The following is a 55,580-nucleotide window of genomic DNA, read 5'->3' as shown; positions in this document are numbered from 1 at the left end:
GCGATTTATGCAAAATCACCCCCTAAAAATAATCAAATTAAGCATTTTCTGATGGCGCAGTTGATGCGTTTCTCAGCAAGAAACGTCCCGCCCTCGCGCAATTTAAGGGTTTAACCGCTGCACTGTCCAATTCGATGCATCTGCCCCGAGATCACGCGTCCACCGAAACCGATCATGCAGACGAAATGCACCATCGGCCCAAAATTCAATTTCAACAGGTCTGATGCGAAATCCGCCCCAAAATGGGGGACGCGGTGGGTTTGGGCCTTTCTCAACGGTGATTTTAGCAACATCCGCCATCAATGAGGCGCGACTGTCCAAGGGCTGTGATTGACGCGAGGCCCATGCCCCAAGCCTACTTTTCAGAGAGCGTGAGGCGAAATAATCATCCGCCTGCGCCCCATCCTCACGGGTCACCATACCCCGCACCCGAATCTGACGGCGCAAGGATTTCCAATGCAGCACAAAGGCCGCCTTGCCGCTCGCGCTGATCTCTTGGCCCTTTTTACTGTCGTAATTGGTGAAAAAAACGAAAGCGTCATCTTCAATTTGACGCAGCAAAACCATGCGCACATTGGGCAGGCCATGCGCGTCAACCGTGGCCAAGGCAATCGCATCAGGGTCGTTGAGTTCGCTTTCTTCAGCCTCCTTCATCCATGCGCGCGCAATGGCGAATGGATCATCCCCTGCAAAAATTCCTGTGCGATCGGTCATGCTATGCCTCTTTTATTATTGCGGCATTTCTGCCGCGCCTCAACCTAGAGCGCATACGCCCCCCCTTCAAGGCTGACGGGACATCTTGAAGCTGTGACCCCAAAGGTCTAAACCCTTCCTTACCCAACAATAGCGACAAGGATTGAGGGCGGCATGGGGATTATGACTGGCAAGCGCGGGCTGATTATGGGCCTTGCAAATGACAAATCCATCGCGTGGGGGATTGCAAAAGCCCTTGCAGAGCATGGCGCCGAATTGGCGTTTTCATATCAAGGCGAACAACTGCTCAAGCGGGTGCAACCTTTGGCGGCGGAACTGGGTTCCGATGTGGTTCTACCTTGCGATGTGACGGATAATGACAGCCTAGACGCGGTTTTTGAGTCTCTCAAAGACAAATGGGGCAGTCTCGATTTCATCGTTCACGCCATTGGATTTTCCGACAAAAACGAATTGCGTGGCCGCTATGTGGACACAAGTGCCGCGAATTTCGAAATGACGATGAATATTTCGGTCTATTCTTTCACCGCTGTGATGCAGCGCGCCGAAAAGCTAATGACCAATGGCGGCTCGGCGCTGACGCTGACCTATTATGGTGCGGAACAGGTGATGCCGCATTACAACGTCATGGGGGTCGCGAAAGCCGCGCTTGAAGCGTCCGTGATGTATCTGGCCGAAGATCTGGGCAAACAGAATATCCGCGTGAATGCTATTTCCGCGGGGCCGATCAAAACCTTGGCCGCCTCGGGCATTGGCGATTTCCGCTATATCCTCAAATGGAACGAGCTGAATTCGCCGCTGCGCCGCAATGTCTCCATCGAGGATGTGGGCAAATCCGCGCTTTATCTGTTGTCTGATCTCGCCTCTGGTGTGACGGGCGAGAATTTGCACGTTGATGCAGGATATCACGTAGTGGGCATGAAAGCGGTGGATGCACCTGATATTGATGTGGTGACGGGACGCAAGGACTAGGGGCGCAATGACAGTCGCGGCCTTTTTCGCGATTTATTTCGTGCATCTGGCCGCCGCCATGAGCCCCGGCCCCACAACACTTTTGGCGGCCCGCAGCGCGGCGCGCGATGGGTTTGATCGCGCAATTTTCCTCGCCATTGGTTTTGGCGTTGGAGCCTGCTTGTGGGCCATAGCCGCCATTTTTGGCCTTGCGATTCTGTTCGAACACGCCCCTGCCGTGCTTTTGGGGTTAAAACTGGTTGGGGCGGGATATCTCTTTTACTTGACTCTCAGGGTATGGCGCAGCGCCGCCCTGCCCTTTGAGGCCACGCCAATCCCCGCGGATGAGGCCCCAAAATCGGCGGCGAAATTGATCTGGCTTGGCATTGCGACACAGCTTGCCAATCCCAAGCCCGCCGTGTTTTTCGGCACGATCTTCCTCACCTTCCTGCCCGCCAATCCAGATCACTGGGTCTATGCGGTGGTGTTGGGCATGATCTTTGTAAATGACGCAGGCTGGAACCTGATTGTGGCGCGTATTTTTTCGCTATCGGGGCCACGGCGTGCCTATTTGGGTTTCAAACCCGTGATTGAGCGTATATTTGGCGGGCTTCTGGCACTTATGGGTGCCAAGCTTGCCCTTGGTTGATCAAAGGAGAAACAGTGCCATGGATCGTTTGCCACATGAGAAAGGCTTTCATGTCTCGTGGGATCAATTGCACCGCGATGCGCGCGCGCTTGCTTGGCGCTTGGACAAACGCGGGCCTGGGCCTGATGGGTCATGGCGGGCGGTGGTTGCCATCACACGCGGCGGCATGGCACCTGCAATGATTGTGGCGCGCGAATTGGATATTCGCACAGTGGACACGATTAGCGTCAAATCCTACCATTCAGGCGGCGGCAAGGCCGATCAGCGCCGCGAGGCAGAGGTGCTCAAAAGCCCAGATGTCGACATGATGGGGGATGGTGAGGGCGTCCTGATCGTGGATGATTTGGTCGATACAGGAAAAACCATTGACCTGGTGCGCAAACTTTACCCCAAGGCGCATTTTGCTACGACCTATGCCAAACCCAAGGGCGAGCCGATGGTCGACACATTCATCACCGGGGTGAGCCAAGATACATGGATTTTCTTTCCATGGGATATGGCCCTGCAATATGTCGAGCCTTATCGCGGCAAGGATTAATTGCGCGCGCCAAGCGACTCATTTAAAAGTGTTTTAACGGCATCAGGCGGCACATCTGAGGTCACAAAGGATGTGCCAATGCCGCGCATCAAGATAAAGCGCAGCTGCCCTTCAAGCACCTTTTTATCTTGCGCCATCAGCGCAAGCAGCGCGTCTGCATCGGGCAAATCGCCCTCAATATCCCCCAAATCGCGCTTCATGCCCATCTCGGCCAGATGCGCGCGGATGCGGGATGGCTCCTCCTGCGGGCACAACCCCAAGCGCGCCGATAATTCAGCCGCCAAAGCGCACCCAATCGCCACCCCCTCGCCATGCAACAGGCGATCAGAATATCCCGTGGCTGCCTCAAGCGCATGGCAGAAGGTATGGCCCAAATTGAGAAGTGCGCGATCCCCCTTCTCTGTCTCATCGCGGGCCACGATATCGGCCTTCATCTGAACTGACCAACGCACCGCCTCTTCGCGCAAGGCCAAATCCCCTGCGGCCATGGCGGGGGCGTTTTCCTCAAGCCAGTCGAAAAACGCTGCATCGCCAAGCAAGCCGTATTTCACCACTTCGCCATAACCCGCCAAAAAGTCACGCGGGGCCAAAGTGGACAAAAGATCAATATCTGCCAAAACAAGGCTAGGTTGATGAAAGGCACCAACGAGGTTTTTGCCATGTCGCGTGTTGATGCCCGTTTTGCCGCCAACCGAACTGTCGACCTGCGCCAGAAGCGAGCTTGGCATCTGCACGAAGCGCACTCCACGGCGCAGGATCGCAGCGGCAAAACCAACGAGATCCCCGATCACACCGCCGCCAAGCGCGATCACGATATCGCCCCGCTCAACCTTTTCATCGAGCAGCCACTCAACGGTCTGCGTCAGATATTGCCATGATTTTGTGCCCTCGCCCGCAGGCAAAGTCAGCGCGCGTGCGGCAATCCCGCCTGCGCTCAAGGCCGCCTCAAAATGGGCCAAATGCAAGGGTGCCACCCGATCTTCGGTTACGATCCAAACTTTTGGACGCCGCAACAAAGGCGCAAGATGGGTTGCCGCCTGCGCAATCAGACCAGAGCCAATCACCACATCATAGCTGCGACTGCCCAGATTTACCCGCACCGTGGATGTCATGTTGCGACCTCCGACAAGACATTATGAGCGTGAAGCAAACGCAGCAAATGATCGGTCGTATCCTCAATCGACCAGTCATGCGCGATTTCAAGGCGCAATTTAGCCTGCTCATAGGCAGAGCGGCGCGCCACCATCAAAGCCTCAAGCTTGCCGCGCGGATCAGGCCCATGGAGCAGCGGCCGCGTGGTTTTGTGGCGCACCCGCGACCACAAAAGCTCAATATCGGCATCCAACCACAAGACCGCCGCTTGCGCCGAAATCAAATCGCGGTTTTCAGGCGAAAGCCACGCCCCCCCGCCAGTAGACAGAACTGCAGGCGCACCAGTCAGTAGCCGTGCGATGACTTTGCTTTCGCGGTCACGGAAAAACGGCTCGCCGAAGCGTTCGAAAATTTCGGCGATGCTCATCTGTGCGCTTTCGACAATTTCGGTATCAGAATCGCGCAACTCGACCCCAAGCCGTGCCGACAAGGCTCGCCCGACAGCGGTTTTGCCCGAGCCTGGCATCCCGACCAAAACCACGGTTTTGTGCAAATTATAGGCGGTTTCAGCCCGTGTTTGCCCGTTCACCCTGTGCATCCTTTATGCATTTGCGAAGATTTCGCAAAATTCCCCCAAGAAATTCTGCGCGAACTCCCCTATATTGGCGCAAGATCGTCTATTATTCCACGCAATACGCGTTGGGGGACAGACACGCAAGCAAGCAACCGCGCGAGAATAAGCGCAGAAGGCAGAGGCACGCGAAATATGGTTAAGCTGTTCATGGGATTGGTGATTTTAATCCTGCTCACTGCTGTTGGCCTGTTGGGATATGGCTATTCGGGCCTGATGCAGCCCGAGACAGTAGAATTGCGCGACACAATCTCGATCCCGCTTGAGTAACAGATCATGCGCAGGCTGAGGGGCGGAACATTTTGGGGGCTTGTGGCAGGTCTGATTTGGCTTTTGCCTGCGCTGCCACTGGCGGCACAAATGCCGCAAATGTCGCCGCAGGATATTGCGCCCAGTTGGCTTTCTAACACGATTGCGCCGCGCAGCCCCGATGTTGCCGCAGAAATCGTCACAGAAGATATCCGCGTGATGCCGATAGGGCCGATCACGCGCAACGCCGTGGGGCTTTTGCCTGCGCGGGTTACAGGCTTTCCCAGTGGGCTTTGGGGCCAATCTGACAGTGCCGAGCTTGCAGGCCTGTTTCGCCGCTTGCCGATGACAGGGCCGCCCGCCATTTTGGATTTAACCGAACGTTTGGCCCTGTCCGAGCTTGATCCCCCTCTTGGGAGCAATGATGCGGCGGCAGATGACCTGTTTTTGGCGCGGATTGATATGCTCTTGGCGCGCGGCGCGCTTGAGCCTGCCCGCGCATTGATCGAACGCGCAGGCGTAGAAGACGGCGAGGTATTTCGGCGCTGGTTCGATGTCTCGCTTCTTTTGGGGCAGGCAGATCGTGCCTGTGCCGCGATGCGCGCAAGCCCTGACATCGCACCAACATATCCCGCACGTATTTTTTGCTTGGCCCGTTCAGGCGATTGGTCAGCGGCGGCGCTCTCAATGGGCACAGGCGTTGCCTTGGGGTTCATCACCGAAGATGAGGCGGATTTGATCGCGCGCTTCCTTGATCCCGAGCTATTCGAGGGTGAGCCGCCCTTACCCCTAGACCCCGACATAACACCGCTGCGCTATGTGATGCGCGCGGCCATTGCAGAACGCCCCTCCTCGCTTGGGCTGCCTTTGGCCTTTGCCCATGCCGACCTCGCCCCGCAGGCGGGGTGGCGCGCACAGCTTGATGCCGCAGAACGCCTGTTGCGCGCAGGCGCGATTGAGCCAAGCCAATGGTTGGCCATTGCCACCTCGCGCCGCCCCTCCGCCTCGGGCGGGATATGGGAGCGCGTTGCAGCCCTTCAGGAATTTGATGCAAGCCTCCTTGCGGGTGATGTGGCGGCCATTGCCCGCAGCCTTGCGCGCGTGGTGGATACGCTTGGCCCCACGGGTCTTTTGCCCGCTTTCGCACAGCTTTACGCCGACCCGCTTGGCCGCCAACCTTTGGTGGGAGAGGCGGCGATCCTCGCCCGCAAAATCGAGCTCCTCTCCCGCAATTACGAAAGCCTTGCCCTGCGTGCGGTGCCACAATCAGCAGATGAGGCGGTGGCCTTTGCCTTGGCGCGCGGGCAGATGCCCAGTTTGCCCGCAACGGCAAGCCCACGGGTTATGGCCCTTGCGGCGGGATTTGACGAAATTGCGCTGCCTGACCGCTATGCGCCCCTGATTACAGGCAATCGCGCGGGAGAGGCGCTTTTGCTCGCAGCCCTCACCCTATCAGGGGATGGTGCAGATTCAGACGATCTCTCAGATGCATTGCGGGTCTTGCGCTATTTGGGTCTAGAAGACAGCGCGCGGCGCGCGGCACTTCAGCTATATCTTCTGCCCGATAGAAACGGATAAGAGCGCCCGATCATGACAGATCAAAGATTGATCACCCAATTCCTTGAGGCGCAAGCAGCCGAGTTGAACGCAGCGCAAAACACGCTCTTGGCTTACGCCCGTGATTTGGACGATGCGCGGGCATTTTTCACCGATCACGGCGCAGATTTCCTCAGCGTCACGCGAGATGGGATCGAAACCTATCTTGCCGATCTAGAGGTTCGGGGGCTGTCACGCGCCACGCGCGCGCGGCGCTTATCTGCGCTGAAACAAATGTGTCGATTTCTGTTTGAGGAAGGCCTGAGCAACGATAACCCAAGCCTCAAAATCAAGGGTCCCACGCGCGAGAAATCTTTGCCAAAGACCCTCAGCCATGAGGCCGTGGATCGGCTTTTGGCACAGGCTGAAATCCATGGGCGCAGTGCCGATGATCGGTTGCGCAACCATTGCATGATGCAAATTTTATACGCGACAGGGATGCGCGTAAGCGAGCTTGTCACCCTGCCCGTGGCCGCCGTGCGGGGTGACCCCAAGCTGATCTTGATAAAGGGCAAAGGCGGTAAGGAACGGATGCTGCCACTGACGCAATCCGCGCGTTTGGCGTTGCAATCTTGGCTTGCCCGCCGCGATGCATTGGAAGATCTCACAACACGCGAGGGGGGGGCAAAACCCTCGCGCTACCTGTTTCCAAGCCGCAGCAAAGAAGGCCACATGACGCGGGTACGGTTTTACAAGCTGATCAAGGAAATTGCCCGTGATGCAGGTGTGCCACCGCAATCGGTCACCCCGCATCGTATGCGCCATGCCTTTGCCACCCATCTATTGGCCGGTGGCGCAGATTTACGCAGCATTCAGGCCCTTTTGGGTCACGCGGATATCGCAACGACCGAAATCTATACCCATATCTTAGATGAGCGGTTAAAAGCCCTCGTGCTCGAACATCACCCTTTGGCGGATCAGACATCTGCCCCGACTGAAAATTGATAGGCCCCATGACTGAAACGATTTCGTTTGATTCTGCCCTTTGGATAAGCGCCGCCTCGATTATGGGGCTTTTGGTGCTGTCTGCGTTTTTCTCAGGTTCTGAAACGGCATTGACCGCAGCCTCGCGCGGGAAATTGCGCGCACAGGCGGATCGGGGCTCAAAGGGGGCTGAGCGCGCCTTGCGCATGACCGAAGACAGCGAGCGGCTGATCGGATCGGTTCTATTGGGCAATAATGTGGTCAATATCTTGGCTGCTTCTTTGGCGACCGCCCTGTTCACGCGCCTGTTTGGGGAATCGGGCGTGGCGCTTGCCACGCTTGTCATGACCCTGTTGGTTTTGATCTTTGCCGAAGTGCTGCCCAAAACCTATGCCATCACCAATGCCGAAAAGACCGCCGCCCGCGTCTCCCCCGTGATTGCGGTGGTGATTTTCCTGTTTTCGCCGATTGTGGGCGCGGTGCGGATTTTGGTGCGCGGGGTCTTGCGCCTCTTTGGCGTGCAAACCGACCCTGACAGTAAAATCCTATCCGCGCGCGAGGAAATCGCAGGGGCGATCACGCTGGGCCATTCCGAAGGGGCGGTGGAAAAAGAACATCGCGACCGCTTGCTTGGCGCGCTGGATTTGCACGAGCGGATGGTTGAGGAAATCATGTTGCATCGCTCAAAGATCGAAATGATCAATGCTGATGCCACGCCTGAGGAAATCTTGAGCCAAGCCTTGCAATCCCCCCATACCCGCCTGCCCGTCTATCGCGGCGAGACGGAAAATATCATTGGCGTGATCCATGCAAAGGATTTGCTGCGCGCCATGGATGGGCTGACACGCGGTGAAAACGCGAAGGGGATCGAAAATTTCCGTATCACCGATGTCGCCATGAAACCCTATTTCGTGCCTGACACCACCACATTGGACGAACAGATGCGCCAATTCCTGCGCCGCAAAACGCATTTCGCGTTGGTGGTGGACGAATACGGCGCTTTGCGCGGCTTGATCACGCTTGAAGATATCCTTGAGGAGATTGTGGGTGAAATCACCGATGAATTTGACGTGGATGAAGCGCCGCAATTGAAACCTGGCCCCGATGGGCATTTCTTGATTGATGGGGCGATGACCATTCGTGATTTCAACCGTGCCACAGATTGGAGCCTTCCAGATGAAGAGGCCAACACTGTGGCAGGGTTGGTGATCCACGAAGCGCAAACAATTCCTGTCATCGGTCAGGCATTTTCCTTTCATGGCTTCCGCTTTGAGGTGGTGGCCCGTGAGAACAACCGTCTCACCCAGATCAAAATTCGCAAACTTGGCTGATCCGATCCCTCATAAAGCGCCCGCAATCGTGGTTCTCGCAGCAGGCAGGTCAAGCCGCATGCGGGGCCGCGACAAGTTGTTGGAAGATGTCGATGGCCAAGCCTTGCTGCGCCTCATGGTGGCGCGGGCACGCAAGGCGGGTGCATCTGTGGTGCGTGTGGTTCTGGCTGAGGGTCAAACAGACCGCGCCGCAGAAATTCAACATTTCACGGATATCGAGATCATCAACCTGCCCGCAGGGCGCGACATGAGTGACAGTTTGAAAGCAGGGATTGCGGGGCTTGACTGCGCGGTCATGATCCTGTTGGCAGATCTGCCCGATCTGACCGCACATGACCTGTATCTGATGCTCACCTTCGCACAAATGCATCCAGATGCCATTTTGCGCGCGGCTGACAATAAAGGCCGCGTAGGACATCCAATTGTCTTTCCCCGCGATCTTCTGCCCGAACTTGCCCAAGTGACAGGGGATCAGGGCGCGCGCGCGGTGCTAGAGCAACATGGGGCGCGCATTGTGCATATCCCCCTGCCCGAAACCCGCGCGACAACAGACCTCGATACGCCCGAAGATTGGGCGGCGTGGCGCAAATCGCGGGCTTAGATAATATTGCGCATCATACGATCCGTCCGAATATCGGACGCATAATCAACAATCGGGCGGGCGGCGCTTGCCTGCGCGCTTTGGCCTTCTTCTGTCTCTGACTCTGGGAGGAGAGACAAGATCTCACGCCGCTGCGCCGCATCCATGCCCCGCAATGTTTTGGTTTCTGCGTGAAAGCTTTCTGTCCAAATGCTGTCAGATATCACGATTTGATGATGCTCGAACATGATATGGATGTAATTCACCCGCACCGTATCGACCGCCATCACCTCGCGGTGGTCAATCAGATCGCGCGCGGCAATCAGGCTTTCGCCCGCCAATGCGGCGGGATGTTCAGGCATCAACAAAATGCGGTGACTGGGCGAAACCAACATATCACGCACGGGTAGTCCATGTCCCAAACAGCCCGCACGCAAAAGGACGGGGCGTAAGCTTGCGGCGCGCTGCATATCTGCACGCCCCAAAACACGGCCACCAATCCAAGCAATTTCTTGCGCACCATTGTCATGGGTGACGATTTTATCCCCCTGCTGCAATGTCTCCACCGCGCGTTCGCCACGCGACGTGGCAATCATCGTGCCCGGCGTGAAGCAGGGCGTTACGGCAGTATGCGCGTCTTGTGCATGAAAATAGGATTGGGGCTGTGCTGTCATTTTTTACTCCAAAATTCATTACTAACTCGATGGCACGGCTTAGACTCAGCCGAGGCGCCAAATTTTGACGGCCACATGCCTGTTCTCTGCCTCAATTGCTACGATCCTAGGGCGCTCTTGCGGCGCTTTCATGACCATCTGAAAACCATGCCCCCGATTCCGTATGGCCGATACATGTATATATTACTAATACAAAATATTAACACATTTTTTCCACCTCTTCGTCGCACCTAGGACGGTCTGGCTGCAAAACCAAGACGCCCGCCTGCAACGGGCGCGAAAGCGTGAAGATGCAGCAAAGGATAACCAGACCCATACTTTCGACAACTGGTGTCAATAGCGGTAAAACCCTAAATATAAAGGCACCCCTAATACCCCGCTGCTCTCAATGTGGCTTCCCCGAGGCGACATTGAGAGCAGCCCCCAAATCCCAAGTGTTGCCACTATATTCAGCCCCGCATTCCCCCAACGTGGCTGAAGAGAAACAGAATGTTTCTCACTTGGGCCAAGTTTGATGGGGCCCCTCACACGCAAAACATCGAAGGCTGACTTGGTTTTGCCATCGCGCAGATCACGCGCTAGGCTGATTGCGCCCCTTCCCGCTTTGTGAGGCCCCATGCACACCACTGACCGCCCGACCCTCGTCTTTGACGTCAATGAAACATTGCTTGACCTGACCACGCTTGAACCTGTGTTTGCCCGCGCCTTTGGCGATACGGCCATGATGCGGGTCTGGTTTTCTGAATTGATCCTTTATTCCCAAACCCTGACGTTCGCAGGACACTACCGCCCGTTTGGTGAACTGGGCATGGCGGTCTTTACAATGCTGGCCACAGTAAAAGGCATCGCTATTCACAAGGGTGATACAGCGGCGCTTGGCCATGCCCTGACCCATATGCCGCCCCATGGGGATGTTGAGGCAGGATTAATGCGCTTGCGTGCGGCAGGGTTTCGATTGGTCACACTGACCAACTCGCCCCTTGGTGCAGAATCGGCCCTGTTTCGCGCAGGGCTAGACCGCTTTTTTGACGGAAATTTCAGCGTGGCCGAGGTTGCAGCCTTCAAACCCGCCCCCGCCGTTTACGAACATCTTGCCACATCGCTGAACCTTGCCCCTGCTCAGTTGTGTATGATTGCCTGCCATATCTGGGATACGATCGGCGCACAGGCCTGCGGCTATCGCGGCGCGTTTTTGCATCGCACAGGCAATGCGCCCTTGCCGATGGCGGAAATACCGCAACCCGACGTCATAGCGCGCGATATGACCGATCTGACAGATCAGATCATTGCGCGTTGGCGATAAGGAAAAAACAGAGCTTGGTACCCGAGGCCGGACTCGAACCGGCAAGCCGTTAGGCGGTGGATTTTGAATCCACTGCGTCTACCAATTCCGCCACTCGGGCCCTGTGCAAAGCGTACTATACCGCGCGCGGGGGCGCGTCAACGGGTCAACACGCAGCCAAGTGCGAAAGTTTGATCTTCGCTTACCGCGCGCCCTGTAAAGCGATAGACTAAAGCCCCGACCCGCTCATGCAATGCGCGCCGCATAACCGCGACCTTATCGCGATATTCCCCAGAAAACCACTGATCCGCCATCGGACTATGATCCACGGGATAAGGGATCAAACTGCGCCACCCCGCCGCACAAAAGCTAGAGATCGCGCGCGGCATATGCATCGCCGATGTCACGATGATCCAATTCTGATTGGCCAAATCGGGGGTGATCTCATGGGCAATCGCGGCGGCATTCACCGCTGACTCGGCTGAATTCCGACTTTGCGATTCGAGAGTGAGGCGCTCAGCTGCAATCCCCGCCTCACGAATGGCCCTTGCGCTGACTTCAGCCTCACTCAAAGAATGGCCTTTAAGATCAAGCCGCCCCTGCCCACCTGCCACAATCACGGGCACATTCGGCAGGGCATGGGCCAAGGCAATGGTCGCCAAAATACGATCCGCCGCCTCGCCCGTATTAACGAGGCCCGTGCTGGCGGTGCGATCCGGATTCTCGGCCCCCGTCATCAGCAAAACACCGCGCGCCCCTATCAGATCAGGATTGGCCATAAAACGCGCCTCAAGCGGCCCTGCAATCCAACGATCCACAGGCGCGGCCATCACAAACCCCACAAAGCCAAGCGATAAGAGCCAGAACCAAAGCGCAGCACGCCGCCACCGCACAAGCAGCGCCAGCACCCCAAGCGCCCCCAAGATATGTGGCCATAACTCAACATAGAGCGCGAACCGCATCAGTTTAGACGCGAGGTAAAAAAGGTCTTCCCCCATCTCAGCCTTTCACGCTTCGAGTTCTGCATCCCAATACAGGAAATCCAACCAACTTTCATGCAGATAATTGGGTGGAAATTTTCGGCCCAGATTACGCAGCTCCTCCGCCCCCGGTTGACGCGGGGCTTGGCGCAGGCTCATACCCGCCTGACGCAGGCTTTTCGCCCCTTTGCGCAGGTTACACCGACCACAGGCCGCCACAACATTTTCCCAAGATGTAACGCCACCCCGCGCGCGCGGCACAACGTGATCAAAGGTCAAATCCCCGCGCGAGCCGCAATATTGGCAAGAAAATTGATCCCGTAAAAAAAGATTAAAGCGCGTGAAGGCCACGCGCTTTTGAGGTTTCACATAATCTTTGAGAACAACCACAGAGGGGATTTTGATCTTGGTCGTTGGCGAATGAACGAAGGTGTCATACTCAGCCACGATATCCACCCGGTCCAACCACACCGCCTTGACCGCTTCCTGCCACGGCCAAAGGGATAAAGGATAATAAGAAAGGGGGCGGTAATCCGCGTTCAGCACCAAAGCAGGATGTTGCTTTAGCGATGCGGGTTTGCGCGTAAATTCCGTCCTGAAATCGCCATCCATTAGTGACTCCGTCTCCGCTCTGTTTGCCTGCGCCTCAAGCACCAGAGCGGGAGCCCCGCTCCAGCATTGATCCCACTATATATGGGCATTGCAATCTGGCAAGCCCCTTCATCTATGTGGTCACAATCCCAAGGGTAACGAAACTGAACGTCACTTTTGTGACATTGGAGGCACCCACCCCGTGCGTCTAATCTTCCAGCCCGAATTTATCGCGCAAAAAGGCCAGACAAACCTGCAACCCATCAGGCGCAATGCCATGCCCTGTGCCCCGCATGATATGGGCATAAACCTCGCGCCAGCCTGCTTCTTGCAGCGCCTCTGCGGCCTCGGGCAAGGCTTGTGGGGGGACAACATCATCTTGATCGCCATGGATCAGCAATACGGGCGGGCGACACTCCGCCTCCTCTTTCAGGCGTTCTGGCTCCAACAAACGGCCCGAAAACCCAACCACTGCGCGCAGGCTATCTTCCAGGCGCGGCGCGACATGTAAGCTTAACATCGTGCCTTGCGAAAACCCAACCAAGGCTACATCGCGCGGTGTCAGGTTATTCTCTTCCATCACCTGTTCCAAAAACGCGTTGAAATCATCAAAGGCCCGCGCAAGCCCTGCGCAGGCATCCTCCTCGGATGAGGCATCAATCCACGGGATCGGGAACCATTGATACCCCATCGGATTAACCGAACAGGCCTCTGGCGCATTAGGGGCGATAAAAATTGTGTCAGGCAGATGTGGGGCCATCGGATCGGCCAATCCCAAAAGATCAGCCCCATCCGCGCCATAGCCATGGACGAAAATCACCGCGCGGGCGATATAGCCTGACTGCGGCTCGCTGCTTTTGTAATCCAATGCACGCGTCATGCGACCCCCTCACGTTCTTTGACCATGTGGTAGTAGCCCCAGAGCGCCCGCGCGGCAATGGCCCGATGCGGCGACCACGGCGCCGCCATGGTGCGCAAGCGGCGCTCATCTGGCCGCTGCGGCAGATCAAACAAAACGCGCGCCGCCTCTTGCAGGGCCAAATCACCCGCGGCGAAGGCATCGGAATGGCCAAGGGCAAACATCGCGTAAATTTCTGCCGTCCAAGGGCCAATCCCTTTGACAGCGGTCAAGGCGGCCACCACCTCATCGGTGCTTTGGCTGTGCAGCCGCGCGTAATCAATCCGCGCCTCAGCCAAAGCGCGCATATACCCTGCCTTTTGACGGCTGAGGCCAAGCTCGCGCAAATCGGCCTCGGATGCTGCCAAAACCGCATCTGGCTGTAACATTCTCGCCTCGGCAAGGCGCGCGGTGATCGCATTCGCACTGGCCACTGAAACTTGCTGCGAGATAATCGCCTTGGCGAGGGCCACAAACCCCGCCTCTCTTGATCGCAAGGTGACGCGGGCAGGATCAACACGGGCAAAAGCAGGTTCAATCTGGCACAGGGCGGCCAACCCTTCAGACAGCAAATTTTCGTCTTTGAGATGATAAGCCTGATCCATTGTTCAACCTGTCGCAGCAAAATCTTGCATTCCACCCTAGACCTGATGCGCAGAACGGCCTAGCCCTGTGGCCATATGTGCCAAACAATGAATATATCCCATGACCACTGCTCAAATTGATGATCGCGCCGCCAAACGCAATGTTTTCGTTTTGATCCTTGCGCAGGCCTTCCTTGGCGTGCAAATGCCGATGATCTTTGTTGTGGGCGGGCTTGCGGGCCTGATGATCGCACCAAGCCCCGCATTGGCCACAATCCCGATTTCTTTGATCGTCTTTGGCTCGATGACCACTGCACCGTGGTTGTCGGCGCTCATGCAGAAATATGGACGGCGGGTTGGGTTCTTTGTTGGCGCGCTTGGCGGGGCCTTAGGGGCGGGCATTGCCAGTTTGGGCCTCTATCTCGACAATTTCGCGGTCTTCCTAATCGGCTCCTATCTGACGGGCATTTATATGTCGGCGCATGGGTTTTACCGCTTTGCCGCAGCAGATAGCGCCTCGGACGATTTTCGCCCGCGCGCCATTTCCTACGTTATGGCGGGCGGCCTTCTGTCGGCATTGATCGGGCCGCAATTAGTCAAATTCACGTCCGATGCCACTGTTGTGCCCTTTCTGGGCACTTACCTTTCTGTGGTTTTGATCAATCTCATCGGTGTCACCTTGTTCTTCTTCCTCGATGTGCCACCCCCCAAAGCCCCAAGCGCGGATGCGCCGCAGGCCCGCAGCCGCCGCGAATTGCTGCGCGACCCGAAAATCGCCGTTGCGATTATCTGCGGCATGGTTTCCTACGCTTTGATGAATTTGATGATGACATCGACCCCTTTGGCCGTGGTCGGATGCGGATTTCCGACCGGAACCGCCGCAGATATCGTCTCAGCCCATGTGATCGCGATGTATGCCCCCTCGTTTTTCACGGGCCATATCATCGCGCGATTTGGCGCGGTGCGGGTTGTTGCGCTTGGCCTATTCTTACTCGCGCTTGCGGGCGTGGTAGCCTTGATGGGCGTTGAATTGACGAATTTCTTCATCGCGCTTGTTCTTTTGGGCATTGGTTGGAATTTTGGGTTTATCGGCGCAACCGCCATGTTGACCCAAGCCCATCCTGCGCATGAGCGGGGGCGCGTGCAGGGCTTGAATGATTTTCTGGTCTTTGGCTGCGTCACCCTTGCATCGCTGTCATCAGGGGTTTTGATGTCCTTGGGAGGAACCACCCTTGCAGGGTGGAATGCGGTCAATATCGCAATGATCCCGTTTTTGGCCCTCGCAGGCGCTGCCCTAATCTGGCGTGTGCTGCGCCCTGCTGATGAGGCCGCCGCCTGACCCTACCAGCGCCCTGTCAGGGAAACATAGGCAAGGCGCAGACGCTTGCCTGCCTCTGATGGCTCTAGCCCGCCTTGCGCGACAAGGGTAGGATGGGCAGCCGCCTTTTTCAAAATAGGCTCTGCCAGCCATGCCGCGTATAGCGCGGGCGTCACATGGGCGGGGATCATTCCCCGCTCTATGCGCGCGGCGCGCAATTTACCAAGCCCCATTCGCGCCAAATGGGCCACAGTGGACGGGCGACCATCATGCAAAGGGGCATGCCCCTTTTCCTCAAGCGCGGGGATCGCGCGCAGATATTTGGCCAACCCCATGGCCCAACCTATCGCACGAATGGCAGGCTCGAACATGTCCTGCGCCCCCAAACTGCGGGCAGCCATCCACAAAAGCCCTGCCCCCGTGGCCTCGATATAGGCGCTGAACGCGGCCTCATCTGCGAAGCCATCCTTGGTGGTGTCGCGCATCCGTGCCGCCACAAGATCGGACAAAAGCCCCGCATCACGCGCGGGCAAACTGGCCGCCAAAGGGGCCGCCCATTCATGCGCAGGCAAGGCCCGCCCCGCCTGCAATGCATCGGCCAGATCCGCCCAAAATTGCAAGCGCATCTGTGCCACCAATGGCTCAGGCGAGGCATAGGGCGCGCGCGCAATTTCCAAATTTACCGCATAAATTGCAAAAAGACAGGAGCGCAGATCGGGCGGCGCGGCCATCACGGCCAAGAACCGCTCGGGATCGCCACGCTCGATCACGCTTGCAAGCCGCGCCAAATCTTGGCTCATGATGCAGGCGCCCCGTCTTGGATCAGTTTCCAATGCACCGCATCCAAAAGCGCCTCGAAACTCGCATCCACGATATTCGCAGAAACGCCCACAGTCGACCAACGCCGCCCTGTATCATCTTCGCTGTCAATGATGACACGCGTAACCGCCTCGGTGCCCCCTTGGGTGATCCGCACTTTGAAATCAACCAGACGGATCGTGTCGATATAGCTTTGATACGGCCCCAAATCCTTGGCCAAGGCTTTGGAGAGCGCATTTACGGGGCCGCGATCTGATCCTGTCTCATCCATGCTTTCAGAGACAGACAACATTTTCTGATCGCCAATTTTCACAACCACGACCGCCTCAGAAAGGCTGACCATCTTGTCATATTTATTTTTGCGCCGCTCGACAGTCACGCGATAGCGTTTGACCTCGAAGAAGCGGGGCATCTGGCTAAGGGCGCGCCGCGCAAGCAACTCGAAACTCGCTTGGGCGGTGTCATAGGAATACCCTGCCGCCTCGCGCGCTTTGATCTCCTCTAGGATTTGGCCAAGCGCGGGGTCACCATCATCCACCATAATCCCCGCCTCGCTCAGGCGGCGGCGCAGATTGGATTGCCCCGCTTGGTTGGACATCGGGATCACCCGCGCATTTCCGACCAACTCGGGCTGGATATGTTCATAAGTGGCGGGGTTTTTCAGGATTGCCGAAGCATGCAAACCCGCCTTATGCGCAAAGGCGGAACTTCCCACATAGGGGGCTTGGCGCTGTGGCACGCGATTGAGAATTTCATCCAACAAGCGCGAGGCACGGGTCAGGTTTTTCAACCCCGCTTCGCCGACACGAATTTCATATTGGCTGCAATAGGGTTCTTTCAGAAGCAGGGTCGCAATCAGCGTTGTCAGATTGGCATTGCCGCAGCGCTCGCCCAAACCATTGAGCGTGCCTTGAACATGGCGCGCGCCCGCATCTATCGCGGCCAAACTGCCCGCAACGGCGGTTTCGGTGTCATTATGGGTATGAATGCCCAAACGATCCCCCGCCACGCCAGAGACGATTACCGCCCGCGTGATCTGGCCAATCTCATCAGGCAAAGTGCCGCCATTCGTATCGCACAGAACGATCCACCGCGCCCCCGCATCGTGCGCCGCGTGAATGGCGGCCAATGCATAATCTGGGTTGGCCTTATAGCCATCAAAGAAATGTTCTGCGTCAAACAGCGCCTCGCGCCCTGCGGCCACGAGATGGGCGATGGAGGCGCGGATATTTTCAAGGTTCTCTTCAAGGCTGATCCCAAGCGCCTCGGTCACATGGAAATCATGGGTTTTGCCCACCAGACAAACCGCAGCCGTGCCCGCATTCATCACGCCCGCCAGAACATCATCATTCGCGGCAGAGCGGCCTGCGCGTTTGGTCATACCAAAGGCCGCCATGGTCGCGCGCGTGTCGGGGGCCGCTTCGAAAAAGGCACTGTCCGTGGGGTTGGCGCCGGGCCAGCCCCCTTCGATATAATCCACCCCCAGATCATCGAGCATCGCGGCGATACGCAGCTTGTCTTGGGTAGAAAATTGCACCCCTTGGGTCTGCTGCCCGTCCCGCAAGGTGGTGTCATAAATATAGAGACGGTCGCGGGTCATGTTGCCCCCCATGTTTTGCCTGCGCAAAGCGCAGTCAGCGCCCGCACCGCCCCCCACGGGGCGGGCGCGGTTCTGTTCCAAAGGCCACTCACAACAGACCTTCCAATTTCAACGGGTCAAAATTCGCGGTTGGGATCAACTCAACCCCCTCCTTACTCATCCGCACCTCGACCCCCGCATCGGTCAGGGCAGATTTCAGGGCATCAACAGGCGCGAAGTCTTTTGTCTCCATTGCGGTCTGACGCGCGGCAAACAACTGCGCCTCCAATGCCGAAAGATCAACATCAGGGGAGGCTGCCCAATCAGGCACCCCGACAGAGGCTAGACCCAATATCGAGAGGCCCGCACGCAAGGATGCAGCATCCCCAGACTGCGAAATCTGATGCAAGGCCGTAATCGCAAGGGGTGTGTTCAAATCATCAAACAGCGCCGCAAGCATCGCGTCAGGCACAGGGGCCTGCGGCGCATCAGCGGCCTGAGCATACCATTTGCGCAGCGTCTTCTCCGCCTCCGCCGCCTTCTTCGCGGTCCAATCCATGGGCTTCGAATAATGCGTGGACAGCATCACGAAGCGGATCACCTCGCCCGGTACGCCCTGATTCAGCAAATCGCGCACGGTGAAGAAATTGCCCAAGGATTTGGACATTTTCTTACCCTCGACCTGCAGCATTTCATTATGCATCCAAATATTGGCAAAGCCCGCGCCTTGATGGGCGCAGCAGCTTTGCGCGATCTCGTTCTCATGATGCGGGAACATCAGATCATTGCCGCCGCCATGGATATCGAAATGCGGCCCCAGCAATTCGTGGCTCATGGCCGAACATTCAATATGCCACCCCGGACGGCCATACCCCCATGGGCTGTCCCATCCGGGCGTGTCCGCATCGGATGGTTTCCACAGCACGAAATCCATCGCATCGCGTTTATAGGGGGCCACCTCGACCCGCGCGCCTGCGATCATATCCTCGACTGTGCGCCCTGACAGGCGGCCATAGTCGGGATAAGAGGCAACAGAAAACAGCACATGCCCTTCAGCCGCATAGGCGTGACCCTTGGCGATCAGGTCTTCGATCATCGCGATCATCTGCGGGATATATTCGGTCGCGCGCGGCTCATGGGTGGGGCGGCTTACGCCGATTTCATCCATATCCGCGTGATACCAACCGATGGTTTCCTCGGTGATCTCGCCAATCGCGCGCCCTGTTTCACGGGCCTTCGCGTTGATCTTGTCATCCACATCGGTGAAATTGCGCACATAGGTGATATGATCTTTGCCGTAGACATGGCACAGCAACCGAAACAGCACATCAAACACAATCGCAGGGCGGGCATTGCCGAGATGGGCGCGGTCATAGACAGTTGGCCCGCAAACATAGAGGCGCAGATTCGTTGGATCAATCGGGGCGAAACCCTCGATTTTGCGCGTCATAGAATTGCGAAGCTTGATCTCAACCATCGCTTAGATTGCCCCTCTCCCTGAGCCTGAGGCGGCACTGCGGCCACAGCAGAATTAGCGCCATTGCCCTATCAGGTTGTTTTGGAATTGAAAATAACCCTTCGCGCGCCTGTTCCCGTCAGCGCGACCCAACCCTCGGGTAAGTGCCGCATAAATTCCTTGCATTTGATAAGAAATTGCACATTTTTAGGGTCATGTTTGAAGAGTTTGTCGAGCGCCATTGCAAATCCCTGCCTGGTGCGCGCCTGGCTGAGCCATTTGGCCCAGACATGTATGTCTGGACAGTGGCCGAGAAGATGTTTGCTGCTTACACCAAAGGCAGCACGGGCGTGTCTATCCGCGCAAGATCGGCCCAAGAGGCGCAAAAAATGATCCAACAAGGCAAGGCCGTCTCTGCCCCCTATCTCAAAAGCGGGGGCTGGGTGATGGTTGAGTGGCGCAATACAGGCCCGCATGAACTGCGCCGCTATATCACGCAAAGCTATGCGCAGGTTCGGGCAGAATTAAATCCAAACCAACAGGCCAGCCTGCCGCCCTTTGATGCGGCGCAATTCAAGGGTTAACGGGGCAATGCCGCCGCTTCGCGCGCAAGGCAGGTGATTGCCTCCCAATCCCCTGCAACCATGGCCGCCTTTGGCGCGACCCATGATCCGCCTGCGCACAGCACATTTGACAGGCTCAGATAGCTTTGCGCATTGGCAAGGCTGATCCCACCCGTGGGGCAAAAGGCCACTTGCGGGATTGGCCCGCCGATGGATTTCAACGCAGGCGCCCCGCCAACCGCCTCGGCGGGGAAGAATTTCAGCATATCATAGCCGCGCTCATAAAGCGCCATCACCTCGGACGCGGTGACAGCGCCTGGAAGAAGCGGCAGCGCCTCATCTTCTGCCGCGGCCAAGACACGATCTGTCGCGCCGGGGCTAACCGCAAACAGCGCCCCTGCGGCCTTTGCGGCCTTCATATCGGCAGGGGTCAAGATCGTGCCTGCGCCCACAATCCCACCCTCAACCTCAGACATGGCGGCGATGGCATCCAAGGCACAGGCGCTGCGTAATGTGACCTCAAGCACAGGCAGACCACCCGCGACCAAAGCACGGGCCAAAGGCACCGCATGGGCGAGATCCTCGATCACCAAAACGGGAATGATGGGGGCGTGGGCCGCAAGGCCCCGCGCGAATTTTGATTGATCTTGCGGTGTCATGGAACCCCTTTCTCTTTTCTACACGACAACACCAGCACCGCTTGAGGCGGGGCCAGCATGGGCGCGGAAGATTTCAAACAATTCACGACCAATCCCGTGGCTATTGGCGCCAAGATCACGTGTGACAGCGGTGCGATCTGCCAGATCAGGCACCAGAGCCTCAAGCACGCCTTTGACAGCATCCACGCGGATCATATCGCCCTCCTGCAACCGCGCAAGGAAACCACCATCCAACGCCTCAGGGCTGACATGGATTGCGGCAGGCACTTTGCCCGATGCGCCCGACATACGGCCATCCGTCACCAAGGCCACCTTGTGGCCGCGATCCTGCAACACCGCCAAAATCGGTGTCAGGTTGTGCAATTCTGGCATCCCGTTGGCCTTTGGCCCTTGAAACCGCACCACGACCACAACATCGCGATTCAAATCGCCTGACTGAAACGCCGCTTTGACCGAGGCTTGATCATGAAAAATTGCGGCGGGGGCCTCGATCACCTGACGCTCAGAGGCGACAGCAGACACCTTCATCACACCTTCGCCCAAATTGCCCTTAAGCGCCACAAGCCCGCCTGTGCTTTGGAAGGCATCCTTCGCAGGGCGCAGAATTTTTTCGTTCAGCGTGGTCTTGGGCCCTGCTTGATACACCACCCCGCCATCGCTTAGTTTTGGCTCTTGCGTGTAATGGGCCAAACCCTGCCCCATCACTGTCTGGGTGTCGGGGTGCAACAAGCCCGCATCGAGCAATTCGCCAATCATAAAGCCCAAACCGCCTGCAGCGTGGAAATGGTTCACATCGGCCAACCCATTGGGATAGACCCGCGCCATCAGCGGCGTTGCAGCAGAGATATCCGCGAAATCCTGCGGCTCTAGGATCACACCCGCCGCGCGGGCCATGGCGACCAGATGGATCACCAAATTGGTCGACCCGCCTGTGGCCATCAACCCCACAAGACCGTTCACAAAGGCCTTTTCATCCAGAATATCGCAAACAGGGCGATACTGATCCCCAAGCGCCGTGATCTTAGCCACCTGCGCAACCCCTGCATCGGTCAACGCATCGCGCAAGGGCGTATGCGGGTTCACGAAACTGGCGCCTGGCAAATGCAGACCCATAAATTCCATTAGCATTTGGTTGGAATTGGCCGTGCCGTAAAAGGTGCAGGTGCCTGGCCCGTGATAAGAGGCCATCTCGGCCTTCATCAATTCCTCGCGCCCGACCTCGCCTGCAGCGAATTTCTGGCGCACCTTCGCCTTTTCATCATTGGGTAGACCACTGGTCATCGGCCCTGCGGGCAAAAAGATGGATGGCAAATAGCCAAATGTTGCCGCTGAAATCACCAAACCGGGGACGATTTTATCGCAAACGCCCAAATAAATTGCCGCGTCAAAGGTGTTATGGCTTAACGCGACACCTGCGGCCAAGGCGATTACATCGCGGGAGAACAAGCTTAGCTCCATCCCCACCTGCCCTTGGGTGACCCCATCGCACATGGCAGGCACACCGCCCGCAACCTGCGCCGTAGCCCCGTTGGCCCGCGCTGCGGCCTTAATCCGTTCGGGGAAAGCCTCAAAGGGCTTATGCGCGGAAAGCATATCGTTATAGGCGGTCACAATCCCAAGATTTGGCGCGCGTGCCGCCACCAAAGGATCCTTGTCCCCCTCCATCGCCGCATAAGCATGGGCCTGATTGCCACAGGTCAAATGCGCGCGGCGCGGGCCATCGGCGGCCGCTGCACGCATCCGATCTAGATAGGTCTTACGCGGCCCTTGCGAGCGCGCAATGATCCGCGCGGTGACGGCTTCGACACGGGTATCCAAGGACATAGACAAAAACCTCCATCTTCTGAGGCTTGCTATAATATGTTAGCGCTAACTATGCCAGAGGGAAATCGCACTCAATGCGGGGCGACATTCGGCAAAAACACCTTTTCACCACGATAAAGCAGCGAAATTCCCTTGTGGAAAAGGTGAATTTTCTCAGGCGCTGCACTCAGTCGCAGAACTTCCCCGCGCTTTGAGGGGTGAATCCCAGGCGTTGAGGGGCCATTGCCCAAAACCCAAATGGGCTGGGAAGTTTACCCCGAGGTGTTGCATCATTTCCTGACCCACACGGCAAAAACCTACACGGGCGACCTGCCGCTTTATGTGACCGAAAACGGCATGGCGAATGACGATACGCCCGAACAGCCAGATGTGGCGCGCATAACCTATCTTGATGCCCACATGCGCGCCTGTTTGCGCGCGATTGAGGATGGCGCACCCTTGAAAGGCTATATCGCATGGTCGCTGATGGATAATTACGAATGGGCCTTTGGGTATGAAAAACGCTTTAGCCTTGTCCATTTTGATTTCGAAAGCTTGCCAAGACGACCAAAAGCGTCTTATCACGCGCTCGCACAGGGCTGGCGCGCGGGCTAAATAAGGCAGGACAGGATGACATCTTCCCCCGATTTGGATTTGGTCGCTGATATCGGCGGCACCAACACCCGCGTGGCTTTGGCGCGCGCGGGCGTCATTGACCGCGACAGCATCCGCCGCTTTGCCAATAAAGACGCCGCTGATTTGTGCGAGATATTGGCGCAATTCATGGAACAGGCGGGCCTCCGTTCTGGCGCGTTCTCGGGCATTTGCGTGGCCGCCGCAGGCCCCGTGCGAGATGGCGTGGCCAAAATGACCAATTTGGATTGGCATATTGACCGCGCGATGTTGGTTGATGTCTCGGGCGCGTCACGCGTGGCTGTGCTCAATGATCTACAGGCGCAAGGCTATGCGATTGGCCATATTTCCGATACGGAATTGCGTGTAATCCGGCCCCATGATCCCGCCTCGGCCCATGCGGCGAAATTGGTCATCGGGCTTGGCACGGGGTTTAACGCCGCCGCCGTATTTGACGGGCCGCGGGGCCGCGTGGTGCCCCCTTCGGAATCGGGCCATATCACCCTGCCCACCCCAGATGACCAAACCCGCGATCTTGCCCGTTTCTTAGCCAAAAAGCATGGCTTCGCCGCAGTCGAGGAAGTTCTCTCGGGGCGTGGGATCAGCCATGTCCACGCCTTTTTGCATGGGATTGATCAGCCCGCTCAACAGATCATGGATGCGCTTGAGCAAGATGATGCCAAGGCCCGCGCTACTGCTGCGCTCGTTGCACAGGTTCTGGGCAATGTCGCAGGGGATCTGGCCTTGGTGAACCTGCCCTTTGGTGGGGTCTATCTGATTGGCGGCGTCTCGCGCGCCCTTGCGCCCTATTTGATGCAATTCGGATTTGCCGAGGCCTTTTCGAATAAAGGCCGCTTTGGCCCCTTTATGGCGCAATTTGGGGTCAGTGTCGTTGAAGATGATTTTGCCGCGCTCACAGGCTGCGCACAGGCCTTGATCGAGCTTTAGAACGCGCGGTCTTTGACGGCCTGCATAGAGACATGTGTCGAGGTTGAGGCGACATGCGGCAGGGCGGATATGACCTCGCCCAACACGCGGCGATAGGCGCCCATATCGCGGCAGCGCACCTTGACCAAATAATCAAACGCCCCTGCAATCATGTGGCATTCTTCGATTTCGGGCACGGCAATCGTGGCTTTGTTAAAGGCGGCCAATGCCGCCTCGCGCGTGTCGGACAATTTCACCTCAACAAAAGCCACATGTTCGCGGTCAAGCTTTACGGGATCAAGCTCCGCGCGGTAGCCTCGAATATAGCCTTCCTGCTCAAGACGGCGCAGCCGCACTTGGGTTGGGCTTTTCGACAGCCCCACGCGATCCGCCAATTCCGTTACGGAAATTCGGCCATCTTCTGAGACTTCCTTCAGAATCTTCCGATCAAACCCATCAATTTGCCCGCGTTCTGGCGATTTTGATACCATCAAACCCACCCTTTTCCTGTTTAATCAATTTATTTTCCCGCTAAACTACAAAGTCAAGGCGGATTTCCCGCCGATATCTTCGTATTGTAATTCATCTTCATTTTACCCGTGGTGTCCACATGACCGACCTTTCTGTGCTGCGCGATGCGATCCGTGACAATCACTTGGCCGATGAGGCCACTATTCTCGACCGCCTAATAAAATCGCACGGCCCCGATCAGGCCACGCGCACAGCCGCAAAGGCGCGCGCAACCCGCTTGGTCACATCCATCCGCAATGACGCGGATGCAGGGTTGATGGAGGTGTTTTTGGCCGAATATGGCCTCTCGACCCGCGAAGGCATTGCGCTGATGTGTTTGGCAGAGGCGCTGTTACGCGTGCCAGATGCGACCACGATTGATGCTTTGATCGAAGATAAAATTGCCCCTTCAGCCTGGGGCGAGCATTTGGGAAAATCCTCCTCATCGCTAGTAAACGCATCCACTTGGGCGCTGATGCTGACGGGGCGCGTTTTGCAAGACGGCGAAGGCATGGATCGCGTGTTGCGCGGGGCCTTGCGCCGTTTGGGCGAACCTGTGATCCGCACCGCCGTGGCGCGCGCCATGCGCGAGATGGGGCGGCAATTTGTGTTGGGGCAAACCATGCCAGACGCGATGGCCCGCGCCGCCAAGCAAGAGGCAAAGGGATATAGCTATTCCTATGATATGTTGGGCGAGGCGGCGATGACCATGGCCGATGCGGATGCCTTTTTTGCCTCTTACAAAACCGCCATTGCCAAGATCACCCCGCGCTGTAACGCTGGGGATATCCGCAGCAACCCTGGAATTTCGATCAAACTCTCGGCGCTGCATCCGCGCTATGAGGTGGCACAAAAAGATCGTGTGATGTCAGAACTTGTGCCGCGCGTTTTGGAATTGGCCCTTGATGCGCGTCAGGGCGGGATGGGTCTTAACATTGATGCCGAAGAAGCAAATCGTCTTGATCTGTCGCTTGATGTGATTGAGGCGGTCTTGGCTGATCCACGCCTTGCAGGGTGGGACGGGTTTGGTGTTGTGGTGCAGGGCTATGGCCTGCGCGCAGGCGCGGTGATTGACTGGCTTTACGCCCTTGCCACCAAACTTGACCGCAAGATCATGCTGCGTCTGGTCAAAGGCGCCTATTGGGACACCGAGGTGAAATTGGCGCAGGTTGAAGGACTATCTGGCTTTCCTGTCTATACACGAAAATCCGCCACCGATGTGGCCTATCTGTGTTTGGCCAAAAAGCTGCTTGGTCTGACGGATCGCATTTATCCGCAATTTGCCACCCATAACGCCCATTCTGTGGCGGCCATTATCGAAATGGCAACAGACCCTACCCGTTTTGAATTCCAACGCCTGCATGGGATGGGCGAGGCGCTGCATGATCTGGTGCTGAAGGGCAACGCCACGCGCTGCCGCATCTATGCGCCCGTTGGGGCGCATCGGGATCTTTTGGCCTATCTCGTGCGCCGCTTATTGGAGAATGGCGCAAATTCTTCCTTCGTGAACCAAATCATGGATGAAAACACGCCACCTGAGGTGGTCGCAGCCTGCCCCTTTGAACGGCTCGAACGCGCAGGGCCAAATCTTGCTGTGCGCCACGCAAGCGCGCTTTTTGCGCCCGAGCGCGCAAATTCACGCGGGTTTGACCTTAGCGATCCTGTCACCTTGGCCGAGCTAGACGCGGCGCGCGCGCCATTTCGGACGCATCAGTGGCAGGCAGGCCCCATTTTGGCCAAACCTGCGACAGGGGCCGATGACATCACCCAAACCTGCCCCGCCGATCCCGCTGACATCGTGGGCCGTGTTACCGAGGCCGCCGCAGGTGCTATCGAGACTGCACTGACATCTGCGCAGGCTTGGGACGCACCTGCCGCAGAACGCCGTGCCTGCCTTGAACGGGCCGCCGACCTTTACGAAGCGCATCATGCCGAATTATTTGCGCTTCTGGCCCGCGAGGCGGGCAAAAGCCCCGCCGATGCAGTGGCCGAACTGCGCGAGGCGGTGGATTTCTTACGCTACTACGCGGCCCATGCGCCGCTTTTGCAGCAGCCCGCGCGCGGGGTGTTTACCTGTATCAGCCCGTGGAATTTCCCCTTGGCCATTTTCACAGGGCAAATCGCTGCCGCGCTTGCAGCGGGAAATGGCGTTTTGGCAAAGCCCGCTGAGACAACCACCCTCATCGGTGCGCGGGCCGTGGAATTGCTCCATGCCGCAGGCGTGCCGCGTGGCGCCCTGCAATTTCTGCCAGGACAAGGGGCCAAGGTTGGGGCGGCCCTTGTCAGCGATGCGCGTGTTGCGGGCGTGTGCTTTACGGGATCAACGGCAACTGCCCAAGGGATCAACCGCGCCATGGCGGCCAATCTACACCCCGCAGCCCCTTTGATTGCAGAGACAGGCGGCCTGAATGCGATGATCGTAGACAGCACAGCCCTGCCCGAACAGGCCGTGCGCGACATTGTCGCCTCGGCCTTCCAATCAGCGGGTCAGCGTTGCTCGGCCCTGCGGTTGCTCTATGTGCAAGAAGATATCGCAGGGGGCCTGTTACAGATGTTGCAGGGCGCGATGGAGGAACTCTCCCTCTCCCACCCATGGAACATATCCTGCGATGTGGCCCCCGTGATCACGGCAAGCGCGGCGGCAGAGATCAATGCCTATGTCCAACAGGCCCAGAGAGAGGGGCGTTTGATCAAACAGATCACCCCGCCCAGCACGGACCATTATGTGGGGCCTGCCTTGATCTCATTGCCCGGTGGGATCAACGACCTTGAGCGCGAAGTCTTTGGCCCTGTCTTGCATGTGGCCACTTATAAGGCCCGCGATCTGGCGCGGGTTGTGGCCGATGTGAATGCAAAGGGCTATGGCCTGACCTTTGGGATGCACAGCCGCATTGATGACCGCATCGCCGAGGTGGCGAGCCAGATCAAGGTTGGCAATCTCTACATCAACCGCAACCAAATCGGTGCCATTGTGGGCAGTCAGCCCTTTGGGGGCGAGGGTCTGTCTGGCACAGGGCCAAAGGCGGGCGGGCCGCACTATTTGCCGCGCTTTACAACCCCCGACCTCGCGGCAGAAGGCCCAATGGGCGATGCGCCCCCCTGTGATGAGGCCGAAGTGACCCGCGCCCTTGCAGCACTTGCGCGCCCCTCTGACAGGCCCCTTTCCCAAGCAGAAATGCCCGGGCCTACAGGTGAATCAAACCTGTTATCACGCTATGCGCGCGGGCGGGTTCTGTGTCTTGGGCCAACGGCCGAAGCTGCAATGATGCAGGTGCAAATGGCCAAAGAGGCAGGCTGTACCGCCCTTGCGATTGCGCCCGGTGTTGGCGCGCATGGGGTTGAAGGGCTACTTCCTGCTGACATGCTGCGCAGTCTCACGGGGTTTGATGCCGTGATCTTATGGGCATATCCCGAAGAGGCCCGCCCCTATCGCGCGGCATTGGCTGCGCGCGAGGGCGCCTTGGTCCCGCTGATTTGCGAGAGCGACCCTAAACCGCGCCTGATCCTTGAGCGGCATATCTGCATTGACACCACGGCGGCGGGCGGCAATGCGCGGCTTCTGGCGGCGGCAGGTGAGGCCTAGATCGCCAACCCCACGGCGCGACCAATTAAGGATGTGGCCACCATTGCCAACACGCCCCAGAACATGACACGGAATGCGGCGCGCCCTTTGGGGGCGCCGCCAGCCTGCGCACCAAGCGCACCAAGCGTGCCGAGGGCCGCCAATGTGGCCGCCCCCACCCAAATCTCCACCTGATCATGCGGGGCCACGCCCCCCATCAGCAACGGCACCAAAGCACCGCCTGCAAATGTCGCGGCAGACACCACCCCTGCCTCTACAGGCTTGGGCGGCGAAAGATCAGTCAGCCCAATCTCATCGCGCAAATGTGCGCCAAGCGCGTCTTTGCGGGTAAATTCGCGCGCCACCTCATCGGCCAACTGCTCCGACAAGCCGCGTTGACGATAAATCGCGGCCAATTCGGCCAATTCGCCCGCAGGGTTCAATTTCAACTCGCGCTTTTCGCGCTCGACATCGGCGCGCTCAACATCGGCTTGGCTTGAGACGGAAACATATTCCCCCGCTGCCATCGACATCGCCCCCGCGACCATGCCTGCAATCCCCGACAAGAGGATCGTGCCTTGATCCGCACCGCCCGCAGCAACCCCCACGATCAATGACGCTGTCGACAAAATCCCATCATTCGCCCCCATCACCGCCGCGCGCAACCATCCTGAGCGTTGCGACAAATGCGGTTCCTCATGGGCCGAGGGGACATTGTGGGTATCAGGTCGGTGTTCAGCCATAATTGGGCAATCCCATTTTTCCTGGGTTAAAAATATTTTGCGGATCAATCCCGCGCTTGATTGTGGCCATGACCTCCATCGCTTCTGGCCCCAATTCGCGGATCAGATAGGCGGCTTTGCCTTGGCCGATGCCATGCTCACCTGTGCAGGTGCCCTCCATCGCAATCGCCATATCATTCAGCCATGCAACAAACCCTTCGGCCATCTCAACCTCGGCAGGACTGTCCGTGTCGATCAACATCAGCACATGGAAATTTCCATCGCCCACATGGCCCACAACGGGGGCGATCATACCTAATTCTGACGCACGCGTCTGTGCCTTTGTCACAGCCTCGGCCAGACGGCTAACGGGCACGCAAATATCGGTGGAAATCCCCTTTGCCCCGGGGCGCAGGGCCAAACCCGCCCAATAGGCATCATGGCGCGCTTGCCACAGTTGATTGCGCTCCTCCTCAAGGGTAGTTGCGGCAAAGCCCGTGCCGCCAAAATCAGCTGCAATCTCGCCAAAACTTGCCGCATCCTCGGCCACGCCTGTCTCGCTGCCATGAAATTCCAATAACAAAAGTGGCGTTTCTGGTAGGGACAGTTTGGAATAGCGATTAACGGCCTCAACCATCAGCTTGTCGAGCAATTCAATGCGCGCCACGGGCAATCCATATTGCACAGTCGCAATGACACATTCGCAGGCAGCCTCGACCGAAGGGAAAGAACAAGTCGCCGCAGAAATTGCCGCAGGGATACCGCGCAGACGCAAGGTTAACTCGGTGATCAGGCCAAGCGTGCCTTCAGAGCCGATCATCAGATGGGTCAAATCATACCCTGCCGAAGATTTCCGCGCCCGCGCGGCGGTTTTTACAATCTCCCCCGATGGCAAAACCGCCTTCAGCCCAAGGATATTTTCCTTCATCGTGCCGTAGCGCACGGCATTCGTGCCGCTTGCCCCCGTGGCCGCCATACCGCCAAGCGATGCATCTGCTCCTGGATCCACGGGAAAGAACAGCCCCGTGTCGCGCAAATGCGTGTTCAACGCCTTACGCGTGACACCTGGCTCAATCACGACATCCATATCCTCGGCACTGACCCGAAGAATACGGTTCATCTGACTGAAATCAATACAAATTCCCCCTGCGGATGCATTCACATGCCCCTCAAGGGATGAGCCTGCCCCAAAGGGGATCACAGGCACATGATGACGCGCGCACAGACGCACAACATCTTGGACTTCCTCGGTCGCTTGCACAAACACCACAGCATCAGGCGCTTGGGTGCGCAGCCATGTGGTGGTGTGGCCATGCTGTTCGCGCAAGGCGGCACTGGTCGCAAGCCGCGCCCCAAATTGCCCCGCAAGCGCCTCGATCACGGTAGCAATGCCATGCTCATTGCGCGGAAGATCTAAAATTTCAGCCATGGTGATGCACTTTCTCTGTTGCTGCCTTTATGTTTAGCGACAGCCGCACAGAAGAAAAAGGGGGGCCGCACCCTCGGGGCTAAAGCCCGTAAAGTGCGCCAAATTTTTCCTCGAGATAGCGCAACAGCGGTTCAGGGGAGACAGGCCCACCGATTGCATCCGCAATCGTCTGGCGCGGCGGTTTCAGGCTGCCGTGGCGTTGCAATCTCTCGCGCAGCCAATCGGTTGCAGGGCGTGGATTGCCCTGTGCCAATGCCGCATCCAAATTCGGCACATCCGTGCGCAAAGCCTGCATCAAGCAGCCGGCATAGACATTGCCAAGCGCATATGTGGGGAAATATCCAAACAAGCCCGCCGACCAATGCACATCTTGCAACACCCCATGGCTGGGACGATCCACGGCGAACCCAAAATCAGCCATAAAGCGATCATTCCATGCCGCCTCAAGATCACCCACGGCCAGATCACCGCTGATCAATGCCTGCTCTAGATCAAACCGCAGCATGATGTGCAGATTATACTGCACCTCATCGGCCTCGGTGCGGATATAGCCTTTGGCAACCCGATTGATCGCCGCATAAAGCGAAGCAGGGCTATCTGTTGACAGCCCACCAAAGGCCGTCTGCATCTGCCCATAAAGCCATATCACAAAAGGCAGGGATCGACCAAGCTGATTTTCGTAAATGCGGCTTTGGCTTTCATGTACCCCCATCGAGGCCCCCTGCCCCAATGCGGTCAAGTGATAGAGCGGGTCGATATTTTGCTCGTAGCAGGCATGGCCCACTTCGTGAATGGTCGAATAAAGCGCATTAAACGGATCATCCCGCGCTACCCGCGTGGTGATGCGACTGTCATTGCCTGAGCCAGAAGAAAACGGGTGAACGGCAAGATCAATCCGCCCTTTGTCGAGATCATAGCCAAAGGCCAAAGCAATCTCGCGCGTCAGGGCAAGCTGCGCCGCCTCGTCAAAATCACCCGATATCGCCGCGGGCATCGGTTTTTCAAGGATCGCCGCGCGCAAGGCCACAAGGCGCGGGCGCATCGCATCAAACAGGGCCGCGATTTCGCTAGCGCGCATCTCAGGTTCGTAATCGTTCAACAGCGCATCATAAAGGGCCGCACCACGCATCTCGCCTGACAGACAGGCGGCCTCCTCGCGGCGCAGGGTGATAAGTTGCTCAAGAACAGGTAAAAAACCCGCGACATCATCTTCGGCGCGGGCCTTGGCCCAGACCCCATGGGCGAGCGAGGCCGTCCGCGCCAATTCCGCCGCCAAACGCGCGGGGATTTTTGTAGCACGCTGATATGACCGCGAGATCAGCCGCAAAGAGGATGCTTCAAAATCCGTTTCAGCCTGTGCGGTTTCCAACAGTTCGCCAAGTGCAGGGTCAGTGCGGCGGGCGTGCAGAACCCCCTCCATCGCTGCGATTTCTTCGGCGCGCTGTGCCGCTGCCCCTTTGGGCATCATGGTTTCTTGATCCCAATGCAACCGCCCCGCGACCTGCTCAAGCGCGGCGGTTTGCGCTGCATGCGCCAAAAGATCCCCCATCGCGCTCATGCCGGTGCCCCACGCAAGGATTGCTCAGGCGGATAAATCGCAAGGAAGCGCGCGCGCAAAATCAGGACGACCAAGGCCACCGCGCCAAGCTGATGGGTCAACCCAAGGGCAATTGGCGCAGAATGCATCACCGTTACGATCCCGATCACCACCTGCCCAAACAGCATCACCGCCATCCACGCATAGGATTGGCGCACCAGCGCATTGCCCGATTTTCGCCCTTTGAGCCAAACCGCAATCCCATAGGCAAAGACCAGATAGCCCAGCATCCGATGGATGAATTGGACGGTTCCATCATTTTCGAACAGATTACGATACCAAGGGTCAATCGCCCACATATCAGGCGGGGTGAACCCGCCCGCCATCAAAGGCCAATCAATATAATTGCGCCCTGCATCGATTCCCGCGACCAAAGCCCCGACCAAGACTTGCAAAAAGGTGAGATGCAAAAGCCCCGTGGTCATACCAAAAAGGCGCTTATCGCCCGCACGCCGCGCTGCCAATAACGCGGGCGCAGGTCGGCTGAGCTGCAAAATAAACCATGTGATGAGGGCAAGGATGACAAACGCGACACCCAAATGTGTCGCCAACCGATAAGAGGCAACATCAAACATGCCAGGCGCAAGACCTGAATAGACCATCCACCATCCGATGGCCCCTTGCAGACCACCAAGCGCCCCAAGCGCCACGATTTTTGGAACCCACCCTTTGATCAGATTGCCAGAGAGCGCTAGCGCGGCAAACCCAAGGGCCCAAACAAGACCGATTGTGCGCCCCCATTGACGATGGCCCCATTCCCACCAGAAAATATACTTAAACTCGGCCATCGACATGCCGCGATTTTGCTGTTGGTATTCGGTTGTCTGCTGATAGGCGGTGAATTGCTCTTGCCACTGGTCATCACTGAGCGGCGGAATGGCCCCCGAAATCGGCGCCCATTCAACGATAGACAAACCTGAATCAGTCAGGCGCGTCATGCCCCCAATGGCAATCATTGCCGCAACCATTACAAAGAGAACCGCCAAATAGGCCCGCATCCATCTGCGCGCCGCGCCCGTGTCGCGGGAAATCCCCAAAGGGTTCGGGCTTGTTTTGCCCGGCCCAGAGGGCCCTTTGCCGGATTGGTCGACCTCTTCGAAAATATTGCGGCTCATGGCGCGGCCCCTTCTCGATCTTCATTTGGCAAAAGACCTAGCGCCTTGGCAAAGGCTTCGCAAGAATGCGCGGCAGTTTGGCGCTAGGGCCGATCGCGCCAACGCTGCATCTGTCGCAAAATGCCGTGGAACAGCTGAACATCGGCCCGTGTCAGGGGCAGACGCCCCCACAGATTGCGCAAGACCAGCTTCATGCCCGCGGCCTTTGTTTCGGGAAAGAAATAGCCCATTTCATCAAGCTTTTCTTCGTAGTGATCCGCCAGTTTTTCCACCTCAATCGCGGTGGCAAAATCGCTGCGGGCAAATTCCATGCGCATTTCCACCACCTCAGTGGTTTGGCGGCGCCACTCATAAGCGCATAGCAGCACAGATTGCGCCAGATTGAGCGAGGGAAAATTAGGGTTCACGGGCACAGTTATAATCGCATCAGCCCGCGCGATATCGTCATTTTCCAAACCAGCGCGCTCGGGGCCAAAGATCACCGCAACCTTGCCCCCCGCGGCATGGATGGCCCGCGCCTGCGCCATCGCCGCCTCGGGGCTGAGGATCGGTTTGGTCAGGCCCCGTTCGCGGGCAGTGGTTACAAACACATGGGTGCAATCGGCAATCGCCTCGGGCGTTGTCTCCAACACCAAAGCAGGATCAAGCACCACGCCTGCGGCGCCACTGGCCAAGGCCACCGCGCGTTCATTCGGCCACCCATCGCGCGGGGCCACAAGGCGCATATGGTTCAGGCCGAAATTCCACATCGCCCGCGCAGCTGCGCCGATATTCTCACCCATCTGCGGGCGCACAAGCACGAAACAGGGCATTGGATGGGCGGTTGCGGGAATTTGGCTATCGTCACTCATGATCCTGCCATATCGTGCGGAGCCATTCTTGCCAAGCGCCCCATTGCTGAACACGAAGCAAACCATTAGGAACAAACAAAGACTGACAAGAGGCAGCCCTATGTCCGACATGGATATTCCACAGATTTACCTTGTGACCCCGCCAAATTTTGAACTGACGGGCTTTGGCGCACAGCTTGCTGCAGTTTTGGATGCCTATCCTATCGCCTGCCTGCGCCTGTCTTTGGCAAGCCGTGATGAGGATGACCTCGCGCGCGCGGCAGATCACTTGCGCGAAATTGCCCATGCCCGCGATATCCCTTTGGTGATGTCAGAACATATCAAACTGGTCGAACGCTTGGGGCTTGATGGCGTGCATCTCTTGGATGGGTCGCGCAGCACCCGCAAAACCCGTGCGGATCTTGGCGGCGATGCAATCATCGGCTGCTTCTGTGCCAATTCCCGCCATGATGGGATGAATGCAGGGGAAATGGGCGCGGATTACATCAGTTTCGGCCCTGTTGGCGACACAAGCCTTGGCGATGGCAGCCGCGCCGAAGATGATCTTTTCGCATGGTGGAGCCAGATGATCGAACTGCCAGTCGTGGCCGAAGGCGCGCTGACGCTTGTAGATATCGAACGCCTTGCGCCGATCACAGATTTCTTCGCCATCGGTGAGGAAATTTGGCGCAAAGACGACCCTGTGGCAGCCCTTAAGACGCTTCTGTCCCCTCTGGGCTAAGGGCCTGCGTAAGCTCCGCCCGCACGGCCGTTTCGGCGGCCTGCGCCAGTGCCTTGCGCGATGCAAACTGTGAGACGCGCAAGGGCGCATGATAGATGACCGTGACATGGCCATTTTTGCGGACAGATAGCACCCGCATCAGACCCGCACCAAAGGATTGATCGCCCCACCACCCGTAAAAGGCGGGATTTTCGCCTGCGGGGGCGTGATAGGCGATGGTGACGGGCTGAACAGTGATATCCCGTGGCAGATCAGTCGCAAAAAACGCCTCAAACAGGCTTGAGCGGAAGGGTAAAACGCGCAACCCATCGGTGGATGTGCCTTCTGGAAAAAACACCAAACGCTCGGCGCCTTCTGCAAGGCGCATATGCAACAGGCGATTTTGATCTTTTGCCGCCATGCGCCGCCGCTCGATGAAAACGGTGCCTGCTGCGCGCGCCAAAATCCCAATACCCGCCCAATCGCGCACTTCGGATTTTGCCACGAATACCACAGACCCGCCCGCATTGAGCGGGAAGATATCAAGCCAAGACACATGATTGGCTACAATCGCGCCCGCAGCTTGTGCGGCATTTCCTTTGCGCGTCACCTTGAGGCCCAAAATCACACAGACAAAGGCGCAGACGATTTGCGTGATCCGCGCAGTTACAGGGCGGCGCAAAGGCCCCGCTATGACGCGCTCTGGCACGCGGCACAAAAGCAGGGTCAAAAAGCCAAATCCAATGACCAGAAGGATCGCTGCCCCGCGCAGACAGGCGCGCAGAATACCCAAAACCCCAACAGATGCGGGCGTGACCTGAGGGGCGCCATCCCATCGCATGGGCCTATATCCCCCGCCCCCGCGCGTAGAGCGCGCGGTGTTTTTCCGACATCAGGGCCGTATCAAGGATCAAACAAATATCTGTGCAATTAAAGGCGTGATCGACAAAGGCCCCCTGCCCAACCGCACCGCCAAGGCGCAGATAGGCCTTGATCAACGCGGGCAGCGCACGCGTAGCAGCCGTGCGCTCAAGCGCGTCTTCGGCAATGAGGTTCATATCCTGATAACCCGCCGCCCGCGCCTTTGGGCGCAGCCCCTCAGGAGCAAGATGGCGGTGATGCAACAATGACAGGGGCGCGGCCAATTCAGCCACATCGGTGCCATGCAGTGACGCCACACCAAATAAAATTTCAATCTCATGGGTCACGATATAATCGGCCAGCCCATTCCATAAATGCATCAGCGCCGTGCCCCCGCGATAATCGGCATGAACGCAAGACCGCCCCAATTCCAGCAAACGCCGACCCGAAGATTTGAGCGGCGCGAGATCATATTCATCTTCAGAATAGAATTGACCTGCGGCTTTGGCCCCGTGCTCCTGCATTACACGGTAAACGCCCACAACTTGCTCGCCCACAGCGCGGCGATGATCCAGAAGCATGAGATGATCAAAAAATGGGTCAAAGCGATCTGCCTCAAGCCGCGCCTCGTGATCCACCAAGGCCCCATCAGCGCCCAATTCCGCCACGAATACCTCATAGCGCAGGCGCTGTGCCGCGCGAATATCCTCCGGGCTTGAGGCCAATCGCAGCTCAAAATGCGGCTCTTGCGACACCATAAGGTGGGCCTTCCTGTCTTGGCTGTGCCTTTCGCGCCGCAATTTTGCGGCCTTTGGGGCAAATGGGTTTATCTGTGCAGCGCGATGCGCCTTTCCAAGATATGATCTTCGTGATGCAGAATTAGGGTATTGTTAACCATCATTCCAGTAGACCGAACCCTTAAGCGCCCCATTCGGGCAGCAATGTCACATGGCGGGAGTCGATCACTTGTTTGCCTTGATGCTCGAAATTGACGGTCACCTTGCCGCCAATATTGGATTGCACCTGCCCCAACCCCCAATCGGGTTGCGCAGGGTTGCGCACCAACATTCCAGGCTCAAGCAGCGCATTCAACTCTTCGGTCATAGGAGGCCTCATTGATGGATCAAATCGTCTTTAGCCGAAATTCACAGGATTTGTCAGCCCTGGTTGCATCGCGGCTCTGCCATGATTTGGGCAACCCTTTGGGAGCTGTGTCAAACGGGGTTGAGCTTCTGCAAATGAGTGGCATGGCCAATAGTCCTGAAACGGCCCTGATTGCCGATGCGCTGCGCGATACCGAAGCGCGGTTGCGGTTTTTCCGGATCGCCTATGGCGCGGCGCGGCCTGATCAGCATATCTCTGAACGCGAATCGCGCAATATTCTGAGCCAGATGTATGGCGCGGGCCGCATGACAGTTGACTGGCTTTTGACGGGGGATTTACCGCGCCATCATGTAAAAAGCGCCTTTTTGATGATCGCCTGTGCCGAAGCGGCCCTTCCTATGGGGGGGCATATCACAATCGCACAGCCAGAGCGCGGCACGCTTACAGTCGGCGCTGACGGGCCACGGATCTTGCACGACTTATCAGGTCTGGCATGGCTCGGCGGGGCCAGTCACAGCACCCCAAGCCCGCGCGAGGTGCAATTCCTGATGCTGTTAAAGGAAGTCGCTGACATCGGGGCTGAGATTTCCCTTAGCCTCTCGGACACCCGTGTGCAGATCAGCCTGCAAGGGTCGCGGTTATAACGCCTGCAATCCTGCGCGAAACCGCGCGGCTTTGGCCACATAACCCGCCGCCGATTGAATAAGCCCTGCGCGCGCCGCCTCGTCTAGCGCGCGAATAACACGGCCTGGCATCCCCATCACCAAACTGCCGTCAGGAATAACTTTGCCCTCAGGGATCAAGGCCCCCGCCCCGATCAAGCAGCCCTTACCGACAACCGCACCGTTCATCACCATCGCGCCCATGCCAATCAATGTGCCATCACCAATCGTGCAGCCATGCAAAAGCGCGCGATGCCCAATGGTGCAATCCTCGCCCACAGTCAGGGGCAGACCTGGGTCTGTATGGCAAATCACATTTTCCTGCAGATTGCTGCGCGCGCCAATGGAAATCAGTTCATTGTCACCGCGCAACGTGGCCCCAAACCAAATGCTGCTTTCGGCAGCAAGGGCAATCTTGCCGATGACATTGGCATCATCGGCAACCCATGCATCGGCGGCGATATCGGGCTGATGACCCTCAAACGCGTAAATCATGGCGCGCGCATCCCCTCATATTCACTTTGTAAACCCCGCAAAAACCCGGCAAGGCTTGGCTGTTGAATGCGGCGCATCCGTTCAGCCGTGATGATTGTGGTCAGATTGTCAAAGCACGCGTCCAGATCATCATTGACGAGAACGTAATCGTAGCCATCCCAATGGCTGATCTCGTCCCAAGATTTTGCCATCCGTTTGGTAATGGTTTCGGCATCATCTTGTGCGCGCGTCACCAGGCGTTCGTGCAAGGCTGCAATGCTCGGCGGCAGGATAAAGATCGACAGCGCATGCGCGCCCAGCGCCGAGTTGCGGATTTGCTGCGCCCCCTGCCAGTCTATGTCAAATAAGACATCGCGCCCTGCATCAATGGCCGCACGCACAGGTGGCATCGGGCTGCCGTAGAGATTGCCGAACACCTCGGCATGTTCCAGCATCGCGCCCTCATCCACCATCCGCTCAAACCCAGCGCGATCGAGGAAATGGTAATGTTCCCCATCCACCTCGCCAATACGCGGCGCGCGCGTGGTGGCGGATACTGAAAACCGCAACGACCCGTCCCATGCCATCAGACGCCGTGCCAATGTGGATTTCCCCGCGCCCGAAGGCGAAGAAAGAATGATCAGCAAGCCACGGCGTGTGGCAGCGTTGAGAGATTTTGCATCGGTCTGAGACATCAGGCGCGTCTTTCTATGGCGATCTTTACTTTGCGCGCGCATCTTGAGGATCAGACCGCAGAGGTCAAGCCAAAGCAGCGCCCATGCCCCATTAACCAATTTCTGTCATATGGGCTGAATTTTTCGAAAATTTGCCGTTACTATGCCCCAGGTAACACACCTCAGCACATAAACCTTCGATCCGCCGCATAGGGGCATGCAGCAGGCGTATCGAACCCGTTGAGGATAGGGGAAAACGATGTGGAATTATTATTTTGGCGATGGCGCGCGTGACAAGGACGAAACCCTTGATCACCATATGGCCTTCACGCGATTGCGGCAGCATTGGAACAGTTTGCGTGACACCGTCCACCAACCACCCAAAGCACGCGATTTGCAGCCGCACATCTTAGGCGCGGCCCTACCATTCGTGTTTTTGGTGGAAAATCTCGGCGGCGAGATTTTGCGCCTGAAACTGGGTGGCACGCATTTATGCGATGTTATGGGGATGGAACTGCGGGGAATGCCGCTGCGGTCGAGCCTGTTTTCGCGGGGCCTGCGGAATTGGATATAAGACTGGAAAGCAGCTATAGTGGGATTGAGCCACCCGTTTTGGCGCGCATGATCCTTTTGCCCTTGCAAAGCGCCTCGGGCGTGATTGATCGCGCCATTGGGGCTTTTGTGACCAAAGGGCCGCTTAACCATGCGCCCTATCGATTTGAGATTGAGCGCACGGATCTGCACCCGCTCGATAAAGAAACGGCGGCTGTAACGCCGCCGCCCCATATGGACATGAAACCAACCAAAGTGCCCTATCTGCGCGTCTTGTCAGGGGCGCGCGCAGGCTAGCTCATCAGCGCGGCGGGGTTTTATCCCGCCGCCGCTGCAGCTGCATCACAGCGGGTTGAGGACAATTCCTCCGCCACCAAGAAGGCCAATTCAAGCGACTGGCTGGCATTGAGGCGCGGATCACAGGCCGTGTGATAGCGGCTTGAGAGATCCTCATCAGTCACAGCGCGCACGCCACCTGTACATTCGGTGACATCTTTGCCTGTCATCTCGAAATGCACCCCGCCCGGAATGGTGCCTTCGGCGCGGTGGATGGCAAAGAATTCCTGCACCTCCCGCAAAACCGAGTCGAAGGGCCGCGTCTTAAACCCACTGGCCGATTTGATCGTGTTGCCGTGCATTGGGTCACAGCTCCAGACCACATTTGCCCCGTGCGATTGCACCGTGCGCACAAGGCGTGGCAGATGATCGCCAACTTTGCCAGCACCAAAGCGCGCAATCAATGTCAGGCGGCCTGCCTCATTTTCTGGGTTCAACTTATCCATAAGGATTTTCAGATCATCCTCGGTGGTGGTTGGGCCGCATTTCAGACCAATCGGGTTTTGCACCCCTGCACAGAATTCAACATGCGCGCCCTCTGGCTGACGGGTGCGGTCGCCAATCCAGATCATATGACCCGAGCCTGCAATCGGTTTGCCCGTGGTCGAGTCAATCCGACACAGGGCTTCCTCATATTCCAACAACAGCGCCTCATGGCTCGTGTAGAAATCGACACTGTGCAATTCATGTGTGGTCTGTGGGCTGATGCCAGCCGCGCGCATGAAATCGAGGCTATCTTGGATATGATTGGCCATGTCGCGGTATCTCTCCGCGTCATCGTGATCGGTAAAGCCCAAGGTCCAGCTATGCACCCGTTCGATATCTGCGAAACCACCCGTTGAGAAAGCCCGCAACAGGTTCAACGAAGCGGCAGCCTGCGTATAGGCCTGCAACATCTTGGCAGGGTCAGGAATGCGCGCCTCGGGCGTGAAGGCCAACTCGTTGATGATATCACCGCGATAAGAGGGCAACTCGACCCCGTTTATCACCTCGGTGGGCGCCGAGCGCGGCTTGGCGAATTGCCCTGCCATACGGCCCACTTTGACCACGGGAACCTTGGCGCCATAGGTCAAGACCATCGCCATTTGCAGCATGACTTTGAAGGTATCGCGAATGGAATCTGCCGAAAATTCAGCAAAGCTTTCGGCGCAATCGCCCCCTTGCAGCAAAAACGCCTCACCACGGGCCGCTTTGCCAAGCGCGGCTTTGAGGCGACGCGCCTCACCCGCGAAAACCAGAGGAGGATATTTACCAAGCTGCGCCTCAACCGCCGCCAATGCTGCCTGATCAGGATAATCAGGCATCTGCACGCGCGGCTTGCTGCGCCAGCTAGATTTCGTCCATGTTTGTGCGGCTTCAGCACCCATGGGAGCCTCCTTCGGTCTTCCATAAAAATTACGATTTCAGCCTGCTTATAGACGCGAAAACCCCCCGCGTCCAATGGCAATTTCGCAAGCTACGGATCAAAAGGGGGGCTTGCGGCGCGCGCAATTTGGTGGTTTCGATGAGAAACGACCACGTAAGGTTGCATCGTGATATGCGCCTCGGTGCGATGTTTAATAACTGTGGCTTTGTTCAAAGGACTCTGGAGATGAGCAGACCAACCCCCCGCGATGCAGACGCCGCGAAACGCTATGTTTTCGTGCTGTTGGATCGCTTTACGATGCTCTGCTTTGCCTCTGCAGTCGAAGCTTTGCGCATTGCCAATCGGATGTCGGGACGCACACTCTATGAATGGGCCTTAGCGGGGGATGGGGGCGAGGTTGCGTATTGCTCTGCGGGGATCGGCTATAAGCTAGATATGGATCTCGAAGAGCTGACCCGCGAAGACACAATCATGCTGTGCGGCGGGATTGATGTGCAATCCGCCACAACGAAGCGCATTCTCAACTGGTTGCGGCGAGAGGCGCGGCGCGGTTCGGTTGTGGGCGGGCTGTGCACCGCAGGCTATACTTTGGCCAAGGCGGGGCTGTTGGACGGCAAACGCGCCACGATCCATTGGGAAAACCAAGACAGCTTTTCCGAGGAATTCGAAGACGTCACCCTTACAAAATCGGTCTTTGTGATTGATGGCAACCGCATCACCACCGCAGGCGGCACCGCCTCGATTGATTTGATGCTGAAAATCATCGCCAATGATCACGGCGAAGAATTGGCGAATTTGGTGGCTGATCAGTTGATCTATACCTCGATCCGCACCGACCAAGACACGCAGCGCCTGTCAATTCCAACCCGCATCGGCGTGCGTCATCCAAAACTCAGCCAAGTTATTCGGATGATGGAGCATAATATCGAAGACCCGATCAGCCCGGCAAGTTTGGCCAAGGAGGTCGGAATGTCCACGCGCCAATTAGAGCGATTGTTCCGCCGTTACCTGAACCGCAGCCCCAAGCGATATTATATGGAATTGCGCCTTGCCAAAGCGCGCAATCTGCTGATGCAAACCGATATGAGCGTGATCAATGTGGCATTGGCCTGCGGCTTTGCATCCCCCTCGCATTTTTCAAAATGCTATCGGGCGCAATATGACACCACCCCCTATCGCGAGCGGGGCACCCATGCGAGCAAACCTGACATAATCGTCAAATAATACCTTATTGCCCCACCCGTGCGGCGCGTCCCCCACGGCGCACAGCGCGCGGGGCTTGCTCAAGCGCCTCGCGCAGGGTTTCGCTCATCGGGTGCCCTTTATCTTCGGCTGCATATTGCTCAAGCAGATGGCGAATATAGATTTTGGGGTCATCCGAGGTGATGGACAATGCCCAATCCATGAAAATCGTGCGGCATTCGCCCCGCGTGATCCCCTCGATGCGATAGGCCTCGCGGATCAGCGCCTTTGGATCATAGATATCGCCCTTCATAACACCGAAACTCCTGCATCCCATATGCCCTTGGCCGATCTAGGGCTTGCGCGTCAAAGCGGCCTCGATAATTGCGACAGATTCCACGCGGCCAGCGTCAAGCGCAGTTTCCAAACTGGCGCGATCTGCGTGGCCCGTGGCGCGCACCAGAAATTCTAGCCCGCCCTGCCCGATATCACTTGGATCAAGCGGCGCGTCCGTCAAGAGGCGCGCAGCCTGCGCCGCACGAGAAAATAGCTCATGCGCGGCGGATAAGGCCTCCGCTTCGGCTTGGGTCAGCCAACCGCATTTGGCCGCTGCGCGCAGATGGCGCGCAGTGGCACGGGCCGCACTGCCCGCGATCAGCGAGCCCGCTTGCCCGATCAGATCAATATCCTGCATACCGCCCATGCCCGCCTTGACGTCAAAGGTGCTGCCCTTGCGCCCTACCGCCGCAAGGCGTTGGCGCATATCGGCCAAATTCGCGATGATCGTGCTTGGCTTGCGCGGGTTTTGGATCACCTGCATCCGCGTGGCTTCTACATCTGCGCCAAGGCTTGCATCGCCTGCAACAACCCGTGCGCGGGTGAGGGCCATATGCTCCCACCCCCATGCCTCATTCATTTGATAATGCGTGAAGGCCTCCAACGATGTCGCAACCGGCCCCTTGCGGCCTGAGGGTCGCAGACGCATATCAACCTCGTAAAGCCGCCCCTCTGAGGTCGGTGCAGAGAGTGAGGTGATCAGCATTTTTGTCGCCTTCGAGAACCACCCCCGCGCGTCCAATGGGCGCGGGCCATCCGTAATCTCAACACCACCCGCGTCATAAATGACGATCAAATCCAAATCCGATCCCGCCGTGAGCCGCGCAGCCCCAAGGCTCCCCATGGCCAAAACAACCCCACCGCGACCCGGCGCGACCCCATGTTTTTTGGCCAATTCCGAACAGACCAAAGGCCAGAAGCAGGCAATCACCACATCGGCCAAATCGGTATATTGCTTGGCCGCTTCTTCGGCCTCAATCAGGCCGCGCAGGTGATGCACCCCAACACGGAAATGCCATTCTTTCAGCCAACGGCGCGCGGCGTCCAACTGTCCTTCATAATCAAGCCCTTCAAGCGCGCTGCTGAGAGATTGCAGCAATTCGCCCCGTGCGGGCCATGGCGCAAAGAACCCACCGCTGAGAACTGCATCTAGAACTTTAGCATTGCGCGACAAGTATATGGAAAGCGCGGGCGCTGTTGCGCAGATATCGGCCAAAAGATCAATCAATGACGGGTTTGACTGGAATAAAGAAAATAGTTGAACACCTGCAGGCAAACCTTTGAGAAAGCTGTCAAAATTTGAAAGGCTTTCATCTGGATTTGCGGATTTCATCAGCTTGGTCAATAGGGCGGGTTTGATCTGTTCGAAAATCTCGCGCCCGCGTGATGCGCGCAAACAGGAATAGCCCGGCCAACGTGATAAAATCTCAATTTGTGAAGGAGTAAGAGTGACATCTTCATGTTCAATCTCAGCTTGCTTTTGCGGTGTGTAAAACGGCTCGCAGGCGTCATCAACTGCGTGCAATCGCGCCAGAAGCGCGGCACGAAATGTGGCGACATCGCCCCCGCCCATAAAGGCCGCAAGCCGCGCAAACCCTTCGGGCGATTTGGGCAAGCTGTGCGTCTGCGCGTCATGGATCATCTGCAAACGATGCTCGACCTCGCGATGCGCGATGTAATGCGCGGTCAGGCTTTCTGTGACTTCTGGATCAACCCATGATTTCTTGGCCAAGGCGGCCAAAGCATCAACCGTGCGCCGCATCCGCAAATCGGGATCTCTGCCACCCGCCACCAATTGGCGGGTCTGGGCAAAAAATTCGATCTCACGAATGCCGCCCGCCCCCAGTTTCATATTATGCCCCTCAAGGGTGAACCCGTGCAGGCCCTTATGGTCGCGAATACGCTGGCGCATGTCTTGGGTGTCACGGATAGCGGCGAAATCCAAATGCTTGCGCCACACGAAAGGGGTGAGGGTTTTCAAGAACCGCTCCCCTGCCGCAAGATCACCTGCGGCAGCGCGCGCCTTGATATATGCGGCGCGCTCCCAATTTCGTCCCTCCGCCTCGTAATAGCGTTCAGCCGCAGCCATTGAGATACAGACGGGCGTCACAGAGGCATCAGGGCGCAGCCGAAGATCGGTGCGGAACACATAACCTTCGGATGTGATTTCTCCCAAACTTGCGGCAATGCGGCGGGTTGCGCGAACTAACCCTGTGCGCGCCTCCATCTCATCACCTGCATCGAATCTTGTCTCATCAAAGAGGCAGATCAGGTCAATGTCAGAGGAATAATTCAACTCTCCCGCCCCCATTTTCCCCATCGCAAGCACCACCATTCCCGCGCCATCGCGCAGCGCATCCTCCTCGGTTTGGGTCGGAATGCGTCCGCGCCGCGCCTCGGCCCCAACATGAACCCGTAGCGCCGCCTGCACACAGGCATCGGCGAATTGCGACCAGAGGGCCGTGGTGGTCAACAAATCCCAAACACCGCCACAATCGGCCAAAGCCACAAGGATCGCGGCGCGGCGTTTGAGGCGGCGCAGCCCCGCATCCAGATCACTGGCCCCCAAGGCGGCCGCCTCTGCCAAAATTGCAGCCATACCCGCCTCAGGCGCGGCGCTGAGGGTGGGGATTAACCAATCGACTTCGCGGCGGATCAGGCCCGCCAGATACGGCGCACATCCGGCAACGCCATGGATGACCTCACGCAGTTCAGGCGCAAGGTCGTTCAATTGGGGCAGATCCGCGAATAGACCTGTCGCCAAGGCGCCGTCATAGGCAAGGGGGGCGCGGGTGATCCGAGTGGCGAAGGGGGCGGCGTTTTGGGTCATCTTGTCATTATCATGCGTTTGCGCTCAAAGGTTGTGATAGATGATAGAAGGGAATGCGCATGAGCAAAAGCCTTGCCCGCGTGGCCCATGCCCTAGAGAGGGCGGGGCTAGAGCCTGTGATCCTTGAGATGGCCGAAGGCACCCGCACCGCCGAAGATGCGGCGCGTGCGGCGCAATGCCAAATCGATCAAATTGCGAAATCAATCATATTCCGCGAGGTCGCGAGCGGTGAGTTGGTTTTGTTCATCACCGCAGGCGGTAATCAGGTCGATCCCTCGCAGGCCGAAGCCCTGACTGGGTGCGCCTTGGCGCGGGCGGATGCCGACACGATTCGCCGTGTCACGGGCTTTGCAATCGGGGGCGTGGCCCCTGTCGGGCATCTGAGCCCCTTGCGCATATGGTTTGACCCGCAGCTTTTAGCCTTTGATTTGGTATACGCGGCGGCAGGCACACCGCGCCATATTTTCGGCATCTCCCCCGAACAGCTTTTGCGACTGACCGGGGCGAAACAGGCCGATTTCGTGGCCGAATAAAAAGAATCGAAACATATGCCAAGATTTTCCTTGAAATGGGAAACATGACGCACTACGTGGCCCCGTAACGAACCGGGTGCCGATCCCAACCTCGCTGCTACCAGCGGGGGGGCGCTAAGGGCCCACCACATCAATCTGCTGGTAAGAAGGGGGCGTGCTATGTCTAGCGCCGACCTCTTCCAACTGGGGACTGGTCTGGAGACAGGCGCCCATGCGGAAGACACTCACAGCCTTTCGGCTGACAGAAGCGTGTTCGATGAAACACGCGATGATCACTTCATTCGCCGCGATGGCCGCGTTTTCGCGGGCACGCATCTGATCCTCGAAGTCGTCAATGGCCATGGCCTTGATGATGAGGCGCGGATTCAAACTGCATTTCGCGACTGCGTGCGCGAATGTGGGGCAACGCTTCTGCACATTCATACCCACAAATTCAGCCCCCAAGGCGTGTCGGGTGTGGCGGTTTTGGCGGAAAGCCACATCTCCGTGCATACATGGCCCGAGATTGGCTATGGCGCATTTGACGTCTTTATGTGCGGCGATGCCGAACCATGGCGCGCGGTGGATGTGCTTAAAGCGGCCTTTGGCACGCAAGATGTGCGCGTCACAGAATTGCTGCGCGGCGAAGGCCTGGTGACCGAGGCGATTGCCGCGGCATAACTGCGCGTGCAGGGGCGGTGAAACCCCGCCCCTCCCCCTGCCCCAAACTGCTCGAAAGGAGGCCGCCGATGAGCGATCCTGAAACCACGCGCGATTGGAGCGTTGAGCGTCTGCACCAAGATCACGGGCAAGCCTTGCGCGTGGCGCAAATGCATTATGACAGCGAAACTGATCACCAACGCCTACGCGTGTTTGAAAACCCCACTTTCGGGCGCATCTTAACGCTTGATGGCGTGGTGCAGGTGACCGAAGCGGATAATTTCATCTATCATGAAATGCTGACCCATGTGCCGATCTTGGCCCATGGGGCCGCCAAGCGCGTGCTGATTGTGGGCGGCGGCGATGGTGGCATGGCGCGGGAGGTGCTGAAACATGACAGCATCGAACAGGTGACCATGGTCGAGATTGACGCGGGCGTGGTGGATTTTTCCAAGAAATATCTGGCCGCTATTTCAGATGGGGCCTTTGATGACCTCCGCCTTGATCTTGTGATCAATGATGGTGCCGTGTTCATGAAACAAAACGCGGATGTCTATGATGTCATCATCATCGACAGCACTGATCCCGTTGGCCCCGGTGAGGTTCTCTTTACCGATCATTTCTACGGCCACGCCAAGGCGCGTTTGGCCGAAGGTGGGATTTTGGTCACGCAAAACGGGGTTCCGTTCCTGCAAGGGGATGAGCTGACAGGCACAATGCGGGCCTTCAAGACGCTATTTTCTGATTACAGCTGCTATCTGGCGAGCATTCCGACCTATGCAGGCGGGCCTATGGCCTTTGGCTGGGGCAGTGACAGTAACGCGCGGCATGTTGATCTTACCACCCTTGAGGCGCGGTTCAAAGCGGCAGGGATCAGCACAGATTATTATACCCCCGAGGTGCATCGCGGCGCGTTCGCCCTGCCCCCCTATGTGGCGCGTCTGATCCCCTAAGGGGTTATTCCGCCGCTTCGGTTTTCTGTGCCGCCTCAAGTTGGGCGGCCTTTTTTTCGACCTGCTCTACGATATGGTCGATCATTTGGTCATTGTTCAGCTTGTGGCTTTGTTTGCCTGCAAGATAGACCATACCTGACCCAGCACCGCCGCCTGTAAAGCCCACATCGGTCATCAGCGCCTCGCCCGGCCCGTTGACCACACAGCCGATAATCGAAAGGCTCATCGGGGTTTTGATATGCTCAAGACGCTTTTCCAGAGCCTCGACTGTTTTGATCACATCAAAGCCCTGACGCGCGCAAGATGGGCAGGAAATGATATTCACTCCGCGATGGCGCAGGCCCAAGGATTTGAGGATCTCATAGCCAACTTTCACCTCTTGCACAGGATCGGCAGAAAGGCTGACACGGATCGTGTCGCCAATCCCCATCCACAGCAGGCTGCCCAAACCAATTGCAGATTTGATCGTGCCAGAGGTCAAACCGCCTGCTTCAGTGATGCCCAAATGGATGGGGGCATCGGTGGCCTCAGCCAGACCTTGATAAGCCGCAGCCGCCAAAAACACATCGGACGCTTTGACCGAGATTTTGAACTCGTGAAAATCATTATCTTGCAAGATCCGAATGTGATCGAGACCTGATTCAATCATTGCCTCAGGGCAAGGTTCGCCATATTTCTCAAGCAAGTGCTTTTCCAAGGAGCCCGCATTCACCCCAATACGGATCGAGCAATTATGATCACGGGCGGCCTTGATCACCTCACGCACACGGGTTGCATCGCCAATATTGCCAGGATTGATCCGCAAACAGGCCGCGCCTGCCTCTGCCGCCTCAATGCCGCGTTTATAATGGAAATGGATATCTGCAACGATTGGCACAGGGCTTTCGCGCACAATTTCTTTCAGCGCCTTCGAGCTGGCCTCGTCTGGCACGGAGACGCGCACGATATCAGCGCCTGCCTCGGCACAGGCCTGCACCTGTGCGATGGTCGACTTTATATCGGTGGTGGGGGTGTTGGTCATGGTTTGTACGGAAATCGGTGCATCCCCCCCAACTGGCACAGATCCTACATGAATCTGACGGCTTTTGCGGCGGTCGATATTGCGCCAAGGGCGGATCGGATTATGAGACATGGGGAGTGTGACCTTTATCTTGTCGCATCGCAAAGACGTTTCACCGCGCAAGATAAGCCCTTGCCACCGATTGCACAATGCTTGGACACGCAGAGCGCGAACAGGCCCCCGATTTATTCGCCTTGCGCCAGGCGCTCGAGAACCAATTGCGCCACTTCGGGCAATTGTGGATCAGAGGCCGCGCTTGCAATGGAATAGCGGGTTTGAATCTGATCGGCAGAAATCGGCACATCCTTAATCACACTGCTGCCTTCACCCGCAGGGCCAAAGGTGACAGAGTTCAGCGCAAAATAAAGCGCACTTGAATTGCCTGCGCGCAGCACGGGCTCCTCATCCATGACGGGGACGGTATAACTATCGCCCGCATTCAACGTGCCCTCAAAAAGAACGGTGCCATCAGTCGTGGTGATCCTGATCCATGAGGGGCGCACAGCAAACAGGACGACCTCATCGCGCGGCTCTTGGGTCACGGGCGGATTGCTGGTTGAGGCGGTCGGTGCGGCCTCCCCCCCTCCTGCGGCGGCAATCGCGCGCGAGATATCATCGGGGCGCAAGACGGGGCTGTTATCGCGGGCAAAAGCCCCTGTGGTTGAGGGGTTCAAGGTGCTGATGGCGCGGTCACGCGGCACCAAGACCGGGGCCTCAAGCAAGGTGGGGCGATAAAGACGCTCCATCGCGGCACTGTCGCGCGTCTCTTCTTGGGCGGGCAGAGCGGGGCTTGCATCGGTCAAATCGCTGGTTGTGTTTTGCGGCAAGGGCAGCGGGTCAAGCGCTGTTAATGCAACGGGCGTATCAGCGACAGGTGCGAATTGAACGCGCTGAAAATCATTAAGCAAGACCCACGCGCCATAGCCCACGCCAAGCAAAACCACCGACAAGACAAAAAGCGAGCCAAGCGCGCCCGCCTCAAGTCGAGGGAGAAACCCATCATCCGTGTCGTATAAAACATGGCGCTTTGAAAAGCGGCGGTCTTCTTGCAGGCCGCCCATCTGGCCTTTGGGCATTTCAATTTTCTGCGGTCTGCGCGCGGTGCGATCCACCTCGGGAGAGAACCCGCTGACCCCTGAAAACCCTGTTTCCTCGCAAAACCGCGAAAACACCCATTCAGGGTCAAGACCCAGATACCGCGCATATGACCGCACATAACCCGCGATAAACCCGCGCGACGTAAAGACCGTTAAATCTGCGTTTTCGATAGCAGCGATATATGAGGCACGGATCCGCAAATCCGCCTCAACATCCTGTAGCGATTTACCCATGGTTGCGCGTTCACCGCGCATCAGATCGCCCAAAGGCACATCCATCAGCAATTCGCTGTGCAATTCTTCTGTTGATGCCCCCATCATCCCCGTCTCATCATGCCCCATTTGGCGCCCCGCTCAACCTGCCCTTGGATGCAGTTTCTGGCCAAAACTGCTTTTCCGTTGCCCATATATTCGAAGGCCGATTCGTATCGGCCCCGTCATCCCCCAATGACACAATAGCATAAGCTAGGCTAGGCGATAAACTTATTGTGTATTAACCCGCCAACTCGGCACGATTCAGCGCACAATGGCTCCAGAGGCGATCCATGGCATGCACCAAAGCATCCATCATTTTGGGGTCATGCACAGGGCTTGGGGTAAAGCGTAACCGTTCTGTCCCGCGGGGAACAGTTGGGAAATTGATGGGCTGCACATAAATCCCGTGATCCCGCAAAAGCATATCCGAGATTTTCTTGGTATGAACAGGGTCACGTACGATCACTGGCACAATGTGGCTACCGTGATCAATGATGGGCAGGCCCATCCCCTTTAGGCGCAGTTTCAGAACTGCTGCGCGCTCTTGATGCAGATCGCGCAGGGCCTGATCCGTCTTGAGATGCGCAACCGAAGCGGCAGCGCCCGCTGCAACCACAGGTGGCAGTGATGTTGTAAAAATGAAACCCGGAGCATAGGAGCGCACAGCATCACACATTTTGGCCGATGCCGCGATATATCCGCCCATCACACCATAGGCTTTGCCAAGCGTGCCATTGATAATGTCGATACGATCCGACAAGCCCAGTTTTTGGGCCACCCCGCCCCCGCGTGGGCCATACATCCCCACCGCGTGAACCTCGTCCAAATAGGTCAAGGCGCCGAATTCCTCGGCCAATTCTACGATCCCCGAAATCGGGCCAAAATCGCCATCCATCGAATAGACCGATTCAAAGGCAATCAATTTTGGCGCAGCAGGATCATCTGCCGCCAGTTTGGCGCGCAAATCAGCAAGATCATTGTGTTTGAACACGCGCTTTGCCCCGCCATTGCGGCGAATGCCCTCAATCATAGAGGCGTGGTTCAACTCATCCGAATAGATGATCAGACCCGGAAACAGCCGCGGCAGGGTCGAGAGGGTTGCATCATTGGCAATATAGGCAGAGGTGAACACAAGCGCTGCCTCTTTGTCGTGCAAATCGGCCAATTCCGCCTCAAGGCGCTTGTGATAGACAGTGGTACCTGAAATGTTGCGCGTGCCGCCAGACCCTGCGCCTGTGGCGTCAAGCGCCTCGTGCATAGCGTTCAAAACGACAGGGTGTTGCCCCATGCCCAAATAATCATTGCCACACCAGACTGTGATATCCTGCTGGCTGCCATCGGGCCGCGTCCAAGTTGCGTGCGGAAATTGTCCCTTGCGGCGTTCAATATCAATGAACGTGCGATAGCGACCCTCGTTGTGAAGGCTATCCAAGGCATGATTAAGGGCGTTGTTATAATCCACACTCGTCTCCTTACATTTCCGCGCGCAGGCCGTGGTTTAAGGGATAACGGCCAGCGTTGCGTGTCAGATAGTCCCTTCGCTGTTGAAAATCCAAGTAACAAATTGACGCGCGCCTTTATTTGATCTGGCGCAAATTTAGATTTGGTTGACATGCAAACACGCGCAAGCGCCCAAGATGTAGTGGTTTGCAAGGCCGTTTTTGGCTTTTCGCCGCGAGATAAAGCTGCCAATATAGGCAAAATCGTAAAGCAAAAATGTGATTGAGCAGAGCATGGCGGATGATCTTTTGGGCCAAGCGGCCTCGGAACAGGCCTATGACGCCTCATCTATTGAGGTGTTGGAAGGGTTGGAACCCGTCCGCAAGCGCCCGGGCATGTATATTGGCGGCACCGATGAACGCGCCTTGCACCATTTGGTGGCAGAAATCCTTGACAACTCGATGGACGAGGCTGTCGCTGGCCATGCCAATCGGATTGAGATTGAACTGGCCGCAGATTACACCGTCACAATCCGCGACAATGGCCGCGGGATGCCGATTGATCCGCATCCCAAATTCCCCGACAAATCCGCGCTTGAGGTAATTTTATGCACCCTCCACGCGGGCGGTAAGTTTTCGGGCAAGGCCTATCAAACCTCGGGCGGCTTGCACGGGGTTGGGGCATCGGTCGTGAATGCGCTCTCCGATCATTTGCGGGTCGAGGTGGCCCGCAATCGCACGCTTTACGCGCAAGAATTCTCGCGCGGCCTGCCTCAAGGGGGATTGCAGAACCTTGGCGCGGCCCCCAATCGGCGCGGCACGCAAGTCAGCTTTCATGCCGATGAACAAATCTTTGGCAGCCATCGCTTTAAGCCTGCCCGCCTTTTCAAAATGGTGCGCTCTAAGGCCTATTTGTTTTCAGGCGTGGAAATTCGTTGGAAATCCGCAATTGATGACGGCGAAACCCCACAAGAGGCCACGTTCCATTTCCCGGGCGGCTTGGCCGATTATCTGGGCGAGGTTTTGGGAAATGCCGCGACCTATGCGCAAGCCCCCTTTGCGGGCAAGGTAGAGTTTCAAGAACGCTTCGGTGCGGCGGGTTTGGTCGAATGGGCGATTAATTGGACACCTGCGCGCGATGGCTTCATCCAATCTTATTGTAACACCGTTCCCACGCCTGAGGGCGGCACACATGAGGCTGGTTTTTGGGCGGCGATCCTGAAGGGCATTCGCGCCTATGGCGAATTGGCGGGCAATCGCAAGGCCGCGAACATCACCCGCGAAGATCTGACTGCGGGCGGGTGTGCGCTGGTGTCATGCTTTATCGCCGAACCCGAATTTGTCGGGCAAACCAAAGACCGCCTCGCCACCACCGAAGCGGCGCGCATGGTCGAAGGGGCGGTGCGCGACCGCTTTGACAATTGGTTAGCCGCCGATACCAAATCGGCGGGTGCGATCCTCGATTTTCTGATCCTACGCGCCGAAGAACGCATGCGCCGCAGACAAGAAAAAGAAACACAGCGCAAATCCGCCACCAAGCGCCTGCGTCTGCCGGGCAAGTTGGTGGATTGTTCGGCCACGAACCGCGAAGGCACCGAATTGTTTATCGTGGAAGGCGACAGTGCGGGCGGGTCTGCCAAAATGGCCCGCGACCGCAAGACCCAAGCCCTGCTGCCTCTGCGTGGTAAAATTTTGAACGTGCTTGGTGCGGCCTCCTCCAAAATGGGCCAAAACCAAGAGATCAACGATCTGTGTCAGGCGCTGGGCGTGTCGATGGGCACGAAGTTCAATGTTGAAGATTTGCGTTATGACAAAATCATCATCATGACCGATGCGGATGTCGATGGGGCGCATATCGCCTCGCTCTTGATGACATTTTTCTTCACCCAGATGCGTCCGATGATTGATCAGGGTCATCTCTATCTCGCCTGCCCGCCCTTGTTCCGCCTGACCCAAGGCGCGCATAGGGTCTATGCCCTTGATGAGGCCGAGAAAGAGAGCTGGATGGCGCGTGGCTTAGGCGGGCGCGGCAAGATTGATGTGAGCCGATTTAAGGGTCTGGGCGAGATGGACGCCAAAGACCTAAAGGAAACCACGATGGATCCCGCCTCGCGCAAGTTGATCCGTGTCACAGTGGATGAGGACACGCCCGGCGAAACCGGGGATCTGGTGGAACGTTTGATGGGCAAAAAGCCCGAATTGCGGTTCCAATACATCCAAGATAATGCGCGCTTTGTTGAGGAATTGGACCTTTAACCCTGTCGAATATTAGCGCCGTTTGGGCGCTCACACCCCTTGCGCCTTTTCCTCAAGCAGCAGCCATTCTTCTTCGGCAGCCGCAAGTTTCGCCTGACGTTCGGCCAAGGCCTCGGTTGCTTTGGCGAATTTGACAGGCTCGCGCGTGTAGAGATCAGGGTCAGACAGCAATTCAGACAGCTTGCCCATTTCCGCCTCAAGCCGCGCAATCACCGATGGCAACTCATTGAGACGATGAGTTTCCGTGAAACTGAGACCCGCAGCGGGTTTTGCACCCGCATTTGACACCACCCGATCAGGGCCTGATTTTGCGGCAGGCGGTGCTTCGCGATCCTCCTGCGCCGCCCCAATCCGCGCGCCTTGGGCCAAGGCATCGCTCCATCCACCCGCATAGACCTGCGCACGGCCCTGCCCCTCAAGGACAACCGTGCTGGTGGCAACCCGATCCAGAAAATCGCGATCATGGCTGACCAAAAGAACCGTGCCCGCATAGTCGCCAAGCAGGTCTTGCAGCAAATCCAATGTCTCGATATCCAGATCATTGGTCGGTTCGTCCAAGATCAAAAGATTGCTTTCGCGCGCCATGATTTTGGCAAGCATCAATCGCGCCCGCTCGCCCCCCGAGAGAGAGCGCACAGGCGCGCGCGCTTGCGCCTCGTCAAACAGGAAATCTTTGAGATAGCCCATCACATGGCGGGGACTGCCGCGCACCATGACCTGATCAGATGATCCATTCACCGCAATCTCACGATCTAAGGTCAGGCTGTCCCACAGACTGGCCTCGGGGTTCAACCCTGCGCGGTTTTGGTCAAACACCGCCATCTCAAGACCTTTGCCCAAGGTGACCTGCCCCGTGTCAGGCGCGAGTTGGCCCGTCAGGAGATTCAATAAGGTGGTTTTGCCTGCTCCATTAGGGCCGACAAACCCCACCCGATCCCCGCGCAAAATGCGAAGATCAAAAGGTTTGAGAATTTGCGTTTCTACAAAGGATTTTGAAATTCCCTTGGCCTCGATCACCTTGCGGCCAGATTGCGAGCCCTCCTCCAACACCATGGCGGCGGTGGATTGGCGGCGGATCATTGCAGCGCGTTCTGCGCGCAAATCGGCCAAAGCGCGCACACGGCCCTGATTGCGTTTGCGCCGCGCACTGATCCCCTCAACGGCCCAACGGGCCTCGGATTTGATTTTGCGATCCAATTTGTGGCGCGCTGTGTCTTCCTCGTCCCAAACCTTATCGCGCCACGCCTCAAAGCTGGCAAAGCCTTGCTCATTGCGGCGCACCTGCCCGCGATCCACCCATAAGGTGGCGCGGGTCAAGGCGTTCAAAAACGCACGATCATGCGAGATCACGACAAAGGCTGTGCGGGTTTCTTCAAGCCGCGCCTCGAGCCATCCGATGGCCTCGATATCAAGATGGTTGGTGGGCTCGTCCAAAAGCATGATATCAGGCTCTTCGGCCAAAAGCCGTGCAAGGGCTGCGCGGCGGCGCTCCCCGCCAGACGCCTTGGCAGGATCAGCGTCAAGACGCAGCTTAAGACCATCGGCCAAGGCCTCGACCCGCCACGCTTCGCTTGGGCCAAGCGTGGCCGTGGCAAAATCACCCAATGCGGCAAAGCCCGTAAAATCAGGCTCTTGTTCCATATAGCCGACCGAGGTGCCTTGCGGGCTTGTGATGCTGCCTGTGTCAGGTTCGGTCAACCCCGCCATGACCTTCATCAAGGTCGATTTGCCCGACCCGTTGCGCCCAACGAGCGCCACGCGATCCCCATGATGCACAACCAAATCCAACCCATCAAAAATAGGGTCACCGCCAAAGGTCAGTGAAATATCCGAAAGCTGCAAAAGCGAAGGGCGGGCCATGGGGGCTATCTTTCACGCAAGCCCGCCTGAACACGGCGGGCTTGTCTTTGGTCAATCACGAATGGCCCGAACAGCCGCCATCTGATCAGGCTCGCCAATCACAGCGCCATTTGGCCCAAGCCCACGCTTGATCTGATCGACAATCTCCATCCCCGATGTGACCTCGCCCACAACGGTGTAATCCCCATTCAATTGGGGCACGGGGGCAAACATGATGAAGAATTGCGAATTGGCGCTGTCTGGGTTCGCGGCGCGGGCCATGCCGACCACGCCTCGCTCAAAGCTGATATCAGAAAACTCGGCAGGCAGGTCTGGATATTGGGATCCGCCCCGCCCTGCAAAGCGCATATCTTGTCCGATGCGGCCATATTCCACATCGCCCGTTTGTGCCATGAACCCATCAATCACTCGGTGAAACACCACGCCATCATAGGCGCCATCTTCGGCCAGTTGCAGCATCCGCGCCGTATGTTCTGGCGCGACATCCTCGAACAAGTCGATGACGATCGCGCCATTCGCCTTGCCCGCGATATCAATCTCTAGCCCCGCCCCAAAGGCAGGGCTTGCCAGAAGCAAGGCCATCGCTGCGCCAAGCTTACACATCTGC

55 protein-coding genes, 1 tRNA gene and 1 pseudogene (1 of these 57 only partly in view) are annotated in these 55,580 nt (G+C 57.4%); 23 read left to right on the top strand and 34 right to left on the bottom strand.

Annotated elements, in window-relative coordinates; genetic code table 11:
- Positions 1-102 precede the first annotated feature (102 nt).
- Complete coding sequence (gene pdxH, locus AAC636_RS06740) at positions 103-714, bottom strand: pyridoxamine 5'-phosphate oxidase (protein WP_340300866.1); 612 nt, start codon at positions 712-714, stop codon at positions 103-105.
- A 153-nt stretch (positions 715-867) separates the two neighbouring features.
- Between pdxH and fabI the strand changes: the two genes are divergently transcribed.
- Genes fabI through gpt form a run of 3 tightly spaced genes read left to right on the top strand, consistent with a single transcriptional unit; the run spans position 868 to position 2,849 of the window.
- Complete coding sequence (gene fabI, locus AAC636_RS06735; RefSeq protein WP_317654552.1) at positions 868-1,683, top strand: enoyl-ACP reductase FabI; 816 nt, start codon at positions 868-870, stop codon at positions 1,681-1,683.
- 7 nt (positions 1,684-1,690) lie between these two features.
- Positions 1,691-2,311: a LysE family translocator gene (locus AAC636_RS06730; RefSeq protein WP_340300865.1), complete on the top strand. Its 621-nt coding sequence runs from the start codon at positions 1,691-1,693 to the stop codon at positions 2,309-2,311.
- 19 nt (positions 2,312-2,330) lie between these two features.
- Entirely contained in the window at positions 2,331-2,849 is a 519-nt protein-coding gene (gene gpt, locus AAC636_RS06725; RefSeq protein WP_340300864.1) for a xanthine phosphoribosyltransferase, read from the top strand.
- On the opposite strand, the gene aroB is transcribed toward gpt, so the two are convergent.
- On the bottom strand, positions 2,846-3,961 hold the full coding sequence (gene aroB, locus AAC636_RS06720) for a 3-dehydroquinate synthase (protein WP_340300863.1): 1,116 nt from the start codon (positions 3,959-3,961) through the stop codon (positions 2,846-2,848). The two genes, gpt and aroB, sit on opposite strands and share 4 nt — an antisense overlap.
- Positions 3,958-4,539 (bottom strand): shikimate kinase, encoded by a 582-nt coding sequence (locus AAC636_RS06715; RefSeq protein WP_445322543.1) that lies wholly within the window; start codon positions 4,537-4,539, stop codon positions 3,958-3,960. Before AAC636_RS06715 ends, aroB begins: the two co-directional genes overlap by 4 nt.
- 168 nt (positions 4,540-4,707) lie before the next feature.
- Here AAC636_RS06715 and AAC636_RS06710 point away from each other — a divergent pair, with 168 nt between their 5' ends.
- Genes AAC636_RS06710 through AAC636_RS06690 form a run of 5 tightly spaced genes read left to right on the top strand, consistent with a single transcriptional unit; the run spans position 4,708 to position 9,273 of the window.
- The gene (locus AAC636_RS06710; protein ID WP_317654546.1) at positions 4,708-4,842 is read left to right on the top strand and encodes a hypothetical protein; all 135 of its coding nucleotides are present in this window, start codon (positions 4,708-4,710) and stop codon (positions 4,840-4,842) included.
- Positions 4,843-4,848: 6 nt separating this feature from the next.
- Complete coding sequence (locus AAC636_RS06705) at positions 4,849-6,399, top strand: hypothetical protein (RefSeq protein WP_340300861.1); 1,551 nt, start codon at positions 4,849-4,851, stop codon at positions 6,397-6,399.
- 12 nt (positions 6,400-6,411) lie between these two features.
- Complete coding sequence (locus AAC636_RS06700) at positions 6,412-7,362, top strand: tyrosine recombinase (protein ID WP_340300860.1); 951 nt, start codon at positions 6,412-6,414, stop codon at positions 7,360-7,362.
- Positions 7,363-7,370: 8 nt separating this feature from the next.
- Complete coding sequence (locus AAC636_RS06695) at positions 7,371-8,672, top strand: HlyC/CorC family transporter (RefSeq protein ID WP_317654541.1); 1,302 nt, start codon at positions 7,371-7,373, stop codon at positions 8,670-8,672.
- A 28-nt stretch (positions 8,673-8,700) separates the two neighbouring features.
- Positions 8,701-9,273, top strand: coding sequence for a nucleotidyltransferase family protein (locus AAC636_RS06690; RefSeq protein ID WP_340301104.1), 573 nt, complete (start codon positions 8,701-8,703; stop codon positions 9,271-9,273).
- Here AAC636_RS06690 and AAC636_RS06685 read toward each other — a convergent pair.
- The gene (locus AAC636_RS06685) at positions 9,270-9,926 is read right to left on the bottom strand and encodes a Hint domain-containing protein (RefSeq protein WP_340300859.1); all 657 of its coding nucleotides are present in this window, start codon (positions 9,924-9,926) and stop codon (positions 9,270-9,272) included. The genes AAC636_RS06690 and AAC636_RS06685 overlap by 4 nt on opposite strands.
- A gap of 616 nt (positions 9,927-10,542) precedes the next feature.
- Between AAC636_RS06685 and AAC636_RS06680 the strand changes: the two genes are divergently transcribed.
- A complete protein-coding gene (locus tag AAC636_RS06680; RefSeq protein ID WP_340300858.1) occupies positions 10,543-11,229 on the top strand; it encodes a haloacid dehalogenase type II in 687 nt (228 codons plus the stop codon).
- A 15-nt stretch (positions 11,230-11,244) separates the two neighbouring features.
- Here AAC636_RS06680 and AAC636_RS06675 read toward each other — a convergent pair.
- From AAC636_RS06675 to AAC636_RS06655, 5 genes are all read right to left on the bottom strand, one after another.
- Positions 11,245-11,329, bottom strand: a tRNA-Leu gene (locus tag AAC636_RS06675).
- 37 nt (positions 11,330-11,366) lie between these two features.
- Positions 11,367-12,206: a YdcF family protein gene (locus AAC636_RS06670; protein ID WP_340300857.1), complete on the bottom strand. Its 840-nt coding sequence runs from the start codon at positions 12,204-12,206 to the stop codon at positions 11,367-11,369.
- Positions 12,207-12,215: 9 nt separating this feature from the next.
- Positions 12,216-12,800, bottom strand: coding sequence for an HNH endonuclease (locus tag AAC636_RS06665; RefSeq protein ID WP_340300856.1), 585 nt, complete (start codon positions 12,798-12,800; stop codon positions 12,216-12,218).
- Positions 12,801-12,987: 187 nt separating this feature from the next.
- Positions 12,988-13,659, bottom strand: coding sequence for an alpha/beta hydrolase (locus AAC636_RS06660; protein ID WP_340300855.1), 672 nt, complete (start codon positions 13,657-13,659; stop codon positions 12,988-12,990).
- On the bottom strand, positions 13,656-14,282 hold the full coding sequence (locus AAC636_RS06655; protein WP_340300854.1) for a DNA-3-methyladenine glycosylase family protein: 627 nt from the start codon (positions 14,280-14,282) through the stop codon (positions 13,656-13,658). Before AAC636_RS06655 ends, AAC636_RS06660 begins: the two co-directional genes overlap by 4 nt.
- A 100-nt stretch (positions 14,283-14,382) precedes the next feature.
- Between AAC636_RS06655 and AAC636_RS06650 the strand changes: the two genes are divergently transcribed.
- Complete coding sequence (locus AAC636_RS06650; RefSeq protein WP_340300853.1) at positions 14,383-15,600, top strand: MFS transporter; 1,218 nt, start codon at positions 14,383-14,385, stop codon at positions 15,598-15,600.
- A gap of 2 nt (positions 15,601-15,602) precedes the next feature.
- Here AAC636_RS06650 and AAC636_RS06645 read toward each other — a convergent pair whose 3' ends face one another.
- The 3 genes from AAC636_RS06645 to cysS form a co-directional block, all read right to left on the bottom strand.
- Positions 15,603-16,379, bottom strand: a complete 777-nt coding sequence (locus AAC636_RS06645; RefSeq protein WP_340300852.1) for a squalene/phytoene synthase family protein — start codon at positions 16,377-16,379, stop codon at positions 15,603-15,605.
- Positions 16,376-17,998 (bottom strand): citramalate synthase, encoded by a 1,623-nt coding sequence (gene cimA, locus AAC636_RS06640; protein ID WP_340300851.1) that lies wholly within the window; start codon positions 17,996-17,998, stop codon positions 16,376-16,378. Before cimA ends, AAC636_RS06645 begins: the two co-directional genes overlap by 4 nt.
- A gap of 88 nt (positions 17,999-18,086) precedes the next feature.
- Positions 18,087-19,454, bottom strand: a complete 1,368-nt coding sequence (gene cysS, locus AAC636_RS06635; RefSeq protein ID WP_340300850.1) for a cysteine--tRNA ligase — start codon at positions 19,452-19,454, stop codon at positions 18,087-18,089.
- Between the two features lie 194 nt (positions 19,455-19,648).
- Here cysS and AAC636_RS06630 point away from each other — a divergent pair, with 194 nt between their 5' ends.
- Positions 19,649-20,017 carry an MmcQ/YjbR family DNA-binding protein gene (locus tag AAC636_RS06630; protein ID WP_340300849.1) on the top strand — a complete coding sequence of 123 codons (369 nt, stop codon included), beginning with the start codon at positions 19,649-19,651 and terminating at the stop codon, positions 20,015-20,017.
- Here the strand turns inward: AAC636_RS06630 and eda are convergent.
- Positions 20,014-20,655, bottom strand: a complete 642-nt coding sequence (gene eda / locus AAC636_RS06625) for a bifunctional 4-hydroxy-2-oxoglutarate aldolase/2-dehydro-3-deoxy-phosphogluconate aldolase (RefSeq protein ID WP_340300848.1) — start codon at positions 20,653-20,655, stop codon at positions 20,014-20,016. The two genes, AAC636_RS06630 and eda, sit on opposite strands and share 4 nt — an antisense overlap.
- 18 nt (positions 20,656-20,673) lie before the next feature.
- Positions 20,674-22,479 carry a phosphogluconate dehydratase gene (gene edd / locus AAC636_RS06620; protein ID WP_340300847.1) on the bottom strand — a complete coding sequence of 602 codons (1,806 nt, stop codon included), beginning with the start codon at positions 22,477-22,479 and terminating at the stop codon, positions 20,674-20,676.
- Positions 22,480-22,689: 210 nt separating this feature from the next.
- Between edd and AAC636_RS06615 the strand changes: the two are divergent.
- Both AAC636_RS06615 and AAC636_RS06610 read left to right on the top strand, forming a co-directional pair.
- Positions 22,690-23,073: pseudogene (locus AAC636_RS06615) on the top strand (family 1 glycosylhydrolase); the annotation flags it as partial.
- 15 nt (positions 23,074-23,088) lie between these two features.
- Positions 23,089-24,039 carry a glucokinase gene (locus tag AAC636_RS06610; protein ID WP_340300846.1) on the top strand — a complete coding sequence of 317 codons (951 nt, stop codon included), beginning with the start codon at positions 23,089-23,091 and terminating at the stop codon, positions 24,037-24,039.
- Here the strand turns inward: AAC636_RS06610 and AAC636_RS06605 are convergent.
- Positions 24,036-24,509, bottom strand: coding sequence for an Lrp/AsnC family transcriptional regulator (locus AAC636_RS06605; protein ID WP_317654506.1), 474 nt, complete (start codon positions 24,507-24,509; stop codon positions 24,036-24,038). The two genes, AAC636_RS06610 and AAC636_RS06605, sit on opposite strands and share 4 nt — an antisense overlap.
- Before the next feature lie 119 nt (positions 24,510-24,628).
- Here AAC636_RS06605 and putA point away from each other — a divergent pair, with 119 nt between their 5' ends.
- Positions 24,629-28,111, top strand: coding sequence for a bifunctional proline dehydrogenase/L-glutamate gamma-semialdehyde dehydrogenase PutA (gene putA, locus AAC636_RS06600; RefSeq protein WP_340300845.1), 3,483 nt, complete (start codon positions 24,629-24,631; stop codon positions 28,109-28,111).
- Here the strand turns inward: putA and AAC636_RS06595 are convergent.
- From AAC636_RS06595 to AAC636_RS06575, 5 genes are all read right to left on the bottom strand, one after another.
- Positions 28,108-28,833 carry a VIT1/CCC1 transporter family protein gene (locus tag AAC636_RS06595; protein ID WP_340300844.1) on the bottom strand — a complete coding sequence of 242 codons (726 nt, stop codon included), beginning with the start codon at positions 28,831-28,833 and terminating at the stop codon, positions 28,108-28,110. The two genes, putA and AAC636_RS06595, sit on opposite strands and share 4 nt — an antisense overlap.
- Positions 28,826-30,241, bottom strand: coding sequence for an FAD-binding oxidoreductase (locus AAC636_RS06590; RefSeq protein ID WP_340300843.1), 1,416 nt, complete (start codon positions 30,239-30,241; stop codon positions 28,826-28,828). Before AAC636_RS06590 ends, AAC636_RS06595 begins: the two co-directional genes overlap by 8 nt.
- 79 nt (positions 30,242-30,320) lie before the next feature.
- Positions 30,321-31,799: a carboxypeptidase M32 gene (locus AAC636_RS06585; protein WP_340300842.1), complete on the bottom strand. Its 1,479-nt coding sequence runs from the start codon at positions 31,797-31,799 to the stop codon at positions 30,321-30,323.
- The gene (ctaA, locus tag AAC636_RS06580; protein WP_340300841.1) at positions 31,796-32,953 is read right to left on the bottom strand and encodes a heme A synthase; all 1,158 of its coding nucleotides are present in this window, start codon (positions 32,951-32,953) and stop codon (positions 31,796-31,798) included. The genes AAC636_RS06585 and ctaA overlap by 4 nt, the downstream gene beginning before the upstream one ends.
- Before the next feature lie 83 nt (positions 32,954-33,036).
- On the bottom strand, positions 33,037-33,804 hold the full coding sequence (locus AAC636_RS06575) for an RNA methyltransferase (protein WP_340300840.1): 768 nt from the start codon (positions 33,802-33,804) through the stop codon (positions 33,037-33,039).
- A gap of 100 nt (positions 33,805-33,904) precedes the next feature.
- Between AAC636_RS06575 and AAC636_RS06570 the strand changes: the two genes are divergently transcribed.
- Positions 33,905-34,525 (top strand): thiamine phosphate synthase, encoded by a 621-nt coding sequence (locus AAC636_RS06570; RefSeq protein ID WP_340300839.1) that lies wholly within the window; start codon positions 33,905-33,907, stop codon positions 34,523-34,525.
- On the opposite strand, the gene AAC636_RS06565 is transcribed toward AAC636_RS06570, so the two are convergent.
- The 3 genes from AAC636_RS06565 to AAC636_RS06555 all read right to left on the bottom strand — a co-directional run bounded on the left by AAC636_RS06565 (position 34,497) and on the right by AAC636_RS06555 (position 36,469).
- Positions 34,497-35,345, bottom strand: coding sequence for a lysophospholipid acyltransferase family protein (locus AAC636_RS06565; RefSeq protein WP_340300838.1), 849 nt, complete (start codon positions 35,343-35,345; stop codon positions 34,497-34,499). The two genes, AAC636_RS06570 and AAC636_RS06565, sit on opposite strands and share 29 nt — an antisense overlap.
- A 4-nt stretch (positions 35,346-35,349) precedes the next feature.
- Positions 35,350-36,123 (bottom strand): GNAT family N-acetyltransferase, encoded by a 774-nt coding sequence (locus AAC636_RS06560; RefSeq protein WP_317654493.1) that lies wholly within the window; start codon positions 36,121-36,123, stop codon positions 35,350-35,352.
- Positions 36,124-36,283: 160 nt separating this feature from the next.
- Positions 36,284-36,469 (bottom strand): DUF3553 domain-containing protein, encoded by a 186-nt coding sequence (locus AAC636_RS06555; RefSeq protein ID WP_317654491.1) that lies wholly within the window; start codon positions 36,467-36,469, stop codon positions 36,284-36,286.
- 14 nt (positions 36,470-36,483) lie between these two features.
- Between AAC636_RS06555 and AAC636_RS06550 the strand changes: the two genes are divergently transcribed.
- Positions 36,484-37,113, top strand: a complete 630-nt coding sequence (locus AAC636_RS06550) for a histidine phosphotransferase family protein (RefSeq protein WP_340300837.1) — start codon at positions 36,484-36,486, stop codon at positions 37,111-37,113.
- Here AAC636_RS06550 and AAC636_RS06545 read toward each other — a convergent pair.
- Together AAC636_RS06545 and gmk are read right to left on the bottom strand one after the other, a co-directional pair.
- Positions 37,108-37,626, bottom strand: coding sequence for a gamma carbonic anhydrase family protein (locus tag AAC636_RS06545; RefSeq protein ID WP_317654488.1), 519 nt, complete (start codon positions 37,624-37,626; stop codon positions 37,108-37,110). The genes AAC636_RS06550 and AAC636_RS06545 overlap by 6 nt on opposite strands.
- Positions 37,623-38,300, bottom strand: a complete 678-nt coding sequence (gene gmk, locus AAC636_RS06540; protein WP_340300836.1) for a guanylate kinase — start codon at positions 38,298-38,300, stop codon at positions 37,623-37,625. Before gmk ends, AAC636_RS06545 begins: the two co-directional genes overlap by 4 nt.
- 238 nt (positions 38,301-38,538) lie before the next feature.
- Between gmk and AAC636_RS06535 the strand changes: the two genes are divergently transcribed.
- Complete coding sequence (locus AAC636_RS06535) at positions 38,539-38,853, top strand: PAS domain-containing protein (RefSeq protein ID WP_340300835.1); 315 nt, start codon at positions 38,539-38,541, stop codon at positions 38,851-38,853.
- The gene (locus AAC636_RS06530; protein ID WP_340300834.1) at positions 38,772-39,128 is read left to right on the top strand and encodes a hypothetical protein; all 357 of its coding nucleotides are present in this window, start codon (positions 38,772-38,774) and stop codon (positions 39,126-39,128) included. The genes AAC636_RS06535 and AAC636_RS06530 overlap by 82 nt, the downstream gene beginning before the upstream one ends.
- A gap of 20 nt (positions 39,129-39,148) precedes the next feature.
- Here the strand turns inward: AAC636_RS06530 and AAC636_RS06525 are convergent, their stop codons facing one another.
- Positions 39,149-40,534, bottom strand: coding sequence for a class II 3-deoxy-7-phosphoheptulonate synthase (locus tag AAC636_RS06525; protein WP_340300833.1), 1,386 nt, complete (start codon positions 40,532-40,534; stop codon positions 39,149-39,151).
- A 224-nt stretch (positions 40,535-40,758) separates the two neighbouring features.
- Here AAC636_RS06525 and AAC636_RS06520 point away from each other — a divergent pair, with 224 nt between their 5' ends.
- A complete protein-coding gene (locus AAC636_RS06520; protein WP_317654482.1) occupies positions 40,759-41,757 on the top strand; it encodes a GlxA family transcriptional regulator in 999 nt (332 codons plus the stop codon).
- 4 nt (positions 41,758-41,761) lie between these two features.
- Here AAC636_RS06520 and AAC636_RS06515 read toward each other — a convergent pair whose 3' ends face one another.
- Both AAC636_RS06515 and AAC636_RS06510 read right to left on the bottom strand, forming a co-directional pair.
- Positions 41,762-42,028: a hypothetical protein gene (locus tag AAC636_RS06515; protein WP_340300832.1), complete on the bottom strand. Its 267-nt coding sequence runs from the start codon at positions 42,026-42,028 to the stop codon at positions 41,762-41,764.
- Between the two features lie 39 nt (positions 42,029-42,067).
- Positions 42,068-44,881, bottom strand: coding sequence for a bifunctional [glutamine synthetase] adenylyltransferase/[glutamine synthetase]-adenylyl-L-tyrosine phosphorylase (locus AAC636_RS06510; RefSeq protein WP_340300831.1), 2,814 nt, complete (start codon positions 44,879-44,881; stop codon positions 42,068-42,070).
- A 59-nt stretch (positions 44,882-44,940) separates the two neighbouring features.
- Between AAC636_RS06510 and AAC636_RS06505 the strand changes: the two genes are divergently transcribed.
- From AAC636_RS06505 to speE, 3 genes are all read left to right on the top strand, one after another.
- Positions 44,941-45,414, top strand: a complete 474-nt coding sequence (locus AAC636_RS06505; protein ID WP_340300830.1) for a YbaK/EbsC family protein — start codon at positions 44,941-44,943, stop codon at positions 45,412-45,414.
- A 159-nt stretch (positions 45,415-45,573) separates the two neighbouring features.
- Positions 45,574-46,074, top strand: a complete 501-nt coding sequence (gene speD / locus AAC636_RS06500) for an adenosylmethionine decarboxylase (RefSeq protein WP_340260808.1) — start codon at positions 45,574-45,576, stop codon at positions 46,072-46,074.
- 68 nt (positions 46,075-46,142) lie between these two features.
- On the top strand, positions 46,143-47,006 hold the full coding sequence (gene speE, locus AAC636_RS06495; protein ID WP_340296869.1) for a polyamine aminopropyltransferase: 864 nt from the start codon (positions 46,143-46,145) through the stop codon (positions 47,004-47,006).
- Between the two features lie 4 nt (positions 47,007-47,010).
- On the opposite strand, the gene ispG is transcribed toward speE, so the two are convergent.
- The 3 genes from ispG to hemA all read right to left on the bottom strand — a co-directional run bounded on the left by ispG (position 47,011) and on the right by hemA (position 50,880).
- Positions 47,011-48,138, bottom strand: coding sequence for a flavodoxin-dependent (E)-4-hydroxy-3-methylbut-2-enyl-diphosphate synthase (gene ispG / locus AAC636_RS06490; RefSeq protein WP_340300829.1), 1,128 nt, complete (start codon positions 48,136-48,138; stop codon positions 47,011-47,013).
- 113 nt (positions 48,139-48,251) lie between these two features.
- Complete coding sequence (locus tag AAC636_RS06485) at positions 48,252-49,484, bottom strand: helix-turn-helix domain-containing protein (RefSeq protein ID WP_340300828.1); 1,233 nt, start codon at positions 49,482-49,484, stop codon at positions 48,252-48,254.
- Positions 49,485-49,656: 172 nt separating this feature from the next.
- Positions 49,657-50,880 carry a 5-aminolevulinate synthase gene (gene hemA / locus AAC636_RS06480; protein ID WP_340300827.1) on the bottom strand — a complete coding sequence of 408 codons (1,224 nt, stop codon included), beginning with the start codon at positions 50,878-50,880 and terminating at the stop codon, positions 49,657-49,659.
- Positions 50,881-51,151: 271 nt separating this feature from the next.
- On the opposite strand from hemA, the gene parE reads away from it, so the two are divergent.
- On the top strand, positions 51,152-53,113 hold the full coding sequence (gene parE, locus AAC636_RS06475; protein ID WP_340300826.1) for a DNA topoisomerase IV subunit B: 1,962 nt from the start codon (positions 51,152-51,154) through the stop codon (positions 53,111-53,113).
- Positions 53,114-53,143: 30 nt separating this feature from the next.
- Here the strand turns inward: parE and AAC636_RS06470 are convergent, their stop codons facing one another.
- The 3 genes in view from AAC636_RS06470 to AAC636_RS06460 are tightly spaced (at most 51 nt apart) and all read right to left on the bottom strand, a layout consistent with a single transcriptional unit that may run on beyond the window.
- Positions 53,144-54,973: an ABC-F family ATP-binding cassette domain-containing protein gene (locus AAC636_RS06470; RefSeq protein ID WP_340300825.1), complete on the bottom strand. Its 1,830-nt coding sequence runs from the start codon at positions 54,971-54,973 to the stop codon at positions 53,144-53,146.
- 51 nt (positions 54,974-55,024) lie between these two features.
- Entirely contained in the window at positions 55,025-55,576 is a 552-nt protein-coding gene (locus AAC636_RS06465) for a peptidylprolyl isomerase (protein ID WP_340300824.1), read from the bottom strand.
- A protein-coding gene (locus AAC636_RS06460) for a peptidylprolyl isomerase (protein WP_340300823.1) crosses the window boundary here: on the bottom strand, positions 55,569-55,580 show its 3' portion. Its footprint extends 495 nt past the window's final position; the window shows 12 of its 507 coding nt (coding positions 496-507); its start codon lies beyond the right edge, outside the window; the stop codon is at positions 55,569-55,571. Before AAC636_RS06460 ends, AAC636_RS06465 begins: the two co-directional genes overlap by 8 nt.

Origin of the sequence: Roseobacter sp. HKCCD5988, assembly GCF_037830355.1 — a bacterium.
GTDB lineage: Bacteria > Pseudomonadota > Alphaproteobacteria > Rhodobacterales > Rhodobacteraceae > M30B80.
The sequence above is the reverse complement of the archived record's forward strand: the minus strand, read 5'-3'. Positions and strand labels throughout refer to the sequence as shown.

What these genes read in the sequence shown, in the direction of transcription:
- pdxH (WP_340300866.1), bottom strand. Translation starts at nt 714, where the DNA reads ATGACCGATCGCACAGGAATTTTTGCAGGGGATGATCCATTCGCCATT.
- fabI (WP_317654552.1), top strand. Translation starts at nt 868, where the DNA reads ATGGGGATTATGACTGGCAAGCGCGGGCTGATTATGGGCCTTGCAAAT.
- AAC636_RS06730 (WP_340300865.1), top strand. Translation starts at nt 1,691, where the DNA reads ATGACAGTCGCGGCCTTTTTCGCGATTTATTTCGTGCATCTGGCCGCC.
- gpt (WP_340300864.1), top strand. Translation starts at nt 2,331, where the DNA reads ATGGATCGTTTGCCACATGAGAAAGGCTTTCATGTCTCGTGGGATCAA.
- aroB (WP_340300863.1), bottom strand. Translation starts at nt 3,961, where the DNA reads ATGACATCCACGGTGCGGGTAAATCTGGGCAGTCGCAGCTATGATGTG.
- AAC636_RS06715 (WP_445322543.1), bottom strand. Translation starts at nt 4,539, where the DNA reads ATGCACAGGGTGAACGGGCAAACACGGGCTGAAACCGCCTATAATTTG.
- AAC636_RS06710 (WP_317654546.1), top strand. Translation starts at nt 4,708, where the DNA reads ATGGTTAAGCTGTTCATGGGATTGGTGATTTTAATCCTGCTCACTGCT.
- AAC636_RS06705 (WP_340300861.1), top strand. Translation starts at nt 4,849, where the DNA reads ATGCGCAGGCTGAGGGGCGGAACATTTTGGGGGCTTGTGGCAGGTCTG.
- AAC636_RS06700 (WP_340300860.1), top strand. Translation starts at nt 6,412, where the DNA reads ATGACAGATCAAAGATTGATCACCCAATTCCTTGAGGCGCAAGCAGCC.
- AAC636_RS06695 (WP_317654541.1), top strand. Translation starts at nt 7,371, where the DNA reads ATGACTGAAACGATTTCGTTTGATTCTGCCCTTTGGATAAGCGCCGCC.
- AAC636_RS06685 (WP_340300859.1), bottom strand. Translation starts at nt 9,926, where the DNA reads ATGACAGCACAGCCCCAATCCTATTTTCATGCACAAGACGCGCATACT.
- AAC636_RS06680 (WP_340300858.1), top strand. Translation starts at nt 10,543, where the DNA reads ATGCACACCACTGACCGCCCGACCCTCGTCTTTGACGTCAATGAAACA.
- AAC636_RS06670 (WP_340300857.1), bottom strand. Translation starts at nt 12,206, where the DNA reads ATGGGGGAAGACCTTTTTTACCTCGCGTCTAAACTGATGCGGTTCGCG.
- AAC636_RS06665 (WP_340300856.1), bottom strand. Translation starts at nt 12,800, where the DNA reads ATGGATGGCGATTTCAGGACGGAATTTACGCGCAAACCCGCATCGCTA.
- AAC636_RS06660 (WP_340300855.1), bottom strand. Translation starts at nt 13,659, where the DNA reads ATGACGCGTGCATTGGATTACAAAAGCAGCGAGCCGCAGTCAGGCTAT.
- AAC636_RS06655 (WP_340300854.1), bottom strand. Translation starts at nt 14,282, where the DNA reads ATGGATCAGGCTTATCATCTCAAAGACGAAAATTTGCTGTCTGAAGGG.
- AAC636_RS06650 (WP_340300853.1), top strand. Translation starts at nt 14,383, where the DNA reads ATGACCACTGCTCAAATTGATGATCGCGCCGCCAAACGCAATGTTTTC.
- AAC636_RS06645 (WP_340300852.1), bottom strand. Translation starts at nt 16,379, where the DNA reads ATGAGCCAAGATTTGGCGCGGCTTGCAAGCGTGATCGAGCGTGGCGAT.
- cimA (WP_340300851.1), bottom strand. Translation starts at nt 17,998, where the DNA reads ATGACCCGCGACCGTCTCTATATTTATGACACCACCTTGCGGGACGGG.
- cysS (WP_340300850.1), bottom strand. Translation starts at nt 19,454, where the DNA reads ATGGTTGAGATCAAGCTTCGCAATTCTATGACGCGCAAAATCGAGGGT.
- AAC636_RS06630 (WP_340300849.1), top strand. Translation starts at nt 19,649, where the DNA reads ATGTTTGAAGAGTTTGTCGAGCGCCATTGCAAATCCCTGCCTGGTGCG.
- eda (WP_340300848.1), bottom strand. Translation starts at nt 20,655, where the DNA reads ATGACACCGCAAGATCAATCAAAATTCGCGCGGGGCCTTGCGGCCCAC.
- edd (WP_340300847.1), bottom strand. Translation starts at nt 22,479, where the DNA reads ATGTCCTTGGATACCCGTGTCGAAGCCGTCACCGCGCGGATCATTGCG.
- AAC636_RS06610 (WP_340300846.1), top strand. Translation starts at nt 23,089, where the DNA reads ATGACATCTTCCCCCGATTTGGATTTGGTCGCTGATATCGGCGGCACC.
- AAC636_RS06605 (WP_317654506.1), bottom strand. Translation starts at nt 24,509, where the DNA reads ATGGTATCAAAATCGCCAGAACGCGGGCAAATTGATGGGTTTGATCGG.
- putA (WP_340300845.1), top strand. Translation starts at nt 24,629, where the DNA reads ATGACCGACCTTTCTGTGCTGCGCGATGCGATCCGTGACAATCACTTG.
- AAC636_RS06595 (WP_340300844.1), bottom strand. Translation starts at nt 28,833, where the DNA reads ATGGCTGAACACCGACCTGATACCCACAATGTCCCCTCGGCCCATGAG.
- AAC636_RS06590 (WP_340300843.1), bottom strand. Translation starts at nt 30,241, where the DNA reads ATGGCTGAAATTTTAGATCTTCCGCGCAATGAGCATGGCATTGCTACC.
- AAC636_RS06585 (WP_340300842.1), bottom strand. Translation starts at nt 31,799, where the DNA reads ATGAGCGCGATGGGGGATCTTTTGGCGCATGCAGCGCAAACCGCCGCG.
- ctaA (WP_340300841.1), bottom strand. Translation starts at nt 32,953, where the DNA reads ATGAGCCGCAATATTTTCGAAGAGGTCGACCAATCCGGCAAAGGGCCC.
- AAC636_RS06575 (WP_340300840.1), bottom strand. Translation starts at nt 33,804, where the DNA reads ATGAGTGACGATAGCCAAATTCCCGCAACCGCCCATCCAATGCCCTGT.
- AAC636_RS06570 (WP_340300839.1), top strand. Translation starts at nt 33,905, where the DNA reads ATGTCCGACATGGATATTCCACAGATTTACCTTGTGACCCCGCCAAAT.
- AAC636_RS06565 (WP_340300838.1), bottom strand. Translation starts at nt 35,345, where the DNA reads ATGCGATGGGATGGCGCCCCTCAGGTCACGCCCGCATCTGTTGGGGTT.
- AAC636_RS06560 (WP_317654493.1), bottom strand. Translation starts at nt 36,123, where the DNA reads ATGGTGTCGCAAGAGCCGCATTTTGAGCTGCGATTGGCCTCAAGCCCG.
- AAC636_RS06555 (WP_317654491.1), bottom strand. Translation starts at nt 36,469, where the DNA reads ATGACCGAAGAGTTGAATGCGCTGCTTGAGCCTGGAATGTTGGTGCGC.
- AAC636_RS06550 (WP_340300837.1), top strand. Translation starts at nt 36,484, where the DNA reads ATGGATCAAATCGTCTTTAGCCGAAATTCACAGGATTTGTCAGCCCTG.
- AAC636_RS06545 (WP_317654488.1), bottom strand. Translation starts at nt 37,626, where the DNA reads ATGATTTACGCGTTTGAGGGTCATCAGCCCGATATCGCCGCCGATGCA.
- gmk (WP_340300836.1), bottom strand. Translation starts at nt 38,300, where the DNA reads ATGTCTCAGACCGATGCAAAATCTCTCAACGCTGCCACACGCCGTGGC.
- AAC636_RS06535 (WP_340300835.1), top strand. Translation starts at nt 38,539, where the DNA reads ATGTGGAATTATTATTTTGGCGATGGCGCGCGTGACAAGGACGAAACC.
- AAC636_RS06530 (WP_340300834.1), top strand. Translation starts at nt 38,772, where the DNA reads ATGCGATGTTATGGGGATGGAACTGCGGGGAATGCCGCTGCGGTCGAG.
- AAC636_RS06525 (WP_340300833.1), bottom strand. Translation starts at nt 40,534, where the DNA reads ATGGGTGCTGAAGCCGCACAAACATGGACGAAATCTAGCTGGCGCAGC.
- AAC636_RS06520 (WP_317654482.1), top strand. Translation starts at nt 40,759, where the DNA reads ATGAGCAGACCAACCCCCCGCGATGCAGACGCCGCGAAACGCTATGTT.
- AAC636_RS06515 (WP_340300832.1), bottom strand. Translation starts at nt 42,028, where the DNA reads ATGAAGGGCGATATCTATGATCCAAAGGCGCTGATCCGCGAGGCCTAT.
- AAC636_RS06510 (WP_340300831.1), bottom strand. Translation starts at nt 44,881, where the DNA reads ATGACCCAAAACGCCGCCCCCTTCGCCACTCGGATCACCCGCGCCCCC.
- AAC636_RS06505 (WP_340300830.1), top strand. Translation starts at nt 44,941, where the DNA reads ATGAGCAAAAGCCTTGCCCGCGTGGCCCATGCCCTAGAGAGGGCGGGG.
- speD (WP_340260808.1), top strand. Translation starts at nt 45,574, where the DNA reads ATGTCTAGCGCCGACCTCTTCCAACTGGGGACTGGTCTGGAGACAGGC.
- speE (WP_340296869.1), top strand. Translation starts at nt 46,143, where the DNA reads ATGAGCGATCCTGAAACCACGCGCGATTGGAGCGTTGAGCGTCTGCAC.
- ispG (WP_340300829.1), bottom strand. Translation starts at nt 48,138, where the DNA reads ATGTCTCATAATCCGATCCGCCCTTGGCGCAATATCGACCGCCGCAAA.
- AAC636_RS06485 (WP_340300828.1), bottom strand. Translation starts at nt 49,484, where the DNA reads ATGATGGGGGCATCAACAGAAGAATTGCACAGCGAATTGCTGATGGAT.
- parE (WP_340300826.1), top strand. Translation starts at nt 51,152, where the DNA reads ATGGCGGATGATCTTTTGGGCCAAGCGGCCTCGGAACAGGCCTATGAC.
- AAC636_RS06470 (WP_340300825.1), bottom strand. Translation starts at nt 54,973, where the DNA reads ATGGCCCGCCCTTCGCTTTTGCAGCTTTCGGATATTTCACTGACCTTT.
- AAC636_RS06465 (WP_340300824.1), bottom strand. Translation starts at nt 55,576, where the DNA reads ATGTGTAAGCTTGGCGCAGCGATGGCCTTGCTTCTGGCAAGCCCTGCC.